At 66.1% G+C, this 47,999-nt stretch carries 47 protein-coding genes and 1 pseudogene (1 of these 48 running past the window's edge); 21 read left to right on the top strand and 27 right to left on the bottom strand.

The features are described from left to right. Positions 1-297: pseudogene (locus ACCD11_RS07075) on the top strand (peptidoglycan-binding protein); the annotation flags it as partial. 132 nt (positions 298-429) lie between these two features. Here ACCD11_RS07075 and ACCD11_RS07070 read toward each other — a convergent pair. The 4 genes from ACCD11_RS07070 to ACCD11_RS07055 form a co-directional block, all read right to left on the bottom strand. Then, a complete protein-coding gene (locus tag ACCD11_RS07070) occupies positions 430-1,914 on the bottom strand; it encodes a DegQ family serine endoprotease (RefSeq protein ID WP_413313189.1) in 1,485 nt (494 codons plus the stop codon). A 62-nt stretch (positions 1,915-1,976) separates the two neighbouring features. Continuing rightward, positions 1,977-3,362: an ATP-binding protein gene (locus ACCD11_RS07065; RefSeq protein WP_413313188.1), complete on the bottom strand. Its 1,386-nt coding sequence runs from the start codon at positions 3,360-3,362 to the stop codon at positions 1,977-1,979. A 109-nt stretch (positions 3,363-3,471) separates the two neighbouring features. Next, positions 3,472-4,131 carry a response regulator gene (locus ACCD11_RS07060; RefSeq protein ID WP_056518096.1) on the bottom strand — a complete coding sequence of 220 codons (660 nt, stop codon included), beginning with the start codon at positions 4,129-4,131 and terminating at the stop codon, positions 3,472-3,474. Positions 4,132-4,182: 51 nt separating this feature from the next. Further along, on the bottom strand, positions 4,183-4,953 hold the full coding sequence (locus tag ACCD11_RS07055; protein ID WP_007834214.1) for an IclR family transcriptional regulator C-terminal domain-containing protein: 771 nt from the start codon (positions 4,951-4,953) through the stop codon (positions 4,183-4,185). Positions 4,954-5,085: 132 nt separating this feature from the next. On the opposite strand from ACCD11_RS07055, the gene pobA reads away from it, so the two are divergent. Continuing rightward, positions 5,086-6,267, top strand: coding sequence for a 4-hydroxybenzoate 3-monooxygenase (gene pobA / locus ACCD11_RS07050; protein WP_413313185.1), 1,182 nt, complete (start codon positions 5,086-5,088; stop codon positions 6,265-6,267). Here pobA and ACCD11_RS07045 read toward each other — a convergent pair. Genes ACCD11_RS07045 through ACCD11_RS07035 form a run of 3 tightly spaced genes read right to left on the bottom strand, consistent with a single transcriptional unit; the run spans position 6,264 to position 9,941 of the window. Then, complete coding sequence (locus ACCD11_RS07045; RefSeq protein ID WP_413313184.1) at positions 6,264-6,680, bottom strand: SRPBCC family protein; 417 nt, start codon at positions 6,678-6,680, stop codon at positions 6,264-6,266. The two genes, pobA and ACCD11_RS07045, sit on opposite strands and share 4 nt — an antisense overlap. Positions 6,681-6,693: 13 nt before the next feature. After that, entirely contained in the window at positions 6,694-7,572 is an 879-nt protein-coding gene (locus ACCD11_RS07040) for a helix-turn-helix domain-containing protein (protein ID WP_413313182.1), read from the bottom strand. Positions 7,573-7,607: 35 nt separating this feature from the next. Next, positions 7,608-9,941, bottom strand: a complete 2,334-nt coding sequence (locus tag ACCD11_RS07035) for a xanthine dehydrogenase family protein molybdopterin-binding subunit (RefSeq protein ID WP_413313180.1) — start codon at positions 9,939-9,941, stop codon at positions 7,608-7,610. 201 nt (positions 9,942-10,142) lie between these two features. On the opposite strand from ACCD11_RS07035, the gene aat reads away from it, so the two are divergent. Genes aat through ACCD11_RS07020 form a run of 3 tightly spaced genes read left to right on the top strand, consistent with a single transcriptional unit; the run spans position 10,143 to position 12,586 of the window. Further along, positions 10,143-10,898: a leucyl/phenylalanyl-tRNA--protein transferase gene (gene aat, locus ACCD11_RS07030; protein ID WP_413313178.1), complete on the top strand. Its 756-nt coding sequence runs from the start codon at positions 10,143-10,145 to the stop codon at positions 10,896-10,898. Next, the gene (locus ACCD11_RS07025; protein ID WP_413313177.1) at positions 10,895-11,728 is read left to right on the top strand and encodes an arginyltransferase; all 834 of its coding nucleotides are present in this window, start codon (positions 10,895-10,897) and stop codon (positions 11,726-11,728) included. The genes aat and ACCD11_RS07025 overlap by 4 nt, the downstream gene beginning before the upstream one ends. Positions 11,729-11,758: 30 nt before the next feature. Further along, on the top strand, positions 11,759-12,586 hold the full coding sequence (locus tag ACCD11_RS07020; RefSeq protein WP_413313176.1) for an IclR family transcriptional regulator: 828 nt from the start codon (positions 11,759-11,761) through the stop codon (positions 12,584-12,586). Positions 12,587-12,672: 86 nt separating this feature from the next. On the opposite strand, the gene ACCD11_RS07015 is transcribed toward ACCD11_RS07020, so the two are convergent. The 8 genes from ACCD11_RS07015 to ACCD11_RS06980 all read right to left on the bottom strand — a co-directional run bounded on the left by ACCD11_RS07015 (position 12,673) and on the right by ACCD11_RS06980 (position 22,227). Then, positions 12,673-13,863 (bottom strand): serine hydrolase, encoded by a 1,191-nt coding sequence (locus tag ACCD11_RS07015; protein WP_007834226.1) that lies wholly within the window; start codon positions 13,861-13,863, stop codon positions 12,673-12,675. A 116-nt stretch (positions 13,864-13,979) separates the two neighbouring features. Then, positions 13,980-15,518 (bottom strand): 2-isopropylmalate synthase, encoded by a 1,539-nt coding sequence (locus ACCD11_RS07010; protein WP_413313174.1) that lies wholly within the window; start codon positions 15,516-15,518, stop codon positions 13,980-13,982. A gap of 43 nt (positions 15,519-15,561) precedes the next feature. Continuing rightward, positions 15,562-17,265 (bottom strand): 2-isopropylmalate synthase, encoded by a 1,704-nt coding sequence (gene leuA / locus ACCD11_RS07005; protein ID WP_413313171.1) that lies wholly within the window; start codon positions 17,263-17,265, stop codon positions 15,562-15,564. A 185-nt stretch (positions 17,266-17,450) separates the two neighbouring features. Continuing rightward, positions 17,451-18,275, bottom strand: a complete 825-nt coding sequence (gene pssA / locus ACCD11_RS07000) for a CDP-diacylglycerol--serine O-phosphatidyltransferase (protein WP_007834231.1) — start codon at positions 18,273-18,275, stop codon at positions 17,451-17,453. A 185-nt stretch (positions 18,276-18,460) separates the two neighbouring features. Continuing rightward, positions 18,461-19,477 carry a ketol-acid reductoisomerase gene (ilvC, locus tag ACCD11_RS06995; protein WP_007834233.1) on the bottom strand — a complete coding sequence of 339 codons (1,017 nt, stop codon included), beginning with the start codon at positions 19,475-19,477 and terminating at the stop codon, positions 18,461-18,463. A gap of 49 nt (positions 19,478-19,526) precedes the next feature. Beyond that, complete coding sequence (locus ACCD11_RS06990) at positions 19,527-19,787, bottom strand: DUF4282 domain-containing protein (RefSeq protein WP_007834235.1); 261 nt, start codon at positions 19,785-19,787, stop codon at positions 19,527-19,529. A gap of 53 nt (positions 19,788-19,840) precedes the next feature. After that, entirely contained in the window at positions 19,841-20,332 is a 492-nt protein-coding gene (gene ilvN / locus ACCD11_RS06985; protein ID WP_007834236.1) for an acetolactate synthase small subunit, read from the bottom strand. A 110-nt stretch (positions 20,333-20,442) separates the two neighbouring features. After that, entirely contained in the window at positions 20,443-22,227 is a 1,785-nt protein-coding gene (locus tag ACCD11_RS06980) for an acetolactate synthase 3 catalytic subunit (protein ID WP_007834237.1), read from the bottom strand. 294 nt (positions 22,228-22,521) lie between these two features. Here ACCD11_RS06980 and ACCD11_RS06975 point away from each other — a divergent pair, with 294 nt between their 5' ends. From ACCD11_RS06975 to ACCD11_RS06950, 6 genes are read left to right on the top strand one after another with little or no spacing between them, the layout of a single operon-like run. Then, complete coding sequence (locus ACCD11_RS06975) at positions 22,522-23,088, top strand: RNA polymerase sigma factor (protein ID WP_042673514.1); 567 nt, start codon at positions 22,522-22,524, stop codon at positions 23,086-23,088. Beyond that, complete coding sequence (locus ACCD11_RS06970; protein WP_007834240.1) at positions 23,085-23,510, top strand: DUF3619 family protein; 426 nt, start codon at positions 23,085-23,087, stop codon at positions 23,508-23,510. Before ACCD11_RS06975 ends, ACCD11_RS06970 begins: the two co-directional genes overlap by 4 nt. Positions 23,511-23,525: 15 nt before the next feature. Continuing rightward, the gene (locus tag ACCD11_RS06965; RefSeq protein ID WP_413313167.1) at positions 23,526-24,359 is read left to right on the top strand and encodes a DUF3106 domain-containing protein; all 834 of its coding nucleotides are present in this window, start codon (positions 23,526-23,528) and stop codon (positions 24,357-24,359) included. A 13-nt stretch (positions 24,360-24,372) separates the two neighbouring features. Continuing rightward, positions 24,373-24,939 (top strand): RDD family protein, encoded by a 567-nt coding sequence (locus ACCD11_RS06960; RefSeq protein ID WP_413313166.1) that lies wholly within the window; start codon positions 24,373-24,375, stop codon positions 24,937-24,939. Then, positions 24,936-25,343, top strand: coding sequence for a diacylglycerol kinase (locus ACCD11_RS06955; protein WP_413313164.1), 408 nt, complete (start codon positions 24,936-24,938; stop codon positions 25,341-25,343). Before ACCD11_RS06960 ends, ACCD11_RS06955 begins: the two co-directional genes overlap by 4 nt. 31 nt (positions 25,344-25,374) lie before the next feature. Next, the gene (locus tag ACCD11_RS06950) at positions 25,375-25,965 is read left to right on the top strand and encodes a TIGR00730 family Rossman fold protein (RefSeq protein WP_007834248.1); all 591 of its coding nucleotides are present in this window, start codon (positions 25,375-25,377) and stop codon (positions 25,963-25,965) included. A 44-nt stretch (positions 25,966-26,009) separates the two neighbouring features. On the opposite strand, the gene ACCD11_RS06945 is transcribed toward ACCD11_RS06950, so the two are convergent. Continuing rightward, positions 26,010-26,348 (bottom strand): P-II family nitrogen regulator, encoded by a 339-nt coding sequence (locus ACCD11_RS06945; protein ID WP_007834250.1) that lies wholly within the window; start codon positions 26,346-26,348, stop codon positions 26,010-26,012. Beyond that, the gene (locus ACCD11_RS06940; protein ID WP_413313162.1) at positions 26,345-28,042 is read right to left on the bottom strand and encodes an NAD+ synthase; all 1,698 of its coding nucleotides are present in this window, start codon (positions 28,040-28,042) and stop codon (positions 26,345-26,347) included. Before ACCD11_RS06940 ends, ACCD11_RS06945 begins: the two co-directional genes overlap by 4 nt. Positions 28,043-28,061: 19 nt before the next feature. Here ACCD11_RS06940 and ACCD11_RS06935 point away from each other — a divergent pair, with 19 nt between their 5' ends. Both ACCD11_RS06935 and ACCD11_RS06930 read left to right on the top strand, forming a co-directional pair. Beyond that, complete coding sequence (locus tag ACCD11_RS06935; RefSeq protein ID WP_413313160.1) at positions 28,062-29,234, top strand: GNAT family N-acetyltransferase; 1,173 nt, start codon at positions 28,062-28,064, stop codon at positions 29,232-29,234. Between the two features lie 59 nt (positions 29,235-29,293). Continuing rightward, positions 29,294-30,046, top strand: a complete 753-nt coding sequence (locus ACCD11_RS06930) for a hypothetical protein (protein ID WP_413313158.1) — start codon at positions 29,294-29,296, stop codon at positions 30,044-30,046. On the opposite strand, the gene ppa is transcribed toward ACCD11_RS06930, so the two are convergent. Further along, positions 30,047-30,574 (bottom strand): inorganic diphosphatase, encoded by a 528-nt coding sequence (gene ppa / locus ACCD11_RS06925; RefSeq protein WP_007834256.1) that lies wholly within the window; start codon positions 30,572-30,574, stop codon positions 30,047-30,049. A gap of 254 nt (positions 30,575-30,828) precedes the next feature. On the opposite strand from ppa, the gene ACCD11_RS06920 reads away from it, so the two are divergent. Both ACCD11_RS06920 and ACCD11_RS06915 read left to right on the top strand, forming a co-directional pair. Continuing rightward, positions 30,829-33,360: a sodium-translocating pyrophosphatase gene (locus ACCD11_RS06920; RefSeq protein WP_413313156.1), complete on the top strand. Its 2,532-nt coding sequence runs from the start codon at positions 30,829-30,831 to the stop codon at positions 33,358-33,360. A gap of 1 nt (position 33,361) precedes the next feature. Further along, positions 33,362-33,730, top strand: a complete 369-nt coding sequence (locus ACCD11_RS06915; RefSeq protein ID WP_413313154.1) for a nuclear transport factor 2 family protein — start codon at positions 33,362-33,364, stop codon at positions 33,728-33,730. 10 nt (positions 33,731-33,740) lie between these two features. On the opposite strand, the gene ACCD11_RS06910 is transcribed toward ACCD11_RS06915, so the two are convergent. After that, complete coding sequence (locus ACCD11_RS06910) at positions 33,741-34,370, bottom strand: TetR/AcrR family transcriptional regulator (RefSeq protein ID WP_007836717.1); 630 nt, start codon at positions 34,368-34,370, stop codon at positions 33,741-33,743. 125 nt (positions 34,371-34,495) lie between these two features. On the opposite strand from ACCD11_RS06910, the gene ACCD11_RS06905 reads away from it, so the two are divergent. Continuing rightward, a complete protein-coding gene (locus ACCD11_RS06905) occupies positions 34,496-35,338 on the top strand; it encodes a metal-dependent hydrolase (RefSeq protein WP_413313152.1) in 843 nt (280 codons plus the stop codon). Positions 35,339-35,351: 13 nt separating this feature from the next. Here the strand turns inward: ACCD11_RS06905 and ACCD11_RS06900 are convergent, their stop codons facing one another. The 8 genes from ACCD11_RS06900 to ACCD11_RS06865 all read right to left on the bottom strand — a co-directional run bounded on the left by ACCD11_RS06900 (position 35,352) and on the right by ACCD11_RS06865 (position 42,900). Next, positions 35,352-35,939: a hypothetical protein gene (locus ACCD11_RS06900; RefSeq protein WP_007836715.1), complete on the bottom strand. Its 588-nt coding sequence runs from the start codon at positions 35,937-35,939 to the stop codon at positions 35,352-35,354. Between the two features lie 254 nt (positions 35,940-36,193). Beyond that, positions 36,194-36,424: a hypothetical protein gene (locus tag ACCD11_RS06895; protein WP_007836713.1), complete on the bottom strand. Its 231-nt coding sequence runs from the start codon at positions 36,422-36,424 to the stop codon at positions 36,194-36,196. Further along, positions 36,411-36,782, bottom strand: coding sequence for a hypothetical protein (locus tag ACCD11_RS06890; protein WP_413313150.1), 372 nt, complete (start codon positions 36,780-36,782; stop codon positions 36,411-36,413). The genes ACCD11_RS06895 and ACCD11_RS06890 overlap by 14 nt, the downstream gene beginning before the upstream one ends. A 17-nt stretch (positions 36,783-36,799) precedes the next feature. After that, positions 36,800-37,711, bottom strand: coding sequence for a DUF6999 family protein (locus ACCD11_RS06885; RefSeq protein ID WP_413313148.1), 912 nt, complete (start codon positions 37,709-37,711; stop codon positions 36,800-36,802). Next, positions 37,695-39,617 (bottom strand): iron-containing redox enzyme family protein, encoded by a 1,923-nt coding sequence (locus ACCD11_RS06880; protein WP_413313147.1) that lies wholly within the window; start codon positions 39,615-39,617, stop codon positions 37,695-37,697. The genes ACCD11_RS06885 and ACCD11_RS06880 overlap by 17 nt, the downstream gene beginning before the upstream one ends. A 3-nt stretch (positions 39,618-39,620) precedes the next feature. Beyond that, positions 39,621-40,562, bottom strand: a complete 942-nt coding sequence (locus ACCD11_RS06875; RefSeq protein WP_413313146.1) for a fatty acid desaturase family protein — start codon at positions 40,560-40,562, stop codon at positions 39,621-39,623. Beyond that, positions 40,543-41,316 carry a sterol desaturase family protein gene (locus ACCD11_RS06870; protein ID WP_007836695.1) on the bottom strand — a complete coding sequence of 258 codons (774 nt, stop codon included), beginning with the start codon at positions 41,314-41,316 and terminating at the stop codon, positions 40,543-40,545. Before ACCD11_RS06870 ends, ACCD11_RS06875 begins: the two co-directional genes overlap by 20 nt. Before the next feature lie 9 nt (positions 41,317-41,325). Continuing rightward, positions 41,326-42,900, bottom strand: a complete 1,575-nt coding sequence (locus tag ACCD11_RS06865) for a phospholipase D family protein (protein ID WP_413313144.1) — start codon at positions 42,898-42,900, stop codon at positions 41,326-41,328. Positions 42,901-43,043: 143 nt separating this feature from the next. Between ACCD11_RS06865 and ACCD11_RS06860 the strand changes: the two genes are divergently transcribed. The 5 genes from ACCD11_RS06860 to glp all read left to right on the top strand — a co-directional run. Then, on the top strand, positions 43,044-43,598 hold the full coding sequence (locus tag ACCD11_RS06860; protein WP_413313143.1) for a peroxiredoxin: 555 nt from the start codon (positions 43,044-43,046) through the stop codon (positions 43,596-43,598). Positions 43,599-43,651: 53 nt separating this feature from the next. Further along, positions 43,652-45,085 (top strand): aldehyde dehydrogenase family protein, encoded by a 1,434-nt coding sequence (locus tag ACCD11_RS06855; RefSeq protein ID WP_413313141.1) that lies wholly within the window; start codon positions 43,652-43,654, stop codon positions 45,083-45,085. Positions 45,086-45,222: 137 nt separating this feature from the next. Then, positions 45,223-46,374, top strand: coding sequence for a GTP 3',8-cyclase MoaA (gene moaA, locus ACCD11_RS06850; protein WP_413313139.1), 1,152 nt, complete (start codon positions 45,223-45,225; stop codon positions 46,372-46,374). Further along, positions 46,371-47,024, top strand: a complete 654-nt coding sequence (gene mobA / locus ACCD11_RS06845) for a molybdenum cofactor guanylyltransferase MobA (RefSeq protein ID WP_413313138.1) — start codon at positions 46,371-46,373, stop codon at positions 47,022-47,024. The genes moaA and mobA overlap by 4 nt, the downstream gene beginning before the upstream one ends. After that, positions 47,021-47,999, top strand: partial view of a gephyrin-like molybdotransferase Glp gene (glp, locus tag ACCD11_RS06840; RefSeq protein ID WP_413313136.1) — the 5' portion only. It continues 335 nt past the right edge of the window; the window shows 979 of its 1,314 coding nt (coding positions 1-979); the start codon lies at positions 47,021-47,023; its stop codon lies off the right edge, out of view. The genes mobA and glp overlap by 4 nt, the downstream gene beginning before the upstream one ends.

Raw genomic sequence — 47,999 nt, 5'->3', positions numbered from 1 at the left:
GTCGCGGCCTCCGAAGGCAGCGCCTCCAAGACCGATTTCGGCGCCTTCGGCGCGCTGGCCGGCCGCAGCGCGGGCGGCGGCCTCGGCGGCTATACCAACACCGCGCAGGGCAAGGTGATTGCCGCGGCCTTCATGGACGCCTTCAACCAGATGGTGCGTTCGCTGCGCAACTACAAGGCGCAGACGGTGCGCGGCCAAGGGCTCGGCGGCGGCGGCCGGTTGGGCGTGGATGGCGGTGCGGCGCCGTCGCAGACCTCCGCGCCAGAAGCGGCTGCTGCGCAGCGCCGCCGCAAGTAGGGGCGCATCGCCGGCCCATCCGCCTCGCTCAGAGGTAGCGCGTCTCGGCCGGCGACTCGAACCAGTTGTTGTTGGACGGGCAGCCCCAGGGCCGCCCGCCTGCTGCGCAATCCCGGTTGGCTTTCTTGAGCCTCACCCGATCCGCACGGGCACGAAGATCTTGTCTTCACCGCGCTGGATCAGCAGCGCCACCGACTTGTTGGTCGCCTTCGCCACCACCTCGCGCACCTGCTCCACGCTCTGCGCCGGCGTGCCGTTGATGGCCAGCAGCACGTCGCCCGCCTGCACCCCGGCCTGCGCCGAAGGACCGCCGACATCCTCGATCAGAAGACCGCTCTCGACCGAGGCCTGGCGTTTTTCCTGCGGCTGCAGCTGACGCAGCGCCAGGCCCAGCTTGCCCTGTCCCACGTCGGCATCGGCCTTCGCGACCTTGGCGGGCTTGTCGCTCGCATCGCCCAGTTTGGCCTGCAGCTCCTTGCGTTCGCCCTGGCGCCACACTTCGAGCACGACCTTCTTACCCGGCGCTTGCTGGCCGATCACCGCGGGCAGGTCGCCCGAAGAGACGATGGCCTGGCCATCGACCTTGCGGATCACGTCGCCCGCCTTCAGGCCCGCCTTGTCGCCGGGGCCGCCCTTCTCGATGTTGGAGACCAGCGCGCCTTCGGGCTTGTCGAGCTTGAACGAATCGGCAAAGGCCTGGTTCACTTCCTGCACCGCCACACCGAGCCGGCCGTGCGTGGCCTTGCCGGTCGCGACGATCTGGTCCTTCACCTGGATCGCCACGTCGATCGGGATCGCGAACGACACGCCCTGGTAGCCACCGCTGCGGCTGTAGATCTGCGAGTTGATGCCGACCACCTCGCCGCGCGTGTTGAGCAGCGGACCGCCGGAGTTGCCGGGGTTCACGGCCACGTCGGTCTGGATGAAGGGCACGTAGCTGTCGTCAGGCAGCGAGCGGCCCTTGGCGCTCACCACGCCGGCCGTCACGGTGTTCTCGAAGCCGAAGGGCGAGCCGATGGCCAGCACCCATTCGCCGACCTTCAGGTCCTTGGTGTTGCCCAGCGCGAGCACGGGCAGGCTCTTCGCATCGATCTTGAGCACCGCGATGTCGGTCTTGGCGTCGGCACCGAGTACCTTGGCGCGGAACTCGCGGCGGTCGGTCAGCTTGACGGTGACCTCCTTCGCGTCCTTCACGACGTGGGCGTTGGTGATGATGATGCCGCTGGGGTCGACGATGAAGCCCGAGCCTTGGGCGCGCACCGGCACGTCGCGCTGCTGTTGCTGCTGGCCGCGCGGGTTGATCTGGCCCTGGAAGCGGCGGAAGAACTGGAACATCGGGTCTTCGGGGTCGATGCCCTGCATCTCGGCCGCCTCGTCGTCGGACGCCTTCATCGTGCCCGTCACGCTGATGTTGACCACGGCCGGGCCGTCGCGCGAGGTGATGGTCGAGAAGTCGGGCAGCGTGACCATGGCCGCGGGCGCCGCGGCGGTGGCGTTGGTGGTCGGCGCGCTCACGGCACGGGCACTGGTGTAGGCACCGGCACCGACGGCACCGATCACGCCCGCGCTCGCCAGGGCAATCACCAGGGCGCGGGGCGAAGTCAGACGGGAGTTCATTTGTCGGTTCCTTTCAGGGCGTATGGACGCCAATGCGATGAAAGGAATGTCGCCCCCCCGACTTAAGCGCCGCTTAAACCGGGTCCACCCCCCGGTTCGAGCCCTCTCCCCCTGGGAGAAGGAGCGAAGACGACGCGTACCCGCAGGCCGCCCAGGCTCGGAGATTGATCGAGTGCCACCGTTGCCCCATGCAGGTCGGCAATCGACTTGACGATGGCCAGTCCGAGGCCGCTGCCGGATGCCTGCGTTTCACCGGAGCGGTAGAAACGGTCGAGCACGCGCTCGCGCTCGGCCGGAGGCAGACCCGGGCCGCTGTCGTCCACGGTGAGCTCGACCGAGTCGCCTTGCCGGGCGATGCGGATGTCGACGCGGCCCTCCAGCGGCGTGTACTTGATCGCGTTCTCGAGCAGGTTGCGCAGCAGCATGCGCAAGGCCTCAGGCTGGCCGTCGACCACGGCCGCATCGGCATGCGCGATGCCGATGTCGATGCCGCGCGCCTGGGCCGCCGCCACCGCGTCGGACACCGCGAGGCGCGCCACCTCGGACAGGTCGACCGGCTCCGGCTTCGCGCCGGCCGCCATGCTGGCCTCGTGCCGCGCCAGCGCGAGCATCTGCTCGACCAGCCGTGTCGCGCGATCGATGCCCGCCACCAGGCGGCTCACGGCCAGGTCGCGCGACGCACCGTCGGGCGCGCGCTGCAGGCCCTGCACCTGCAGCTTCAGCGCGGCCAGGGGCGAGCGCAACTCATGCGCGGCATCGGCGACGAAGTGCTTCTGCGCATCGAAGGCGTGGCGCACGCGGTCGAACAGCAGGTTCAACTCCTGCACCAGCGGGCGCACCTCCTCGGGCAACCCCTCCTCGCTCACCGGCGACAGGTCGTCGGCTTGCCGCGACGCCACCTGCTTGCGCACGCGCGCCACCGGCGCGAGCGAACGGCTCACCACCCACCAGACGACCAGCATCAGCAGCGGCGCCATCAGCGCGACCGGTGCGATGGTGCGCAGGGCCAGCGTGCCGGCCATGTGGCGCCGCGCCGCCATGTCCTGCGCCACCTGGATCACCAGTCCGCGCGTCTGCATCGAGAACACGCGGTAGGTGGTGCCGCGCGCATGCACGTCGGCGAAGCCCAGCACCGCGAGCTGCGGCAGTGCGGCCTCCTCCGCGGACTCGAAGATGCGCACGCCGTCGGCGGTCCACACCTGCACGACGAAATCGAAGTTCTGTTCACCGGTGCCGATGCCGCCCACCGCCGCGCTCGGCGGCAGGCCGGCTCGCAGCGAGAGGGCCATCTGCTGCATGTGGTAATCGAAGATGTCGTCGGCCTCGGCCAGCACCGTGCGGTAGGCGACGAGCGCTTGCGCCCCCGCGGCGAGCACGATCGCCACCAGCAGGAACCAAAGCAGCCGTGCGCGCAGCGAGCCGGTCAATGAGCTCCAAACCTTATTCATGCGCACTCCGTTCGTGGGACGACATGGAACCGGCTCAGCCGGGCCGTAGGCGTCGCCCTCGGCAGGGGGTAGGCGAAGCGACACGAAGTGCGCGAAGCCTGGGGGCGAGTCACAGCTTCGGCACCATGTAGCCAACGCCGCGCACATTGCGGATGAGTTCGGCACCGAGCTTCTTGCGCAGGCCGTGCACGTAGACCTCGACCGCGTTGCTGCTGATCTCGTCCTTCCAGCTATAGAGCTTTTCCTCGAGCTGGGCGCGCGACAGGACCATGCCGGGCCTCGCCAGCAAGGGCTCCAGCACCGCCCACTCGCGCGCAGACAAAACCACCGGCTGGCCCGCCACCGTCACCTCCCGCGTCGCGGGGTTGATGCTCACGCCCATGTGCTCGTACACCGGCTCGGCGCGCCCGGCCGCGCGGCGCAGCAAGGCGCGGATGCGAGCCAGCAGCTCGTCGAGGTCGTAGGGCTTGAGCACGTAGTCGTCGGCGCCAGCATCCAGGCCTTCGATGCGCTGCTGCACCGAGTCGCGCGCGGTGGCGATCAGCACGGGCATGCGCTGCTTGCGCGCGCGCAGGTTGCGCAGCACCTCGAGGCCGTCGCGGCGCGGCACGCCGAGGTCGAGCATCACGAGATCGTATTGCTGGGTGCGCAGGGCCGACTCGGCGGCCTCGCCGTCTTTCACCCAGTCCACCGCGTACTGCTCTGCGCGCAGCAGGTCGAGCACGGCTTCGCCGATCATCACGTCGTCTTCGAGGAGGAGGAGTCGCATGGGTGTGTCCGTTCTCGGGATTCGAGGCCGCGGCGGCGCCGAAAGTTCAGATCAGAGGAGCGAGCGGACTTCGCGCGCCGCCTCGAACAGCAGCGGCAGCATCTCGCGCTGCAGCGTCTCTTCCTGGTAGCGGGTGCCGGACAGCACCACGTTGAGCGCGGCCACTGTGTGGCCCTGCATGTCGCGCAGCGGCACCGCCAGCGCCTGCACGCCGAGTTCGTGCTCTTCGCTGGCAAAGCAATAGTCGTTCTTGCGCACCTGCGCCACCAGCTGCCGCAGGCCCCGCGCCTGCGTCACGGTGTGGGGCGTGAGCCGTGCGAGGTGGCGGCCCTTGAGCCACTGCGTGAACTGGGTCGGCGCCATCGCTGCCAGCAGGACCCGGCCGGTGGAGGTGGCATGCGCGGGCAGCCGTGCACCGAGGTGCAGGCCGTAGGCCAGCACGCGCGTCGGCGTGCCGTAGCTGCCGCTGCGCGCAACGATGACCGCCTCTTCGCCGTCGAGCACCACGGCCGAGAAGGACTCCCCGGTCTGCGCCGCCAGCCGGTTCAGCGTGGGCTGCAGCGCGCGTGGCAGCCGCGACGAAGCGAGGTAGCTGCCCGAGAAGCGCAGCACCTTCGGCGCCATCCAGAAATAGCTGCCATCGGTTTCCAGGTAGCCCAGGTGGGCCAGCGTCAGCAGGTGCCGGCGGGCCGCGGCACGCGTGAGGCCGGCGCGCTCGGCGGCCAGCGTGGCATTCAGGCGCTGGCGTTCGGTGTCGAAGCTTTCGAGCACCGCCATTCCCTTGGCGATGCCCTCGATGAAGTCGGCTCTGGCGATGGTCATTCGTCGTCTGTGGTCGAGTTGTTGCGCGATGATCGCGCACGCATTCGCATGATCGCACAGAGCCTCGCGCAGCGTCCCCACAGACCACCGAGTGCGCCCTACGCTCCACGAAACCCTCTCGGAGACACGAACATGCGCACACAAGTCGCGATCATCGGCGCCGGCCCAGCCGGCCTACTGCTCGGGCAGCTCCTGCACAAGGCAGGTATCGACAACATCATCGTCGAGCGCCAGAGCGGCGACTACGTGCTGGGCCGCATCCGCGCCGGCGTGCTGGAGCAGGTCACGATGGACCTGCTGGCCCGCGCGGGTGTCGACAGCCGCGCCAAGACCGAGGGGCTCCCGCACGAAGGCATCGAACTGCTGTTCAAGGGCGCGCGCCACCGCATCGACATGCACAGCCTCACGGGCGGCAAGCAGGTGACGGTGTACGGCCAGACCGAGGTGACGCGCGACCTGATGGAAGCGCGCACCGCGGAAGGCCTCACGACGATCTACAGCGCCGCGAACGTGAGCCTGCACGACTTCGATTCGGGCAAGCCGCGCGTGCGCTACGAGAAGGACGGCCGGACGCACGAGATCGAATGCGACTTCATCGCCGGCTGCGACGGCTACCACGGCGTGAGCCGCGCGAGCGTGCCGGCGGATGCGATCCAGACCTACGAGAAGATCTATCCCTTCGGCTGGCTCGGCGTGCTGGCCGACGTGCCGCCGGTGTCGCACGAACTGATCTATGCCAACACCGAACGCGGCTTCGCGCTGTGCAGCATGCGCAGCGCCACGCGCAGCCGCTACTACGTGCAGGTGCCGACCGAAGAGCGCGTGGAAAACTGGAGCGACGAAGCCTTCTGGAACGAACTGCGCGCGCGCCTCGATCCCGAAGCTCGCGCGCATTTGGCGACGGGGCCTTCGCTCGAGAAAAGCATTGCGCCCTTGCGCAGCTTCGTCGCCGAGCCGATGCGCTTCGGCTCGCTGTTCCTCGCGGGCGATGCAGCCCACATCGTGCCGCCTACCGGTGCCAAGGGGCTGAACCTGGCGACTGCCGACGTGGGCTACCTGTCGCGCGCGTTCGAGATCTTCTACGCAGAGAAGTCGGCCTCGGCACTGGATCGCTACTCGGACCTGTGCCTGCGTCGCGTCTGGAAGGCCGAGCGCTTCTCGTGGTGGTTCACCTCGCTGATGCATCGCTTTCCGGAGACGGGCGCCTTCGGCCAGAAGATCCAGGAGGCCGAACTCGACTACCTCGTGCACTCGACCGCCGCCTCTACCTCGCTGGCGGAGAACTACGTCGGCCTGCCGCTCGAAGACTTCTAGGCGGCTGCCGAAGCGGAGCGGCCCTCGAGTGCGGCCTTCATGGCCATCCCACCCTGCGCCATCATCGGCTCGATGTAGGCCGCGATGGCGTCGGGCAGCACGTCGGTGATCCAGACGAAGCGAGAACGGCCTTCTCCCTCGGTGAAAACCTGCGCGGAAGCATGGTGATGGGCGGCCTGCCCGCCGGTGACGGTGTAGGCCAGCCGCCGATGGGCGTCGTCGATGCCGACCAGCATTTCGCGCGCGACAAGACCGTTGGCGAAAGTGAGGATGCGGGCGCCTTCGGCGTCGATCGTGCAGCCGGTGAGAAAACCCGGTGCCAGCCGCGTGTGCACCGCCTTGAAGTCGCGCAGCGCATCCCATACCCGGGCAGCATCCGCCTCGACGATGAATTCCTTGTAGACCGTGGCCATGGCAAACCTCGCTTCAGGGGTTGATCAGGCGGTCATCATCGAGGAGCGCGGCGATGCGGTCTTGGAAAATCCTGCGGTCGCCCCGGGCCGCCTTGCGAAAGCCCCCCGGCGACACGCTGGCAGCGCGGCGGAAGGTGCGCACGAAGTTGCTGAGGTCGGCAAAGCCCACGTCGAGCGCCACCTCGGTCACGGGCCGGCTGCCGTCGTCGGCCAGCAGGCGCGCGGCATGCCGCAGGCGCGAGCGCACGAGGTACTGGTGCGGCGTGACGCCCAGCACCTGAGAGAAGAGCCGCAGGAAGTGGAACGAACTCAAGCCGGTTTCGGCGGCGGCGCCATCGAGGCCGATGTCGTGCTGCGAGTGCGCGTCGATCCACATCGCGGCATCGACCGCGCGGCGGCGGTCGCGCGGTACGGCCGTGGACGCGGAGCCGGACTTGGCTCGGTCGGACACGACTTCGACGAAGCGGCTCGCGAACCACATGCCGAGTTCGTCCAGGCCCACGTCGCTGTGCCCATCGGCCGCGGCCTGTGCGAGTTCGCCGATCACCACGAGTTCGGCCAGGGGCGGCAATCCGCCGGTGCGCCAGGTCTTCCGGTCGCCGCCGATCAGGTCGACAAAGCCCGGCGACAGGTGGAAGGCCAGGCACTCGTCGCCGCAGACATGGTGGTCGTGCGTGCAGACGTACTCGTCGCCCGGGCAGCCGACCAGCACCGATCCGGCGACCAGTTCGTAGGCTTGGCCGCGCGTGCGGTAGCCGAAGCTGCCCTTGCGCACATACGAGACCGAATAGCCTTCATGCAGTTCGGCAAAGGGCTGCGCATCGGGCCCCGCGTCGCAGCGGTAGCTGGCGACGCGGATCGGGTCGGTCTGCAGTTCGGTGGTGACGAGCATGGCTTGCGCCTTTCAGGTCCACCGCACCGCAATGCTCAGTCGATGGTCTGCATGGCCTGCCACACGCGCGCCGGGCTCAGCGGCATGTGCAGGCGCGGCGCGCGCGTGGCGAGGCCATTGCGTGCAAAGGCATCGGCCACCGCATTGACGATGGCCGGCGTGGCGCCGATGGTGCCGAGCTCGCCCACGCCCTTCACGCCCAGCGGGTTGTTCTTGCACGGCGTCGATTCGTCCATCTCCATCTGGAACATCGTGTCGACGATGTCGGCGCGCGGGGCCGCGTAGTCCATCAGGCTGCCGGTGACGGGCTGGCCGGTTTCGTTGTCGTACACCACCTGCTCGTACAGCGCCTGCCCGATACCCTGCACCGCGCCGCCCTCGAGTTGGCCGCGCACGATCATCGGATTGATGACCCGGCCCACGTCGTTGACCGAGCTGTAGGCCACCACGCTGATCTCGCCGGTGGGCGGATCGATCTCGATCTCGCAGATGTGGCAGCCGTTGGGCCAGGTCGGGCCGGCCACGGTGCTGGTGGAGTCGACGAAGATCTCGCGCCCCGGCTGCTTCGCCGCGAGCGTGAAGAGGTCGAGCTCGAGGTCGGTGCCGGCCACGTTGAAGACGCCGCGGCTGTAGACGATGTCGTCGATGGAGGCCTCGAACTCCTGCGCGGCGAGCTCGCGCGCCTTGTCGATGGTGCGCTCGGCACCGACGCGCACGGCCGAACCGCCGGTGAACAGCGAGCGAGAACCGGCGCTGCCGAAGCCATCGCCGCGGTCGGTATCGCCGAGCACCACGCGCACCTTCTCGATGGGCACGCCGAAAGCATCGACCGCGAGTTGCGCAAGCGAAGTGGCAATGCCCTGCCCCATGGCGTTGACGGCGGAAAACACCTCGATCACGCCATCGGCCTGCACCGAGACCGTGACACGCTCCTCGAACACATTGCCGCCTGTCCATTCGAGGAAGGTGGCGATGCCCAGGCCGCGGTGCCTGCCCTTGCTGGCCGAGTTGGCCGCGCGGGTCTCGAAGCCCTCCCAGTCAGCGAGCGTCAGCGCCTGGTCCATCACCGACTCGAAGTTGCCGGTGTCGTAGGTCTGCGCCATCGGGTTCTTGTACGGCATCTGCTCGGGGCGGATGAAATTGCGGCGGCGCAGCGCGATGCGGTCGATGCCGGTCTGGCGCGCGGCCTCGTCCATCAGCCGCTCGATGGTGAAGATGGCCTCGGGGCGCCCTGCTCCGCGATAGGCGCCGGTGGGCGCAGTGTTGGTGAGCACCGCCTTGAAATGGAAGTCGATGGTCTGGATGTCGTAGACACTGGTCTGCACCCAGGGGCCGATCAGCAGTTGGATCGCGACGCCGGTGCCCGTGGCGTAGGCGCCCACGTTGGCCAGCGTCTTGATGCGCAGGGCCAGGATCTTGCCGTCGGCGTCGAGCGCCATTTCGGCGCGCGCCTCGATGTCGCGCCCGTGCGCACTCGACAGGAACTCCTCGCTGCGCTCGGCCACCCACTTCACCGGCCGGTCCACCTGCAGCGCGGCGAAGGCGACCGCAATGTCTTCAGGGTAGGCACCGGTCTTCATGCCGAAGCCGCCACCGACGTCGCCAACCACCACGCGCACCTTTTCCTTTGGAAGGCCGATGGCGGCACAGACGGAATCGCGTACGCCGGAGGGCATCTGCGTGCTCATGCGGATCGTGAGGCGGCCGGTTTCGGGGTCGCGCGCCGCCAGCACGGAACGCGGCTCGATCGTCAGGGCGACCACACGCTGGTTGTGCACGTCGAGCGCCACCACATGGGCGGCCTTGGCGAAGGCCGCGGTCGCGGCCTCGCTGCTGCCGTGGCGCATTTCGGCGGCGATGTTGCCCGACGCTTCTTCGCACAACAGCGGTGCATCGCTGGCGGTGGCACTCTCGAGGTCGACCACCATGGGCAGGTCTTCGTAGTCGACCATGATGGCCTCGGCGGCATCGCGGGCCTGCTGCACCGTATCGGCCACCACGGCGGCCACGACTTCGCCGACGAAGCGTGCGCGCTCGTGCGCGATGGCATAGCGCGGCGGGCTGGCGCTGTCGCTGCCGTCCGCCCGCTTGAAGCCCGCGGCGCCCGGCAGAGGCTTGACGCCGGCCTCGGCCATCTCGGCACCTGTAATCACGCGCAGCACACCGGGCATGGCGGCAGCGGCGCTGGTGTCGATGGAGAGAATGCGCGCGTGCGGATAGGAGGATCGCAGGAAGACGAGATGCGCCTGCTCGGGAAGCGTGACGTCGTCGGTGTAGCGTCCGGCGCCTGACAGCAGGCTTTCGTCCTCGAGGCGGCGCACCGCCTGGCCGCTGCCGAAGCGCGTGGGGTTGGGTTCAGTGGTCAACATGGTCCTCTTGTGCTCATCCCCGGCGTGTGCGCGGGCCTGCCTGATCTGCTTGTGGAAGCTGCGATTGCAAGCTGTGGACTATAGGGTTTTCGGCGGGTTTTGTGGTGCCGCAGCGTGAGGGCCGAACCTTGTGGCGTGTCAGCAGTGTGCGATTTTCACCCGGCTGGATTCGGTTTCGCGAAGCCGTGTATACCTATGCCCATGCGACAACTGCCTTGGCTCGAACCCGGAGACGCCCTGCCCGACCCTGCCTCTGCCTGGGGCGTGGCCGACCCCGTCCCCGGGCTGCTGGCGGCCGGTGGGGCGCTCGATGTCGATACTTTGATGCAGGCCTATGGCAACTGCGTCTTCCCCTGGTTCAGCGAAGACCAGCCGATTCTGTGGTGGAGCCCGGACCCCCGCATGGTCCTGCAGGTGGCAGAGTTCAAGCTGCACCGGTCGCTGCGCAAGACGCTGTTGCGTTTCATGGAGACACCTGGATGCGAGGTGCGCATCGACCATGACTTCGCGGCCGTCATCAAGGCCTGTTCGGCCTCGCCGCGCGTCGGCCAGTCGGGCACCTGGATCGTGCCGGACATGGTCAGGGCCTATACGGATTTGCACGACGCCGGCCATGCCCACAGCGTCGAGACCTGGATCGACGGCAGGCTCGCGGGCGGACTCTACTGCGTAGCCCTGGGCCGCGCGGTGTTCGGCGAGTCGATGTTCACCCGCCGGCCGGACGCCTCGAAGATCGCGCTGGCCGCGCTCGTGTCGCTGTGCCGGCATGCCGGCGTCCAGATGATCGACTGCCAGCAGAACACCTCCCATCTCGCGAGCCTCGGCGCCCACGAGATGGCGCGCAAACGCTTCGTCGCACACGTGGCGCGGGTACGGCAACAGGAGGGCCCACGCTGGCGATTCGACCCCGTATACTGGTCCGAACTCCTTTCCGCGCGACCTCTTTCACCGACGTGACGCACCTCAAGGACCTTCCGCTTCACACGCTGCAGTTCTACGCAACGGCGCCCTACCCCTGCAGCTATCTGCCGGACCGGCAGGCCCGCTCGCAGGTGGCCACGCCCAGCCACCTGATCCACAACGACGCCTATTCAGACCTGGTGCTCAGCGGCTTCCGGCGCAGCGGCATGTTCACCTACCGCCCCTATTGCGACGGCTGCCGGGCCTGCATTCCGCTGCGGGTGCTGGCCAGCAGTTTCCGGCCCACGCGCAGCCAGCGCCGCGCGCTCAAACAGCATGCCGGCCTGCAGGCGCGCGTGCTCAAGCTGTGCTTCATGCCCGAGCACTACCAGCTCTACCTGCGCTACCAGACCGGCCGCCACGCGGGCGGCGGCATGGACCATGACAGCATCGACCAGTACACCCAGTTCCTGCTGCAGAGCCGTGTGAACTCCCGGCTGGTGGAGTTCCGCGAAACGCTGCCCGACGGCAGTGCGGGCGCGCTCAGGATGGTGTCCATCCTCGACGTGCTGAACGACGGCATCTCGGCCGTCTACACCTTCTACGAGCCCGATACCCGCGCCGCGCCGGGCCGTCCCGAGCAAGCGGACGGCCCCCAGGGGGGGCAGCGAGAACACGAAGGGTCGAGCGTGGGGGCAATCTCCACCGGCTACGGCACCTACAGCGTGCTCTGGCAGATCGAGCAGGCCCGCAAGCTGGGGCTGCCGCACGTCTACCTCGGGTACTGGATCGAACACAGCCCGAAAATGAGCTACAAGGCGCGTTTCTCCCCGCACGAAGTATTGGTGGATGGACACTGGCAGGCGCCGGGCGATTTCACAAGGTAAAATGGCGCCCGGTCATCACCGCAGAGCGCCATGAGAAAAAACCAATCCGACATTCCCGCCGTTCCCGTGATCCAGGTGATCGAGCGCATGTTCGCGCTGATCGATGTCCTGGCATCCCGCGAGGAGGCGATTTCGCTGAAGGAAATCAGCGAAAAGACCGGGCTTCATCCCTCGACCACGCACCGTATCCTCAACGACCTGGCGGTCGGCCGCTTCGTCGACCGGCCCGAAGCCGGAAGCTACCGGCTGGGCATGCGCCTGCTGGAACTGGGCAACCTGGTGAAGGGCCGGCTCAACGTGCGCGATGCAGCACTCGGCCCGATGCGCGAGTTGCACAAGCTGACGCAGCAGCCCGTCAACCTCAGCATGCGCCAGGGCGACGAAATCGTGTACATCGAGCGCTCCTACAGCGAGCGCTCGGGCATGCAGGTGGTGCGGGCCATCGGCGGACGGGCCGCCCTGCACCTGACCTCGACGGGCAAGCTGTTCCTGGCGGCGGACGATCCGCAGCGGGTGCGCAGCTATGCCACGCGCACGGGCCTGGCGGGCCACACGCGCAACAGCATCACCCAATTGCCGGCGCTGGAGCGTGAGCTGTCGAAGGCGCGCCAGTACGGCATCGCCCGCGACAACGAGGAACTGGAACTGGGCGTGCGCTGCATGGCTGCCGGCATCTACGACGATCAGGGCAAGCTGGTGGCGGGCCTGTCGATCTCGGCGCCGGCCGACCGGCTGGACGAAGGCTGGCTGCCCAAGCTGCAGGCCACGGCCAATGAAATCTCGGGCGCGCTGGGCTTCAAGGACGGGATGGCCGTCACGCCCTCGCCCGCAAGCAGCAGCACCCCGCCGGCAGGCTGACCCGAAGAAGAAGGCCTGCCTCAAAAGCAAACAGGCCCTGCGAAGGGCCTGTTTTCATTGTGGTCTGGCGGACTGTTGCGAATCGATCAGCCGGCCACCTGGTAGCTGGTATTGCGCGAAGAAGCGGCTGGGGTCCCGTTGGCATGGGTGGCCTCCACCCAGCGGCGAACCCGCTCGGCGTCGGCGATGCGGCTGAACTTGCCGGCCGAATCCAGGAACACCATGATCAGCTTGCGCCCGGCCACCCGGGCCTGCATCACGAGGCACTGGCCGGCTTCGGAGATGTAGCCGGTCTTCTGCACGCCGATTTCCCAATCGGGGCTCTTCACGAGACGGTTGGTCGTGTTGAACTGCAGCACGCGGTTGCCGACCTCGACCTGGTACTCAGGCGAAGTGGACAGGGAACGCACCGTGGCATCGGAGTAGGCAGCATTGACCAGCAGCGCCAGGTCTTGCGCGCTCGACTGATTGCGGCTCGACAGGCCGGTGGGCTCCACGTAGCGCGTGTCCTTCATGCCGAGCATCTTTGCCTTGGCGTTCATGATGCTCACGAAGGTCGTCAGGCCACCCGGGTAGGTGCGGCCCAGCGCATGCGCGGCGCGGTTTTCGCTCGACATCAGCGCCAGGTGGAGCAGTTCGCCGCGCGAGAGCGTGGTGCCGACCGTCAGGCGCGAACTGCTGCGCTTTTCGGTGTCGACGTCGTCCTGCGTGATGGTGATGAGTTCGTCGTTCGGCAGATGGGCCTCGCTGATGAGCAGGCCGGTCATGAGCTTGGTGAGCGATGCAATCGGCAGCACGGCATGGTCGTTCTTGCTGAACAGCACTTCGTGCGTGTCCTGGTCGACGACCAGCGCGACGCTCGACTTCAGGTCGAGCACGTCCTCGGTGCCATGCAGGCCGGCCATCTGGCCGAAAGATTGGCGCGGCGCCTCTGTGACGCGAACCACCGAGCGGCGCTGCACGGCCACTACAGTCTTGCCGTTCCTCTTGCGGATGGTGGCCACGACATTGCGGCCGCCACGAACCACCTTGTCCGCTTTTTCGTTGTTCTCGGCCCGTCCGGCACGCGCCGTCTTGGACGATGCGCTGCGCTTGACCTCGACCGGCACCGGCCCCTTCGCCTTCTTGGCGACGGCGGCTTTGGCAACAGGCTTTTCTTTCTTCGCGGCCTGGGCGCCAGGCAGCAAAAACGCCGCGGCGCACAGCGCAACGGCGAGCATTTTGAGTGCGGGTAGAAACCGCTGGCTGGAAACTCGGCGGAGACGGGCTTCAGACATTTATAAATCTCCAGCGGCGACAAACGAGGACCGCAGTGTATCGAAATCAAAAAAGGCACGCAATATCAGTTACTTGCGTCCTCTTCTTCAATCGAAAATCAAGGACCGCCTAAAACCTAACCCTGTGCCGCAACTCTCTCAGCTTGGCTCTGTAACTTGTTGAGCGCGCTCAAATAAGCCTTTGCCGAAGCGACCACGATGTCCGGGTCTGCACCCACACCGTTGACCACCCGCCCTGCGTTTTGTAACCGAACTGTAACCTCCCCTTGGCTTTCCGTCGAGCCACTGATGGCATTGACAGAGTAAAGAACCATTTCAGCGCCGCTCTTGACGTGCGACTCGATGGCTTTCAGGGAAGCATCAACCGGGCCATTCCCGTCGGATTCGCCGGTGACTTCCTTGCCCTGGACGGTGAACACGACCTTCGCCTGGGGGCGCTCGCCGGTTTCGCTGTGCTGAGAGAGAGAAACGAAAGCAAACTGCTCACCAACGTTCGACACCTCTTCCGCGCTGACGAGCGCGAGGATGTCCTCGTCGAAAATTTCCGACTTGCGGTCGGCCAGCTCCTTGAACCGGAGGAACGCGGCATTGATGTCGCCCTCGCTTTCCATGGCCACGCCCAGCTCCTGCAGTCGCTGCTTGAAGGCGTTGCGGCCGCTGAGCTTGCCAAGCACGATCTTGTTGGCCGCCCATCCCACGTCCTCGGCGCGCATGATCTCGTAGGTGTCGCGCGCCTTGAGCACGCCGTCCTGGTGAATGCCCGAGGCGTGCGCGAAGGCGTTGGCCCCCACCACCGCCTTGTTGGGCTGCACCACGAAGCCGGTGGTCTGGCTGACCATGCGGCTCGCGGCCACGATGTGCTGCGTGTCGATGCGCAGGTCGAGCCCGAAATAATCCTTGCGGGTCTTCACCGCCATGACCACTTCCTCGAGCGAGCAGTTGCCCGCGCGCTCGCCCAGCCCGTTGATGGTGCATTCCACCTGGCGCGCGCCGCCAATCTTCACGCCCGCCAGCGAATTCGCCACGGCCATGCCGAGGTCGTTGTGGCAGTGCACCGACCAGATCGCCTTGTCGCTGTTGGGAATGCGCTCGCGCAGCATCTTGATGAAGTTGCCGTAGAGCTCGGGAATGGCGTAGCCGACAGTGTCCGGCACGTTGATGGTGGTGGCACCTTCGTTGATCACGGTTTCGAGCACCCGGCACAGGAAGTCCGGGTCGCTGCGATAGCCGTCTTCGGGGCTGAACTCCACGTCCGCCAGCTGGTTGCGCGCGAAACGCACGGCCAGCTTGGCCTGCTCGTGCACTTCGTCGGGCGACATGCGCAGCTTCTTCTCCATGTGAAGCGGCGAGGTCGCGATGAAGGTGTGGATGCGCCCCCGGGCCGCGCCCTTGAGGGCCTCGGCCGCGCGCGCAATGTCGCGGTCGTTGGCGCGCGAAAGGCCGCACACCGTCGAGTCCTTGATCGCATTGGCAATCGCCTTTACGGCCTCGAAGTCGCCGTTCGAGCTGGCGGGAAAGCCGGCTTCGATGACGTCGACCTTCAGCCGCTCCAGCAGCTTGGCGATGCGCATCTTTTCATCGCGCGTCATCGAGGCGCCGGGCGACTGCTCCCCGTCGCGCAGGGTGGTGTCGAAAATAATGAGTTGGTCGGTCATCGTGGATCTCCTGTGTTCGTTCCCACCTTGCGCGTCGGCAGCGTCAGGCGGCTTCAACCACCGATTGTGCGCCGTGTGCGCCCAGGGCACGAGCACGCTGCACGCCCGAGACAATTGCCTTCAGCGACGCCGTGATCACGTTCGCGTCGATGCCCACGCCGAACAGCGTGCGGCTTTCGTCGACGCGCAGTTCGAGGTAAGCCACGGACTTCGCATCGGCGCCGGCGCCGATGGCATGCTGGTGGTAGTCCATCACGCGTACCGTATGGCCGGTGGCCTGGCTCAGTGCTTGCGTGAAGGCGTCGATGGGGCCGTTGCCGCGGCCTTCGATGGCATGGGTTTCACCGTTCCACGACAGGTCGCCGCGCAGGACCACGGAGGCGTTGGCGCCCTCGCCTTCTTCCTCGATCACGCGGTGCTGCAGTGCCTGAGCGGTCTCGATGCCGTACTCGCGCACGAACAACTGCCAGAGGTCGGCGGCGGTGAGCTCCTTGCCGGCAACGTCCATCACGCGTTGCACGGTCTGCATGAATTCCATCTGCAGGCGGCGCGGCATCTCGAGGCCATATTCGCTCTCGAGCAGGTAGGCCATGCCGCCCTTGCCGGACTGGCTGTTGACGCGGATCACGGCTTCATAGCTGCGGCCCACATCCTTCGGGTCGATGGGGAGATAAGGCATGTCCCAGATGTCGCCTTCCTTGCGCGCGGCGAAGGCCTTCTTGATCGCGTCCTGGTGCGAGCCCGAGAACGAGGTGTAGACGAGGTCGCCCACATACGGATGGCGCGGGTGCACGGGAATCTGGTTGCAGTGCTCGACGGTGGCACGGATCTCGTCGATATTCGAAAAATCGAGCTCGGGCGAAACGCCCTGCGTGTAGAGGTTGAGCGCGACGTTCACGAGATCAAGGTTGCCGGTGCGCTCGCCATTGCCGAACAGACAGCCCTCAATGCGCTCGGCGCCGGCCATCAAGGCCAGTTCGCCGGCCGCGGTGCCGGTGCCGCGGTCGTTGTGCGGATGCACGCACAGCACGATCGAATCGCGGCGCGCAAGGTTGCGGTGCATCCACTCGATCATGTCGGCGAAGATGTTCGGCGTTGAATGCTCCACCGTCGTGGGCAGGTTCACGATGCATTTGCGCTGCGGCGTCGGGGCCCAGACCTCGGTTACCGCATCGACCACGCGCTTCGAGAACATGACGTCGGTGCCGGAGAACATCTCGGGCGAGTACTGGAAGGTCCACTGCGTGTTCGGCTGCCTGGCGGCGAACTCGTTGAACATGCGGGCATGGCTGCTGGCCAGCTCGACGATCTGGTCTTCGTCCATGCCGAGCACCACGCGGCGCATCACGGGCGCCACGGCGTTGTAGAGGTGCACGATGGCGCGCGGTGCGCCCTGCAGCGATTCGAAGGTGCGTTCGATGAGATGGTCACGCGCCTGCGTCAGCACCTGGATCGTCACGTCGTCGGGAATGCGGTCTTCCTCGATGAGCTTGCGCACGAAGTCGAATTCGACCTGCGAGGCAGAGGGAAAGCCGACTTCGATTTCCTTGAAGCCGATGGCCACGAGGGTTTCGAACATGCGCATCTTGCGCGCGATGTCCATGGGCTCGACCAGCGCCTGGTTGCCATCACGCAGGTCGGTCGACAGCCAGATCGGCGCCTTGGTCAGCACGGCATCGGGCCAGGTGCGGTCCTTGAGGCCGATCGGGGCGAATGCGCGGTATTTGCTTTGAGGTTGCTTGAGCATGTCGATTTCTCTGAGATGGTTGGTAATCAACCAGCAACCCCAAAAACAAACGGCCCGTTGCTGGTGCGAACGGGCCGTGGTGAGGGATTTGCGCGTGCGCTACCGTCTCCGCCCGTGAGGGAGGGCTAGTAGGGCCAGCAGCGAAATCTTGGTCATGAGGGCTGTGAATGTAGCACAAGCCGCCGTCAGTTATGCAAGCCCCGTTCGTCCGGCTCTTCGGTCGAGGTGCTGATCACGCTCGCCGGCTGCCCCTTGGCCTTGCGCCACGCGTAGACCACGTAGCCACTCAGGCCGTACATGACGAAAAGGCCGAACAGCACGGTGGGCGGATGGATGTTGATGACCGCGATCCCGAGCGCGATGAGCACGATTGCGGCAAAGGGCACGCTCTTCTTCATCTGGATGTCCTTGAAGCTGTAGAACGGCGCATTGGTGACCATCGTGAGGCCCGCATACAGCGTGAAGGCAAAGGTGACCCAGGTGATCTGCGTCCACGAGAGATACAGCACCTCCCCGCCGCGCTTGCCCCATTCGTCCACGAGCCAAATAAAGCCTGCTACCAGTGCAGCAGCCGCGGGCGACGGCAGCCCCTGGAACCAGCGCTTGTCGACCACGCCGGTGTTCACGTTGAAGCGCGCGAGCCGCAGCGCCGCGCAGGCGCAATACACGAAGGCGGCGATCCAGCCCCAGCGGCCCAGGCCCTTGAGCGACCACTCGTAGGCGATGAGCGCCGGCGCGGCGCCAAACGACACCATGTCGGACAGCGAATCCATCTGCTCGCCGAACGCGCTCTGCGTGTTGGTCATGCGGGCCACGCGCCCGTCCAGGCTGTCGAGAATCATCGCGGCGAACACACCGAGCGCCGCGAGGTCGAATCGCGCATTCATGGCCATCACGACCGAGTAGAAACCGCCGAACAACGCCGCGAGCGTGAACAGGTTCGGCAGGATGTAGATGCCCTTGCGGCGCTTGCGCGGCTGCACGTCGTCGGGAATCGTATCGTCATGCATTGGAATGGCCTCCATCGCTCGCGGGCGCTGCGCGGTCAGCTATCCATTCGATAGCATCTATGTCTGTGAGTCGCATGGCTTGCAGTGTAGTTCAGGGGACCTCTTCGGCCCCTGCAAACAAAAGGGCCACCGCGACGGGTGGCCCTTGGGAAACGGGTGCCGAAAGCACCCTCTCGCCGGGAAGATCAGTTGCGGGTCTGATCGACCAGTTTGTTCTTCTTGATCCAGGGCATCATCGCGCGCAGCTTTTCGCCGACGACTTCGATCTGGTGCTCTGCATTCAGGCGGCGGCGGCTGATCAGCGCAGGCTGGCCGGCAGCGGCCTCGAGCACGAAGCTCTTGGCGTATTCGCCGGTCTGGATGTCGCGCAGCACTTGCTTCATGACCTTCTTGGTCTCGTCGGTCACGATGCGCGGGCCCGTGACGTACTCGCCGTATTCGGCGTTGTTCGAGATCGAGTAGTTCATGTTGGCGATGCCGCCTTCATAGATCAGGTCGACGATCAGTTTGAGTTCGTGCAGGCATTCGAAGTAGGCCATTTCGGGCGCGTAGCCGGCTTCCACCAGCGTTTCGAAGCCGGCCTTGATCAGCTCGACCGTACCGCCGCACAGAACCGCTTGTTCGCCGAACAGGTCGGTCTCGGTTTCTTCGCGGAAGTTGGTCTCGATGATGCCGGCCTTGCCGCCACCGTTGGCGGTGGCGTAGCTCAGCGCGAGGTCACGCGCCTTGCCGGTCTTGTCCTGGTGCACGGCCACGAGGTGGGGCACGCCGCCGCCTTGGGTGTAGGTGCTGCGCACCGTGTGGCCGGGGGCCTTGGGAGCCACCATCCACACGTCGAGGTCGGCGCGCGGCTGAACGAAGCCGTAGTGCACGTTGAAGCCGTGCGCGAAGACGAGCGAAGCGCCTTCCTTGATGTGCGGGGCCACGTCGTTCTTGTAGACGTTGGCGATCTGCTCGTCAGGCAACAGGATCATGACCACGTCGGCCGCCTTCACGGCGTCGGCGACTTCGGCGACCTGCAGGCCGGCCTTGCCGACCTTGTCCCACGAAGCACCGCCCTTGCGCAGGCCGACCACGACCTTGACGCCGCTGTCGTTCAGGTTCTGCGCGTGCGCATGGCCTTGCGAGCCGTAACCGATGATTGCTACCGTCTTGCCCTTGATGAGGCTCAGGTCCGCGTCTTTGTCGTAGTAAACCTTCATGTATTTCTCCTAAAAAATCTCAAGCACCCGCAGAGCGGGTGAATTTCACTCAGAGGCCGGAGGAATTCCGGTCCTTCATTTGCTGGTTGATGGACACGAGGCTGTCGTGGATGCGGAACAGCACGATGAGCAGTTCGCTGTAGATGCGAACACCGATGGCACCGAAGATCAGGAACGTGAAGGCCGGCAGGTACTGGCGCTGGTAGAGCGCCGCCCCCGCAAGGACAATCACGCCCAGCAGGCCGAGAAAGTAGAGCACCCGGACGATCGCGGGAGTCACCATCCTGTCGAAACCGAGCAGACCTCGCATCACTTTTGCCTCATGTGTGGATGAACGGATGAACTGAGGGCGCCTTCACCCTCCTACACGCGCAGAATGCGCTCGCCGCGGCCGATGCCGCTGGCACCGGTACGGACAGTCTCGAGGATAGCGCTACGTTCGATCGCTTCCAGAAAAGCGTCGTTCTTGCCATGGTCGCCAGTGAGTTCGATGGTGTAGCTCTTGTCGGTCACGTCGATGATGCGGCCGCGAAAAATTTCAGCCATGCGCATCATTTCCTCGCGCTCCTTGCCGACCGCGCGCACCTTCACCATCATGAGCTCGCGCTCGGTGTAGGCGCCTTCGGTCAGGTCGACGACCTTCACGACTTCGATCAGGCGGTTCAGGTGCTTGGTGATCTGCTCGATCACGTCGTCGGAACCGGTCGTGACGATGGTCATGCGCGAGAGGCTCGCGTCCTCCGTGGGTGCGACCGTCAGCGATTCGATGTTGTAGCCACGGGCCGAGAACAGGCCCACCACGCGGGAAAGAGCACCCGGCTCGTTTTCCAGCAGCACTGCAATGATGTGTTTCATGTTTGCGCGACTCCTCTTTTCGCCGCCCTCCCCCGCGCACGGTAATGCGCGGGCTTGGCGGGCAATAGATTCGTCAGTAAAGGTTGAGCGAGAGAAAAATGCCCCGCGGATCAGAGATCCTCGGAACCCATCAGCATCTCGGTGATGCCCATGCCGGCCTTCACCATCGGGAACACGTTCTCGGTGGGGTCGGTGCGGAAGTCCATGAACACCGTGCGGTCCTTGAGCTTGCGTGCTTCGCGCAACGCGGGCTCCACGTCTTGCGGACGCTCGATCAGCATGCCGACATGGCCATAGGCCTCGGCGAGCTTCACGAAGTTGGGCAGTGCGTCCATGTAGCTGTGGCTGTAGCGGCCGGAGTATTCGATCTCCTGCCACTGGCGCACCATGCCCAGGTAGCGGTTGTTGAGCGAGCAGATCTTGATCGGCGTGTTGTATTGCAGGCAGGTGGAGAGTTCCTGGATGCACATCTGCACCGAGCCTTCGCCGGTGATGGTGAACACTTCCGAATCGGGCTTCGCGAGCTTGATGCCCATGGCGTAGGGAATGCCCACACCCATGGTGCCCAGGCCACCCGAGTTGATCCAGCGGCGCGGCTCGTCGAAGCGATAGTACTGGGCAGCCCACATCTGGTGCTGGCCCACGTCCGACGTGATGTACGCGTCGGCGTCCTTGGTCATGTTCCAGAGGGTCTCGACCACGTACTGCGGCTTGATCACGTCCTTGTTGCCGCGGTCGTACTTGAGGCAGTCGCGCGAGCGCCAGGCTTCGATGGTCTTCCACCAGTCGGCCAGCGCGCCGGCGTCGGGCTTGGTGGTGCTCTCGCGGATCATCGAGATCAGCTCGGTGAGCACGTCCTTCACGTCGCCGACGATCGGGATGTCGACCTTCACGCGCTTGGAAATGCTCGACGGGTCGATGTCGACGTGGATGATCTTGCGTTCGTTCTGCGCGAAGTGCTTGGGGTTGCCGATCACGCGGTCGTCGAAGCGCGCGCCCACGGCCAGCAGCACGTCGCAGTTCTGCATCGCGTTGTTGGCTTCGATGGTGCCGTGCATACCCAGCATGCCGAGGAACTTGCGGTCGCTCGCCGGATAGGCACCCAGGCCCATCAGCGTATTCGTGACCGGATAGCCGAGCATGTCGACCAGCGTGCGCAGCTCGTTGGTGGCATTGCCCAGCAGCACGCCACCGCCGGTATAGATGTAGGGACGCTTCGCGGCCAGCAGTAATTGCAGCGCCTTGCGGATCTGTCCGCCGTGGCCTTTGCGGACCGGGTTGTACGAGCGCATCTCGACCTTGTCGGGATAGCCTGCATAAGGCGTTTTCTTGAACGAAACGTCCTTGGGCACATCCACCACCACCGGGCCGGGACGGCCGCTGCGTGCGATGTGGAAGGCCTTCTTCATCGTCATGGCCAGATCCTTGGGATCCTTGACGAGGAAGTTGTGCTTGACGATGGGACGGGTGATGCCGACCGTGTCGCATTCCTGGAAGGCGTCGAGGCCGATGGCGGCCGTCGGCACCTGGCCCGAGATGATCACCATCGGGATCGAGTCCATGTACGCCGTCGCGATGCCGGTAACCGCATTGGTCAGGCCGGGACCGGAGGTGACCAGCGCCACGCCGACGTCGCCGGTGGCGCGCGCATAGCCGTCGGCCGCGTGGACGGCAGCCTGCTCGTGGCGTACCAGCACATGCTGGATGGTGTCCTGCTTGTAGAACGCGTCGTAGATGTAGAGAACCGCGCCGCCCGGGTAGCCCCAGACGTACCGGACGCCTTCGGCCTGCAGTGCCTTGACCAGCACTTCAGCGCCCATGAGTTCTTGCGTCGGATTGCCTGCGCCTGAGGACGCGGCTGCTGCGGAAGCGATTTCCGCCTTGGAGATTTCCATGATCAACCTTTGTGTTATTTCGGGAACGAAATACCTTGGGTGCCCCTTGCCAACCCTTGTGGGGCCGCGCCAGGACTTGAGGCCAAAGCCATGGGCGGACTGATGTTCCGCCGGACCGTGACCCGTTTGCCTTTTGACTTGCAAGGCGAATTATGACATTTCCGGGCGTTCAGATTCGCTTCAGCTGCCCTGTAAAGCCACAAAGGCATAATCCGCGGCGATAAACACACATGCGACTTACGCAATCGCCAGACCCCTTTTCCCATGCGGCGCGCCTTTCGCGCCCCCTCTCGCTTGGCCACTGAACAAGAACTCTCCGACTTCCTGAAAAGCGTCGAACGGCGCGCTTTCAAGCGCTCGGTCTACCACGTGCGGGATGAAGAAGCTGCGCTCGATATCGTGCAGGACAGCATGATGAAGCTGGCGCAGCACTACGGTGACAAGCCCCCGGCCGAGTTGCCGATGCTGTTCCAGCGCATCCTGTCGAACTGCACGCTCGACTGGTTCCGCCGCCAGAAAACCCGGCGTGCCCTGTTCTCCAACCTCAGCGATTTCGAATCGATCGACGACGACGGAGATTTCGACCTGCTGGAGAACTTCGTCTCGCCGACCGACTCTAGGGAATCGGAGAGTGCCGAAGACACGACCCGCCGCGCCCAGGTCTTCCACGAAATCGAGGAACAGATCGCGGCACTGCCGGGTCGTCAACGCGAGGCTTTCCTGATGCGTTACTGGGAGGAAATGGACGTCGCAGAGACGGCCGCTGCGATGGGCTGCTCCGAGGGCAGCGTCAAAACCCATTGTTCGCGAGCCGTTCACGCTCTGAGCAAGGCGCTCAAGGCCAAGGGAATATCGCTATGAACACTAAGGTTCCAACATCAACTTCCAGCACCGCCGAAGACCAGTTCGGTCAGCGCGTGATTGCCCGCCTTTCGGCCGGCAATCGGGAGTTGCCGCACGACATCGGCGAACGGCTTCGCGTGGCGCGCGCACAGGCCGTGGCCGCGCGCAAGCTGCCTCCGCAGCTGCGAACCGCGACTGTGGCGGTGCAGTCGGGTCATACGCTCACGATGGGTGGCAGCTGGTGGACCCGCATCGGCTCCGTGGTGCCGCTGATCGCACTCGTGGCCGGCCTGATCGCCATCAGCGCGATGCAGGAGGACGATCGCGCCAGCGAACTGGCCGAAGTGGATTCCGCGCTGCTGACGGGCGACCTGCCGCCCGCCGCCTACACCGACCCCGGTTTCGCTCAATTCCTGAAGGCCGACAGCGCCTCCGACTGAACCCTCACCAACCGAATGCGACGCCGCTCCATCTCCAGCGCGAACACTACCCATCCGTTGCGCCCGCTCCAGGCGGGCGTAGTCGTTTGGGCGGGTGCGCTTGCGGTCGCAGCCTTCGGCCTGACGCTCGCCAACGCCCAGCCCCCCACCGAGGCGGCGGTCAAGGGCTCGACCCCGGCAAGTTCCGCGTCTGCCACCAGCCCGAAGGCCGTCTCGACCACAAGGCCACTCTGGAGTGAACTCACGGCCGAGCAGCAGCAGGCCCTCAAGCCGCTCAGCGTTCACTGGAACACGCTGAACGTCGGCCAGAAAAGGAAATGGCTGGCGCTGTCTCGCAACTACGCGAGCATGTCGGCCGAAGATCAATCCACCCTGCACAGCCGCATGATCGAATGGGCTGCCCTGAGCAACCAGCAACGTGCGCAGGCTCGCCTGAACTTCGCCGAGGTCAAGCGCATTTCACCCGACGAGCGCAAAGTCAAATGGGAGCAGTACCAAGCCTTGAGCGAGGAAGAAAAGCGCAAGCTTGCGGAACGCGCCCCACCCAAGCCACGCGGGGCAGCCATTCCCGTTCGGCCGGTTTCGTCCCAGAAGCTCGTGCCGGTGCCGGCCGTCACGCCTGCAGGGCAGCACACGCCCAGAATCCTGCTGGCACCGCCGCCCCCGGCCGTGCCCGCAACGATCCTGGTGGCCTCGCCGCCGGAGCGAGCCCCCGCGGTCACGACGCCGGCGGTTTCCGTCACGCCTGCGCCCCCGGCGCCAGCCAGCGCCACGTCCGCGCCGGTTCCGGCGGAAGCCCAGGTACCGGCGCCGTCTTCTGGGGCCGAGGCACCTCCCTCTGCCCCCTGATCCCAAGGCTCCGATGGTTTCCAGCTCCCCCGAGGCGTCGGGCTCCGATCAGGCCGCCTCGCAGATTCCTCCAGCAACCCACGCTCCTGTTTCGATAGTGCCGGGCCTCTGGCGCCGCATGGCCTGCTGGCTCTATGAGGGCATGCTGCTGTTCGCCGTGGTGTTCGTTTCAGGCTGGCTCTTCAGCACGCTGGGCCAGATGCGCGACGCCATGGATTCACGGCGCCATCTTTTTCAGGCTTTTCTCTTCGTGGTGTTCGGCGTGTACTTCGTCTGGTTCTGGACCAAGGGTCAGACCCTCGCCATGAAGACCTGGAACCTCCGCATCGTCGATGCACACGGACGGCCTGTCAGCCAGCGCCGGGCGTTGGCGCGCTACTTGCTGAGCTGGGTCTGGTTTCTGCCGCCGCTGGCCGCCATTGCGCCGTTCAAGCTGTCGGGCGGCGAATCGACCGTCCTGATTTTCGGCTGGGTCGCCGTCTGGGCGCTGCTGGCGCGTTTTCACCCCGAGCGCCAGTTCTGGCACGACGCCTGGGCCGGTACACGGCTCATCACCTCCAAACCGATGAGTCGCCGATGAGTGCCTTGCCCAAGCTCCCCGATCCCGCCGTCAATCCGCAGAAAGCCCGCAAGGGCCTCGAACGGGTCTGGCATGCCGCGCTGATTTCTCTGCACGGCCTGCGCGCCGGCTGGAGCGAGCCCGCTTTCCGCCAGGAAGCCATCATGTCGATCGTGATGATCCCGGCCGCCTTCTGGCTCGGACGCGGCTGGACCGAGGTGGCGCTGCTCGCGGGCAGCGCGATCCTGGTGATGATCGTCGAGCTGCTCAACACCGCCGTCGAAGCAGCCATCGACCGCATCGGGCCCGAGTGGCACGACCTCTCCAAGCGCGCCAAGGACATGGGCAGCGCCGCGGTGTTGCTTTCGCTCACGCTTTGCGGGGGCATCTGGGCGGCGGCGTTGTGGCAACGATTCGTGTCATGAGCAGGCCTGCGGGCTGCGGCATGATGGCAGGATGAATCCTGAATTTTCGATTTGCGTGTATTGCGGCTCGCGCCCCGGCGAGCGCCCCGAGTTTTCCCAGGCCGCACAAGCGGTCGGCCAATGGATCGGCCGGCATGGCGGCCAACTGGTCTATGGCGGCGGCCGCACCGGCCTGATGGGCACGGTGGCCGAGGCCACCCGCCTCGCCGGCGGCCGCGTGGTCGGCATCATCCCCAAGGCACTGGTCGACAAAGAACTGGCCAACCCGCTGTGCGATGAACTGCATGTGGTCGACACCATGCACGAGCGCAAGGCCATGATGGGCGAGCGCGCCGACGCCTTTGTCGCCCTGCCGGGCGGCATCGGCACCTTCGAGGAACTGTTCGAGATCTGGACCTGGCGCCAGCTCGGCTATCACGACAAGCCGACCGGCATCCTCAACACCGCCGGCTATTACGACGGCCTGCTGGGCTTCCTGGCGCACAGCGTGCGCGAAGGCTTCATGGGCGAATGGCAGATGGAACTGATCCGCACCGGTACCGACGTGCCCGAACTGCTCACGGCGCTGCGCGCCGAAGTGCCGCTCCACCCGCGCGAAGACAGGCTGTCGGAAAACCTCTGAGGCGCGCGGTTCGAAAAAAGCCCCCGTTGCCGGAGGCTTTTGCTTCAGACTGCGTTCTCGTTTTCTTCGCCGGTGCGGATCCGCACGATGCGCTCCACGTCCGTCACGAAAATCTTCCCGTCGCCAATCTTCCCGGTGCGCGCCGAGCTGACGATGGCCTCGATGCAGCGTTCCACATCGGCCTCGTTGACGACAACTTCCACCTTCATCTTGGGCAGGAAGTCGACCACGTATTCGGCGCCGCGGTAGAGCTCGGTGTGCCCCTTCTGGCGGCCGAAGCCCTTGACCTCGGTGACGGTCAGTCCGGTAACGCCCACTTCGGCCAAGGCCTCGCGCACGTCCTCGAGCTTGAAGGGTTTGACGATGGCGGTGATCTGCTTCATGGTTTTTGCGCTCCGGCGGTTTCGTTGAATTTGCTGGTGATAGGGTAACGCCAATCCTTGCCGAAGCTTCGGTGGGTGACCCGGATGCCTACCGGCGCCTGACGCCGCTTGTATTCGTTGATCCTGATGAGCCGCGCAACCCGCTCGACCACCGCGCGGTCGTAGCCCGCGGCAATGATCTCGTCGATGCCTTCGTCGTCCTGCATGTAGCGTGCCAGGATGCCGTCAAGGATGTCGTAGGGCGGCAGGCTGTCCTGGTCGGTCTGATCGGGGCGCAGCTCGGCGCTGGGAGGCCGCGTGATGATCCGCTCGGGGATCGGCGCCGCCCCCGTGCCGTACGGATCGTGGGCATTGCGCCAGCGCGCCAGCGCAAACACGGTGGTCTTGAGCAGGTCCTTGATGACCGCGAAACCGCCCGCCATGTCGCCGTAGAGTGTGCAGTAGCCGGTGGCCATCTCGCTCTTGTTGCCCGTGGTGAGCACGATGGCGCCGAACTTGTTCGACAGCCCCATCAGCAGCGTGCCGCGGATGCGGGCCTGGATATTTTCCTCCGCCGTGTCTTCGGGCCGGCCCTTGAATTCCTCTGCCAGCGCATCCTTGAAGGATTCGAAGGTGTGCTTGATCGAAATCTCGTCGTAGCGCACGCCCAGGCGGCCGGCCATGTCGCGCGCATCGATCCAGCTGATGTCGGCGGTATAAGGCGAAGGCATCATCACCGCGCGAACCTTGTCCTTGCCCAGTGCATCGACCGCGATCGCAAGCACCAATGCGGAGTCGATACCGCCCGAAAGCCCCAGGATGGCGCCTGGAAAACCGTTCTTGCCGACGTAGTCGCGCACGCCCAGCACCAGTGCGTCCCAGAGCTGTGCTTCGGCGTCGCGCGGGGGTGCGATGGCAGCCGGCTCGGCCACGAAGCCGACGCTGCCCCGGAGCGTGCGCTCCAGCTGCGCGAAGACCAGCTTCTCCCGGAAGCTCTCCGCCTGCATGGCGGTGGTGCCATCGGCCTGCAGCGCGAACGAAGCGCCATCGAACACCACCTCGTCCTGCCCGCCGACCAGGTGCGCATACACCAGCGGCAGCCCCACGGCACGCGCTCGGTCGGCCATGCGCGCGACGCGCTCGCCCTCCTTGCCCACGTGATAGGGCGAGGCGTTGATCACGGCCAGCACCTCGGCGCCGGCGTCGCGGGCCAGCTCGGCCGGCTGGTCGAACCAGGCGTCCTCGCAGATCAGCAGTCCAACGGAAACCCCGCCCGCCTCGAACACGCAGGTGCCCTGCCCCGGCGTGAAATAGCGGCGCTCGTCGAACACCTGGTAGTTCGGCAGTTCGCGCTTGGCGTAGGTTTCGAGGATGCGGCCTTCCTTGATGACGCTGGCCGCGTTGTGGCGCATCTGCACGGCCACCGAGCGACTGCGCAGGCTGCCGCCGGTTGGATGCCCCACCACCACGACCATGTCTTTGAGGTCGGCCAGAGCGGCGGCAATGCCTTTCACGGCATCATCACAGGCTTCGGTGAAGGCGGGGCGGAGGAACAGGTCCTCCGCCGCATAGCCGGCAATCGAGAGTTCGGGCGTCAACAAGAGACGCGCGCCCTGTGCATGGGCCTGGCGCGCGGCGTCGACGATCTTTTTCGCGTTGCCGGCGAGGTCGCCCACCACAAAATTGAGTTGCGCGATGGCGAGCTTGAGCGTCATACAGAAGGAAGAAAAAGGCTTGAACGATTATGTCATTCGGGTTCTGTCGTCGCCGTCGGACGTGAGCCCGGAAGCATGGAACGCGCTGCTGGCCGCCGAGGCCGAGCCCTCGCCTTTCATGCGCCACGAATACCTTGCGGCGCTGAATGACAGCCGTAGCGCCTCGCCGGACAGCGGATGGGTGCCGCAGTTCGTCACGCTGTGGCAAGGTGAGCAGTTGCAGGCGGCGTGCCCGTTCTACATCAAGGACCATTCGTACGGCGAGTACGTGTTCGACTGGGCCTGGGCCAACGCCTACGAGCAGCACGGGCTGGCCTACTACCCGAAGGCCGTGGTTGCAGTGCCTTTCACGCCCGTGCCCGGCGCGCGGCTGCTGGCGCGCGATGCGCAGAGCCGCACATTGCTGGTGCAAGGGCTCGTCGCGCTGTGCAAACAGGAGGAACTGTCGTCGCTGCACCTGCTGTTCGGCGCCGAGGCGGACATCGCCGCCTGCGCCGAAGCCGGCCTGATGCTGCGCAACACCGTGCAATTCCACTGGACGAACACGGCACCCTCGGCCGGCACCGGCTACGCGGACTTCGACGCCTTCCTCGCCAGCCTCTCCCACGACAAGCGCAAGAAGATCCGCCAGGAGCGCCGCAAGGTGGCCGACGCGGGCGTGAGCTTCCGCTGGTCGCGCGGCGCCGACATCTCGAAGGCCGATTGGGACTTTTTCTACCGCTGCTACGAACGCACCTACCGCGAGCATGGCAACCCGCCCTACCTCACGCGCGACTTCTTCCGGCGCATGGCCGGCACCATGCCCGAAGCCTGGCTGCTGTTCATCGCCGAGCGCAACGGCAAGCCGATGGCCGCCAGCCTGATCGCCCTCTCGACGCAGTCCGACAGGCCGTTGGTCGCCTATGGCCGCTACTGGGGTGCGCTGGAGCGCGTCGACTGCCTGCATTTCGAGGCCTGCTACTACCAGCCGCTGGCCTGGTGCATCGAACATGGCGCCCAGCGCTTCGAGGGCGGCGCCCAGGGCGAGCACAAGATGGCGCGCGCACTGATGCCGGTGAAGACCACCAGTGCCCACTGGCTGGCGCATCCCTCGTTCGCCGATGCAGTCGAGCGCTTCCTGGAGCGCGAGGGTGCGGGCATCGAGAACTACATGGACCACCTGGGCGAGCGCAGCCCCTTCAGGTCCGCCTGAGTTGTGCCATTCGGGGCTGCTATAAAGGCGCCCGATTCGACAACAACACAAAGAAACCAATGCCATTCTTCGGACTGGGGCTGCACGTCCTCATTGCGCTGTTCTTTGCCGTGCATGCGATGCGCCACGGCAAGCAGATGTACTGGCTCATCATCCTTTTCAGCTTCCCGCTGCTGGGCAGCATCGTGTACTTCATGGTCGAGTACCTGCCCGCTTCGCGCATGCAGCGCACCGCGGGGAAGGTGGCGAACGCGGCCATCGGCTTCATCGATCCCGAGCGCGAATACCGCGCGGCCACCGAGGCCTACGACCTCGCGCCCACGGCGCAGAACAAGCTGCGCCTTGCCAAGGCCGCGCTCGACAAGGGCCAGGCCGCCGATGCCGTCGGCCACTACCGCGACGCGCTGAAGGGTCCGCTCGCCTCCGATCCCGAATTGCAGTTCGGCCTCGCCAGCGCGCTGATGGCCGCCGGCGGCCCTTCGGCCGGTCGTGATGCACTGCAGGCCTTGCAGACCCTGCGCAGTACGCGCGACGATTACCGCAACGACGAAGTCGCCGTGCTGACGGCCCGCGCACTGGCGGCCGACGGGCGCAACACGGAAGCGCGCGAAGCCTTCGAAGCCGCATTGAGCAAATACAACACGGTCGAGGCGCGCGCAAGCTATGTGGTCTGGCTGGCGCAGCAAGGCGACGCCGCTGCGGCGCAGCGCCAATGGGACGAACTCCAGCAGGCCGCGCGCCACTGGAACTCGCACGCCAGGTCGGTCAACCGCGAGTGGATGCGGCAGGCTGGCGATGCGGTCCGGGGCTGATTACTTCTTGTAGGCGGCGATGCCGTCCAGGACTTCCTTCTTGGCGGCGTCGATGCCTTCCCAGCCCAGCACCTTGACCCACTTGCCGGCTTCCAGGTCCTTGTAGTGCTCGAAGAAGTGGCTGATGGCCTTCAGGCGCATCGGGTTCACGTCGTCGACTGACTTCCAGTGGCTGTAGATCGGCAGCACCTTGTCGGTGGGCACGGCCAGCACCTTGCCGTCGACGCCGGCCTCGTCTTCCATCATCAGGATGCCCAAGGGGCGGCACGGCACCACCACGCCCGGCAGCAGTGGGTATGGGGCAATCACCAGCACGTCCACCGGGTCGCCATCGCCCGACAGGGTCTGCGGCACGTAGCCGTAGTTGGCCGGGTAGTACATGGCCGTCGTCATGAAGCGGTCGACGAAGATCGCGCCGGATTCCTTGTCGACTTCGTACTTGATCGGATCGGCGTTCATCGGGATTTCGATCACGACGTTGAAGGCATCGGGGACGTTCTTGCCGGGGGAAACTTTGTCGAAGGACATGACGTTTTTCGAGTAGTTGAAAAGTATGAGAGGGATGGGGACAAACCCGGAGTTTACTTTCCGCGTCACCGACCCGTCGCACGCACGCTCGTTTTTGCCTGTAAATTGCAACCGTTGGCCAATCGGCTCCGCACCCCAGGTGCTGCGAGCTTCGAGGAAGCAACGCGGCGGAAAACATGGTCCCGTACGCGTTGCACGCAGGGCCCATGCTGTCCGTCTCCACAAGTCACAACGAACGAATGGAGAAGCAAAGCATGATCGGCAACACCCCCCTGATACTGGCCATCGTCTGCGGCCTCGTGGCCGTGGCCTACGGTTTCTGGGCCCGAAGTTGGATTCTCGCGAAGGACCCGGGCAACGCCCGCATGCAGGAGATCGCGGCGGCCATCCAGGCCGGCGCCTCTGCCTACCTCGCCAAGCAGTACAGCACCATCGCCGTCGTCGGCGTGGTGCTCGCCATCCTCATCGCCATCTTCCTCGACCTGACCACGGCGGTCGGCTTCATCGTGGGCGCGGTGCTCTCGGGTGCCTGCGGCTTCATCGGCATGAACGTATCGGTGCGCGCCAATGTGCGCACGGCACAGGCGGCCACGCACGGGATCGGCCCGGCGCTCGACGTGGCATTCCGCGGCGGCGCCATCACCGGCATGCTGGTGGTGGGGCTGGGCCTGCTGGGCGTGTCGGTCTTCTACTGGGTGCTGTCCGCTGGCGGCATTCCGGCCGGGGCCCACGGCCTCTCGGCCATCCTCAATCCGCTGATCGGCTTTGCCTTCGGCTCCTCGCTGATCTCGATCTTCGCGCGCCTGGGCGGCGGCATCTTCACCAAGGGCGCCGACGTCGGCGCTGACCTGGTGGGCAAGGTCGAGGCCGGCATTCCCGAAGACGACCCGCGCAATCCGGCGGTGATCGCGGACAACGTGGGCGACAACGTCGGCGACTGCGCCGGCATGGCGGCCGACCTGTTCGAGACCTACGCCGTGACGCTCATCGCCACCATGGTGCTGGGCGCGCTGATGGTCACGGCGGCGCCGACCAATGCGGTGCTGTATCCGCTGGCGCTGGGCGGCGTGTCGATCATCGCGTCGATCATCGGCTGCTTCTTCGTGAAGGCATCGCCGGGCATGGTCAACGTGATGCCGGCCCTCTACAAGGGCCTGGCCGTGGCGGGCGTGCTGTCGCTGGTCGCGTTCTGGTTCGTCACCAGCTGGCTGATTCCCGACAACGCCATTGCACCGAGCGGCAGCCAGCTCAAGCTGTTCGGCGCCTGCTTCGTCGGCCTTGCGCTGACGGCCGCCCTGGTGTGGATCACCGAGTACTACACCGGCACCCAGTACAAGCCCGTGCAGCACATCGCGCAGGCCTCGACCACTGGCCACGGCACCAACATCATCGCGGGCCTCGGCGTGTCGATGCGCTCGACGGCGTGGCCGGTGATCTTCGTGTGCATCGCGATCCTGGCGTCCTATTCGCTGGCGGGCCTGTTCGGCATCGCAGTGGCGGCCACCTCGATGCTGAGCATGGCCGGCATCGTGGTCGCGCTCGACGCCTACGGCCCCATCACCGACAACGCCGGCGGCATCGCCGAGATGAGCGAGTTGCCCGACAGCGTGCGCGCCGTGACCGATCCGCTCGACGCGGTCGGCAATACCACCAAGGCTGTGACCAAGGGCTACGCCATCGGCTCGGCCGGCCTCGCCTCGCTGGTGCTCTTTGCCGACTACACGCACAAGCTCGAGAGCTTCGGGCTGAACATCAGCTTCAACTTGAGCGACCCGATGGTGATCGTCGGCCTCTTCATCGGCGGCCTGATCCCTTACCTGTTCGGTGCGATGGCGATGGAAGCCGTGGGCCGTGCGGCCGGCGCGGTGGTGGAAGAAGTGCGCCGCCAGTTCCGCGAGATCCCCGGCATCATGGAAGGCACCGGCAAGCCCGAGTACGGCAAGGCCGTGGGCATGCTGACCGGCGCGGCCATCAAGGAAATGATGATCCCGTCACTGCTGCCGGTGTTGGTGCCGATCATCGTGGGCCTGGTGCTCGGGCCGAAGGCGCTGGGCGGGCTGCTGATGGGTACCATCGTCACGGGCCTGTTCGTCGCCATCAGCATGTGCACCGGCGGCGGCGCCTGGGACAACGCCAAGAAGTACATCGAGGACGGCCACTTCGGCGGCAAGGGCAGCGAGACGCACAAGGCCGCCGTCACCGGCGACACCGTGGGCGACCCCTACAAGGACACTGCCGGCCCGGCGGTGAATCCGCTGATCAAGATCATCAACATCGTGGCGCTGCTGATCGTGCCGCTGGTGGTGAAGTTCCATGCCGGCGATGCGGCGGCGGCGGTACCGACGAAGGTCGAGCAGCCGCCGGCCTCCACGGCGCCCGCTGCCTCGCCCGCCGCCGCTGCCACGCCGTCGACGCCTGCGGCCGTGGTGGCTTCGGGCGCCGTGTCGGCCGCCGAAGCCGCCGCCGTGAAGGTCGAGAACGGCGTGGTCAAGTTCTACTTCGCGAGCGCCAGCGCCGAAGTGGCGCCCAACGCCAGGGAAGCGCTGACCGACGTGATCAAGGCCGTGCAGAGCGGCAGCACCGTGCTCGTGAGCGGTTACCACGATGCGAGCGGCGACCCGGCCAAGAACGCCGAACTTGCCAAGCAGCGCGCGGTGGCCGTGAGCGATGCGCTCAAGGCGGCCGGTGCGCCCGAAGACAAGATCGAGCTCGCCAAGCCCGAGCAATCCCAAGCCGACGGGCCGCCCTCCGAAGCGCGCCGCGTCGAGGTCAAGATAAAGTCCTGAGATGCCCACACCCGCACGACTCGAATCCTTCATCGCCGCCGTCGAAGGCGGCGCGCATGCCAAAGCCATCGAGGACTACTACACGGAAGACGCCACCATGCGCGAGAACCAGGCCGAGCCACGGCGCGGCCGCAGCACGCTGGTGGCGCAGGAGACGGCCGTGCTCGATCGCACCGAAACCGTCACCTCCACGTGCGTGCGTCCGGTGCTCGTGAACGGCGACCATGTGGCGATCCACTGGATCTTCGAGTTCACGTTCAAGGGTGGCGCCAGCATGCGCATGGAGGAAATCGCCTGGCAGCGCTGGGAGGGCGATCGCATCGCCGAAGAGCAATTCTTCTACGACCCGGCGCAGCGAAAGCCGGGCTGAATCTCGGCTTCTAGCGCCGGCTCTCGGCCGCCACGGCCCGCACCAGCCGGGTGGCTGGCGCTACCAGCTCCCGCAGGTCCGCAGCGCGATCCTGCTCGATGGCTTGCAGAACGAGTTCATTGATGCCGCCGACCACCGTCATCGCCATCTGGCTCGTCAGATGCACTGCGAGGCCTTCCGCGTCGCCGCTGCTGTTGATCGCCACCTGGATGAAGTTGGCGATCTCGTCGTTCACCCGGCGCCGCACCGCGAGGCCCGGCATGCCCAGGCCGAGGATCTCGACAAACAGCGTGCGCAGCAGCACCGGGTCCTGGGCGAGGTAATCGAAATACGCCGCCATAGCCTGCTCCACCTGCGCATGCCACGGTTGCGCGGGGTCGAAAGCCTCGCTCACCGCCTGCAGCGCGAGCCGGCTGGCGGTTTGGTAGAGCGCGATCAGGCACTCGGTCTTGGTGCTGAAGTGCTCGTAGAAGGTGCGGCGCGACACGGCCGCCTCGCGCACGATGTCGGCAATGGTGGTTTCGGCGTAGCCCTTTGCTGCCACGGCATGCGCCATGCCTTGCAGCAGGCGCGTGTAGTGCTCGCTTCCGGTGCCATCGGCTGACTTGGAAGGCACGGCTGTTTCGACGGCTTCACTCATGAACGGCACATTTTCCTACGTCATGGTACTTGACAGTACCAACTTGCGATTGCACCATGGAGGCAAGTCGGTACGAAGATGTACCAACCATTTCAGTTCCGTGCTTTTTTCGAGGCTTGTTTTTCATGACTGATCTCGTGGTCCGCCGCCTTCTGATCGATTTGCAATCGCCCTTTGCCCGCGACTGGTGCGGCGGCGACGCATTCTCGACCGCTTTCTTCAACGCCCTGTCGATGAGCTTCCCCTTCGGCGAACAATTCTTCATCGACGCGGTTCGCGATGCCGTCGCCACGTTGCCGACGGAAGTGCAGGAAAAGCATCGCGCCGACGTGCGCGGTTTCATCGGGCAGGAAGCCACGCACCGGCGCATTCATTCGCTCTTCAACAACCACCTCGAAAGCCAGGGCCTGGTGGATGGCTGGACGGCGCGCGCGGGCAAGCGCCTGACGCTGATGGAAGACGCCGACCCGCGCCACGCGCTGGCGGTGACGGCGGCCACCGAGCACTTCACGGCGCTGTTCGCCGAATGGCTGCTGGCCCACCCCGAGATCCTCGACGGCGCCGAGCCCCGGCTGCGCACCATGTGGCTGTGGCACAGCGCCGAAGAACTGGAACACAAGAGCGTGGCCTTCGACATCTACAAGGCCGCAGGCGGCTCCGACGAATGGCGCAAGCGTTGGTTCCGCCGCGTCACGATCATGTTCCTGGGCGACCTGATGCATCAGACCATCGACAACCTGCGCCACGAAAAGCAGCTGTGGAAATGGTCGACCTGGAAGAGCGCCGTGCGCATCCTGCTGAGCCGCGACGGTCTGCTGCGCGGCAACCTGGCCGGCTGGCGCGGCTACCTGCGCCCGGACTTCCATCCGATGCAGCAGGACAGCAGCCTCTCGGTGCGCTGGCTGGAGGACAACCGCGCACAGTACGCACCCGTGGGCGCGACACCCGAGGCAGCGGCCGCGGGTTGACCGGCAAGAAAGCTCAGTAGAAGTTGGCGCGTTGCGGCGCACCGCCGCCGGCCTGCTGGTGTTCGGGGCGCAGCGCCAGGTCGTGCAGGGTGTCGAAATCGGACGGAGCATCCGGCACGCGCATCACCACTTCCAGCTCGTGCATCGAAGTGACCCAACGGCCGGCCGGCGATTCGGCAGGCTCGTCGTTGGCGAAAACGCCGTCGCGGATGTAGAGGGTCTCGCCCTCGGGGCGCTCGGCATGCAGCTCGATCAGACGGGCGATGGAGAAGTTGTACGTCACGAGCTTTTCGCGCGTCTTGCGGTCCTTGCCGCCGCAATTGAACGAGCCTTCCGCGGCAATGACGATACAGGAGCCGTCCACGCCTCCGTCCATCTCGATCTCATTGCCCGAGCGCCAGATGGCGTTGGGCAGGCGCACGCGCACCTTGTCGATCACGAGGTCGCGCTGCTTGTTCAGGCTGCCAAGAGGCGGCACCAGCGAGCGCAATTGGCGCAGGCGCTCGGCGAAGTTGTCGTCCATCAGGAATTCGACATGGTGCGTGGCGCTGCCGGAGGAGCGCTTGACCACCTGAATGACCACGTGGCGCGACTTAGCCATGGCAGAACCCCTTTGCAAGCGTTGAATTCCATGTCCCGCGAGGGGCGTCGACGGCGTGGCTGCAATTCATTGGAAATCGGCTACAAATTAGAACTTTTGAATTCATGCAATCACTTGCATCATTTGTTTCTAACTGTATAACGATTGGCGGCAATGGGGAAGGCCAATTCGTGACTTATGCACGCGGAAATGTCTCCAAAGTGCCTCCCTGATGTGCTAGCAGGGTGTCCTTAACGGACTGACTTGGTCAAGGCCTACTCAAGGGATTCGTCGAGCGCCTTGCACGAAGGCGCGCAGACGGTCTGGGACTTGCCCAGCACCTGGCGGGTGCGCAACTGCGAGCGCACGCGGTGCTTGCCGCACATGAAGCACGACATGGTCGCGCCACTGAACGACGCCGAGGCGCGAAACGGCGAGCCGGGCGTCTTCGATTTGTAACGCAGGCCGTCCGCCACCACTGCCGTCTTCACTTCACCCTTCGCCATGCGTCTTGTCCTTGCTATTCGGTTCGGCACGGCGCATCGCGCGTGCAATGGCTTCCCGGGCACTGGTTTCAGCCGCCAGGGAAGCGTCCAACGCCGAGCGGCAAAGCCCGGCGTACTGATAGTTGAGGTTCTCATACACCTCGGCCGCGGCCGGATAGGCATCGAGCAGGCGGCCGAGCTCGGCGCCCTGCTCGACATCCTCGAACTCATGCACGAGGTGTTCGACCACGGAACGGTACTGCTCTGCGCCGACGGGCACAGCGCTGTGTTCAAGCTTTTCCAGCAGTTGCGCCAACACGTGGGTCACTGCCAGATCGGTCTTGGGAGACGGATTATCGGTCGTGTTCATGGTTTGCATCTGGGGGCAGCATACGCCTATGCAAGTGGCTGCTCGCACGGGGAGGTCTCTGGCGCCCCGGTTTCCTGGGCCGCCTGCATCCGCTGGAGCAGGCTGTGCAGCATCTCGGTGGACAGCCCGTGGATCACCAGCCGATGCCCCGCCCGCAGTGTCGACAAGGGCACGAGCGGGTGCTTGTTGTTGACCAGAATGAGGTGTTCGGGCGCGGCCAGGATCGTGGCCGCGTAGATGCCGATGGTTTCGTCCAGCTGCAGGGAGTTGGCGGCACGCCAGAAATCGTTGTCCGTCAGCATCAGCTGGTAAAGCGGCGTAAAAAGCTCGATGGCGCTTTGCAGATCGAGAAAATTGAGCTTTCCCTGGGGCATGTCTTCCAGCCGCGGGCCGGGCTCCCTGATCATGGAGAAATCGACCTGCTCCGCCTTGCGCAGCGCCACGCCCTTGTCGCGCAGCGCCTTGTTCAGCCGGATCACGAAATTGAACAGGTTCAGGTCGTGCTTCAGGAACATCTCGTCCTTCAGCGCGTCGATGCCGGCCGGCTCCAGCGGGCTCGTCGCTACCGGGGCCGGCGAGTTTCGCCCGATGAAGGCCAGCACCTGCGAGCCCAGGTGAAAGTGCCGCAGGATCAGCCAATTGGCCTCCGGCGAAACAAAGCGCTTCAGCCCCCACGCGAGAAGTCGGTGCAGCAGCATCGAATGCGACCAGTTGCGCGGCACGAACACCTTCACGATCTGGATCAGGATGATCGTCAGCCGCGCGATCGGCCGCAGGAACGGCAGCAGGTACTGGCGCGACGCCGAACTCGAATCGGCCAGCCACGCGGCTTTGACGTCGTCGGGCAGCGGCGTGCTCTGGTCGAGGTACAGCGCCAGCCAGGGGCTGGGGTCGCGCTCGTCGTGCGCCTGGGTCAGGAAATCAGGTGTTCGGTCCATGGGGCCTGCGTTCGGTGATGTGCTGGAACTGCATCAGGTACAGCGCGGCCGTATGGCGCGCGGTGTCGGCTATCTGTCGGGCGGCGCGCGCGTGCCCCTCTACGGCCATGACCATCTCGACCGCCGTGAGCCAGCGGCTCAGGTGATGCTCGTCGTTGTGGCCGTGGTATTCGAGGAAGCGGAAGGCATCGGGTGGCAGCTTCAGGCCGGACTTGAGCAGCGGCAGCAGCGCCGGCACGATGCGCTGGCCCGTGCCCTCGATGATGTAGATCGCGCCCAGCAATCCGATCGGGTCGCGCGTGGCGGCCAGGCCATGCAGGTAGGCGTTGAGCGCCTCGCCGCCGGGGTTGCGGCGCAGGTCTTCGATGTTCTCGACCATGCCGCCGGCCTTGCGGTAGTCGCTGAAGAGGATGTTGAAGTCGTTTTGCTCCTCCCCCGCGTGCACACCGATCAGCGAGGCCAGCATCTGGTACGGCTCGCTCAGCGAGGCGGCGCCTTCGCGCATCCACAGGCTGCCTTCGCGAACCTGGGGCACCCATTGCTCCATCCAGTTCAGGTAGTCGGGCACGGTAAAGCGGCGCTCGCGGATCTGGCGGACCAGCGGCGTGCGCCAGACCCGGGAGCGGTAGTCGTGCCAGATGGCGGCCAGTTCGGTCAACAAGGCACCGAGGCCCTCGGGCGCGGCGGCCGGGTCGTGCGGGGGTGCGATCACGAGGTCGTCGTCAGGCGCCGCTGCCGCCGCCGCGCGCGATGCGGCAACCACCGGCACGGCATCGACGGACTCCACTTCGAGCAGCATGTACGCCGCCATGAATCGCCCCGACTCTGGCACGTAGCAGAAGATCTGCTCGCCGGGCTTCAGCGCCTTGGTGTGCAGGAATTCGGCCAGCATCACGAGGATCGACGCGGCCCCGGTGTTGCCGCGCCAGGCCAGGTTGCTCCACCAGCGCTCGCGCGGGATCGACAGGTCGGCCTTGGCCATCAGGTCCTCGACCACCGGGATGAATTTTTCCGACGAGTAGTGGCAGAGAAAGTGATCGACCCGCTTCGGATCGACCCAGCCGTCGCGCACGAGACCCGCGTACTCGTGGATGCCGATGTCGAACAGGTGCGGCAGCAGACGGATGTCCTGGCGCAGCGACAGCGCGCCGGCAGCTTCGGCCTCGGCCCAGGAACCGAAATCGAGGTGGCCGCGTGTCCGGTCTTCGGTCAGCCCGAGCTGCATGCACACCGGATAGTCGCCCGAGAAAGCGCGCTGGTGCACCCACTTCAGCTTCAGCCGCAACCCCGGTGCACCGGCCAGTGCGGGCGTACCGTCGGACAGCAGCAAGGCGCCCGCGCCATCGGACAGCATCCAGCGCAGGAAGTGAGAGTCGAAGTCTGTCTCGTAGCCGCGCGCCGCGAAGCGCGAGCGCTTGAAGAGGCGCGACGGCATCTCGCTGGCCACCGCCACCGCCGAGCGGTGCGCCCCCAGCTCGATGCCCTGCGCGGCCGTCTGGATCGCCGACACGCCCGCCGCGCAGATGCCGTGCACCGAATGCGTCTCCATCGGCTGCGCCGTCAGCTCGCCCTGGATCATGTTGGCAAAGCCTGGCATCAGCGTGTCGCCGCCCGACGAGCCGCTGGCCAGCAGCGACACGCGCGACAGCTCCGCGCCGCCCCGCCGCAGGCAGTCGCGGATCGCACCTGCCGCCAGTTGCGCATTGGTGTGGCGGGTCACGCCTTCCTCGTCGATGGCGTAGTGCCGCGTGAGGATGCCGTTCTCCGCCAGGATGCGCCGCTTGATGCGCTCCGACATGCGGTTGAGCGGCGCGATGTAGGCGTCCATGCGGTCGTTGGGAATGGGCTCGCCCGGCATGAAGTAGCCGGCGCTTTCGAGGTAGACGCGTTGAAATGAGACGGGCATGGTTCAGTTGATGGATGAATCGGGAGGCATCAGCGGGCGGCTGCGAAAACGCGGCCACACGGCCCCCAGCAGGAACACCCGCACCATGTACGGCACCAGCCCGCCCTCGTTGAGCACAGGGTCCACCTGCGCGCGGTAGCGCGTGCGATGCAGGCGGGTGAGCTCGGACCAATGGGCATGCGGGTTTTCGTGGTGTGCGGTGTGCAGGCCGATGTTGAACAGCAAGGGGTTCACCAGCCCCTCGAAATTGCGGGCGTAGTTCAGCCGGCTACCCGGGGTATCGCCCTGCGCCTCCTCGCGAGACGCCTTCCGACCATCGGCGTGGGCATGCTGCAGGTAATTGGTCGCCAGCAGCCAGTGCAGGCCATGCAGTTGCGGCACGATGACGAAGACCAGCGCCTTGCGCCAGTCGAGCGCCAGCAGCACCGCCCAGCTGGCCAGCCACAGCGCGTACTGCGCCATGCAGTAGCGCCATGCGCCGCGCCTATGCAGCCGCAGCCGAGCAAGCCAGGCGAAGAACACCGGCATCAGCACCCACACCGCCTGGAACGGATGCAGCAGGTAACCCCGCATGTGGTTGGTGTCGCCGCCGAAGCGGTAGGTGCGCGCCACGTCCTTCGGGCCATGCCGGTGGCGATGGTGGTTGGCCACGTGCGCAGGCCAGAACACGAAGGTCGGGTGTCCCTGCAGCAACGTGATCCAGAAGTCCGTCAACCGGTTCATGCCCCGCCCGCGCCACATGCGCAGATGCACATGGTTGTGATGGATCACGCCGACGCCGAGCGTCAGGAACAGCGTCATCCCATATAGCAGGACATCGAAGCCATGGAACCACTGCCACGCAGCCAGCACAGGCAGCGCGACGAGATAGGCAAGGCTCTGCCAGTCGCGCCGGTGACGCAGCCGCGGCAGGTGGCGGCTCGCGTCAGGCCGTGGTCGCGCCATGCTTCTTGCGAAAGGCCTGGAGAACCGGCTCGGCTGCATCGGCCGCGACGCGCGTTCCGAACAGCCGGTCCATGAACGTGAATTGAAAACCGTAGTTGCCGTTGTGCACGGCATGGTGCAGATGGTGCCGGCGGCTCGCCGCGAACCAGTGGCTGTACGACACGCCCGTGAAGAAGTCGTAGTTCGAATGCCCGATGCAGTTGAAGAACAGGCTGAACACCGGCACCGCCGCGAGCGACCAGAAGCTGAAGTCGTGCACCACCATCGGCAGCAGGATCACGTTGCCGAGCATCAGCGCCTCGACGGGGTGAAAGCTGTAGGTGGCCCACGGGGTGGTCACGAACGAGCGGTGATGCGGCCCGTGAAAGCGCCGCAGCCAGCGCGTATGCAAAAGCCGGTGATTGATCCAGAAATGCACGTCGTTCCAAAAGGCGAGCGCGAGGATCTCGACCGCGACTTGCCGCCAACCCGCATCGCCGTCGAGCCGCGCCCAGCCCAGCTGCAGCAGCCCCCATGGAAACACCATGCCCAGCCCGAAGATCAACACCGACACCCCCGACTGCCCCAGTTCGCGCCGCAGCTGCCCCGGCTGCAGCGGCCGCGGATCGAGTTCACGCCCGATGCCCAGCGCCGGCAGCGCGCGCTTCGTCAGCAGCCACGTGAGGCCGCCAAAACAGAGATAGATGCCGCCGAAAAAAAGCACGCCCCACAGCATGACCTGCGGGGCGGACAACGAGGTGAAGGTCTGCGCCATCCCCCGAGGCTACAACAGCATCTCGGGAACGATCGGCGCGATGAGCATGTTGTAGAAGCGCTGGAAGAAGCCCGACTCCGGCTCCGAGGTCAGGATCATCTCTTTCTCGCCGTCGTTCGTCAGCCATTGCAGCGTGCCAGTGTCCTTGGCCAGCCGCAGCCGGTAGGAATTCTGCAGCTTGCTGATGTTGATGACGCGCAACATCTCGCGCGCCAGTTGCGGGCTGTCGACCACCACCCCCATCTCGGTGTTCTGGCTGGCCGAGCGCGGGTCGAGGTTCATCGAGCCGATGAAGATGCGCGTCCTGTCGATCGCAGCGGTCTTGGAGTGCAGCCGCCCCAGCGACTTGCCGAACATGCCGAAGCGCTCGCCCGCGCTGGTGCGCTGCGGGCTCAGTTCGTAGAGGTCGGCGCCGCTTTCGAGCAGCCGCTGGCGGTAGCGCGCATAGCCGGTGTGCACCAGCGGCTCGTCGTTGGCCGCCAAGGAATTGGTCAGCAGCGTGAGCTTGACCTTGCGCCTGGCCAGGTCCTCGAAAGCCTCCATGCCGCGCTCGCCCGGCACAAGGTACGGCGAGGTCAGGTCGACTTCGGTCTTGGCGTCGAGCAGCAGCGCCCAGACCTTCATCGTCACGCTGGTGGCGATGGCCTCGTCGGCGGACATGGTCGCGGGCTTGGTGGGCGGGTCGGCGATGGCGCGGGCTTCGCCCCACAGCAGGCCCATGCGGCCGCCGTCGAGCTCCTCGGCAATGGGCCCGTAGCCGAGGATGTCGGATGGCGGCAGCACGATCTTCGGTGGTGGCGCGGCCATGCCCACCCAACTGTCGAAATCGGCGCCGTTCGGCCTGCGGCCGCCCTCGCCCGTCACGATGTCGGCAATCGGCCAGACCTGCACGCTGTTCCAGTAGGCGTCGAAGATCGATTCGAGCTGCGGCACCACCTTGCCGATCACCAGCGCATCCATGTCGATGAAGTTCTGCGCCTCGCTGAGCACGAAATACTCTTCGGCGATGTTGCGCCCGCCTACCACCGCCATCACGCCGTCGGCGATGAAGAGCTTGTTGTGCATGCGGTGGTTGAGCCGCGAAATCTCCCACGGCGACGCCGCGAAGCGCGACAGGAAGCCGTTGCGCCCGCAGCAGAACGGGTTGAACAGGCGCACGTCGACGTTCGGCGTCTCCGAGAGCGCCAGCAGCAGCTGCTGGCTCTTGACGGTATACAGGTCGTCCACCAGCACCCGCACCTTGACGCCGCGCATCGCCGCCTCGCGCAGCGTGCGCAGCAGCAGGCGGCCGACGGCGTCGTTCTCGAGCTGGTAATACTGCACCACCAGCGAGCGCTGGGCCCGCTGGGCGAGTTGGATGCGCGCGTCGAGCGAGTACACGCCCAGCGGCATCAGCCGGAAGCCCGAGTGCTCGCCGGGCGGCGTGGATGCGGCGGCAATCTTCGCGAGCGTGGTCGACGGGTCGGCGGAGGCGGCAAATTCGGCGGGCCGTTCCCGTGCCGGCGGCAGCGAACCGCAGGCGCCGAGTGCCGCGATCAGGGCGCCAGCGAGCGCGAGGCGCAGAAGCAAGAGGCAGGCGTTCATGATGGTGCTTCCATGGCGTGGTTCTTCCCCGTCGTTTCTTCAATTGTTCTGCTCAATACGCGGGCCGGCCTGCACCGGTTTCAAGGGCCCCTTTTGGGGACGCCCGGCCTAGAATTCGGCCCACATCGCTGCGGAGTTACATCATGGCCCGTTCGCACCTCCATCGCATCGCCTGGATGACGGTTTTTTCAGCCCTGGCGCATCCCGCCTGGGCCGCGCTGGACATCGGCGACCCCGTCCCCAGGTTCACCGCCACCGCGGCCCTGGGCGGCAAGACCTTCCGTTACTCGCTGGCCGACGCTCTCGCGAAGGGGCCGGTGGTGCTGTACTTCTTTCCAGCGGCCGATTCCAACGACTGCTCGATCGAGGCCCACGCCTTCGCCGAGGCCGTGGACCAGTTCGCCGCACTGGGCGCCAGCGTGATCGGCGTTTCGGCGGACGACATCGGCACCTTGTCGAAGTTCTCGGTCAAGTCCTGCCAGAGCCGCTTTCCGGTGGCGTCGGACGAGGGCAAGACCGTGATCCAGGGTTTCGACGCGCTGATGCAGACGCGGCCCGACTTCGCCAACCGCCTGTCGTACGTGATCTCGCCGGACGGCAAGGTCGCCTACTACTACCAGAACCTGAATCCGGACAAGCATGTGGAGCGCACGCTGAATGCGGTGAAGGCGCTGCCAAAGGCCGGCGCGGCCAGGTAAGGATTGCGGGCCGCAGGGCCATGGGATTCGCGCGCTTCGCGCAAAATCCGCCCATGCAGCTCAACTACATCGCCAACGCGCACGTCCCGTCCTCCTCCGGCCGCACCCTGCCCGTCATCGACCCTTCCGACGGCCAGGTTTTCGACGAAATCCAGCGCAGCAACGCAGCCGATATCGACTCCGCCGTGCGCGCCGCGCGCGACTGCTTCGAGGGTGTCTGGCACAAGGTCAGCGCGGCCGACCGCAGCCGCCTGCTCTACAAGCTCTCGCAGAAGATCGCCGAGCACGTCGACGAGCTCGCGCTGATCGAGCAGCGCGACTGCGGCAAGCCGGTGAAGCAGGCGCGCGCCGACGCTGTGGCACTGGTTCGCTATTTCGAGTTCTATGCCGGCGCCTGCGACAAGCTGCACGGCGAGACCATCCCCTATCAGGACGGCTACAGCGTCTTCACCTGGCGCGAGCCGCACGGCGTCACCGGCCACATCATTCCGTGGAACTACCCGATGCAGATCTTCGGACGCAGCGTGGGCGGCGCCCTGGCGGCCGGCAACGTGTGCGTGGTCAAGCCAGCCGAGGACGCCTGCCTCTCGCTGATCCGCGTGGCGCAGCTCGCGGCCGAAGTCGGCTTTCCGGCCGGCACGCTCAATATCGTGACGGGCTACGGCCATGAAGTGGGGGACGCGCTCGCTCGGCACGAGGGCATCGACCACATCAGCTTCACCGGCAGCCCGAAGATCGGCACGCTGATCCAGCAGGTAGCGGCCGAGCGGCACTGCCCGGTCACGCTGGAGCTGGGTGGCAAGAGTCCGCAGATCATCTTCGCGGACGCTGACCTGGACGCGGCCATTCCCGTGGTCATCAATGCCATCGTGCAGAACGCCGGGCAGACCTGCTCGGCCGGCTCGCGGGTGCTGGTCCAGCGCGACATCTACGAACCGCTGCTGGAGCGCCTGGGCCACGCTTTCGAGGCGCTGCGCGTCGGCCCCGCGGCCATGGATCTCGACGTGGGCCCGCTGATCCGCCAGACGCAGCAGCAGCGCGTGTGGGACTTCTTGAGCGATGCGCAACATGCCGGCATCCCGATGGTGGCGCAGGGCATCGTGGTCGACGAAGCGCCCGAGACCGGCTTCTACCAGGCGCCCACCCTGCTGCGCGACGTGCCGGTGAATCACCGGCTCGCACAGGAAGAGGTGTTCGGCCCGGTGCTGGCGGCCATGGTCTTCGCCGACGAAGACGAAGCCGTGGCGCTTGCCAACGCCACGCAGTTCGGTCTGGTCGCCGGCGTGTGGACCACCGACGGATCGCGCCAGTTCCGCATGGCCAGGCGCGTGAGGAGCGGCCAGGTGTTCATCAACAACTATGGCGCGGGGGGGGGCGTCGAGCTGCCGTTCGGCGGCGTGAAGTCCTCAGGCTACGGCCGCGAGAAGGGTTTCGAGGCCCTCTACGGCTTCACCACGCTCAAGACCGTCGCCGTCAAGCACGGCTGAGGCCAAGGGCCGGCCCGGCAGCCGCCCAAACAGAGCGCATTCCAGAACATTGACCTGGGACATGGTTTACGCGGCGGCGATCAAGTAGCCTGAGGTTCACAGGCCCTTGGGCCGTGGCGCAAAATCGGACCCGCTTCATGAAAAACAGCAGCAATACCGTCATTCCGATCTCCACGATCGGCCGCGCACGTCCCGCCGTGGCCGTGCCGGAGGTCGCCGTGCCCGCCACGGGGGTGCTGCTCGACCGCCTCGGCCGGCCCATGACCGACCTGCGCATCAGCGTGACCGACCGGTGCAACTTTCGCTGCAGCTACTGCATGCCGAAGGACGTGTTCGACAAGGACTACAAGTACCTGCCGCACAGCGCGCTGCTGAGTTTTGAAGAAATGACGCGGCTGGCCCGCCTGTTCGCTGCGCACGGCGTGCGCAAGATCCGCCTGACCGGCGGTGAGCCGTTGCTGCGCAAGAACATCGAAGGCCTCATCGAACAACTCGCCGGGATCCGCTCGCCCGCCGGCGAGCCGCTGGCGCTGACGCTCACCACCAATGGCTCGTTGCTCGCGCGCAAGGCCGCCGGGCTGCGGGCTGCAGGCCTGCAGCGCGTGACCGTGAGCCTGGACAGCCTCGACGACGCCGTGTTCCGCCACATGAACGACGTCGACTTTCCGGTGGCCGATGTGCTGGCCGGCATCGACGCGGCGCTGGTCGCCGGCCTCGGTCCCATCAAGGTCAACATGGTGGTCAAGCGCGGTACCAACGAGCAGGAAATACTGCCGATGGCCCGCTACTTCCGCACGCACCTCGGCGGCAAGGTGGTGCTGCGCTTCATCGAGTACATGGACGTGGGCGCCACCAACGGCTGGCGCATGGACGAGGTGCTGCCCTCGGCCGACGTCATCGCTCGCATCCATGCCGAATTTCCGCTGGTGCCGCTGGAAGCCGCCACGCCCGGCGAGACCGCCCAGCGCTGGGCCTATGCCGACGGCAGCGGCGAGATCGGCGTGATCAGCAGCGTCACGCAGGCCTTCTGCCACGACTGCAGCCGCGCGCGCCTGTCGACCGAAGGCAAGCTGTACCTCTGCCTCTTCGCCAGCGCCGGCCACGACCTGCGCCCGCTGCTGCGCGGCACCGCCAGCGACGACGACATCGCCTCGGCCATCGGCCACATTTGGCAGGGCCGTGCCGACCGCTACTCCGAGCTGCGCGCCCTGCGTGGGCCTGACAACGACAGCGGCGATGCCGGCGACAAGGCGCCGCGCCGCGTCGAGATGAGCTACATCGGCGGATGACGCAGGCGGCCGCCATGCCCGCGCACGCCTTCATCGCGGCCGCCGACATCACCGGGCTTCTGCTGGCCGGCGGACGCGGCTCTCGCATGGGCGGGGTCGACAAGGGACTGCAGCTTTTCAACGGCGAGCCGCTGGCTCTGCATGCGATCCGGCGGCTGGGGTCGCAGGTCGGCCAGCTCATCGTCAATGCCAACCGCAACCTCGCCGACTACGAAGCCTTCGGCGTGCCGGTATGGCCCGACAGCCTCGCGGACTATCCGGGGCCGCTCGCGGGCTTTCTCACCGGGTTGGAGCACTGCACGACACCCTGGCTGTTGACCGTACCTTGCGACACACCGCTATTTCCGCCAGACCTCGCCGTCCGGCTCGCCGAAGCGGTGGCCGCCGAAAATGCAGAGATCGCGATGGTCAACGCACCCGAAATCTCCGAAGGCGAGGTGGTGCTGCGCCTCCAACCCGTCTTCTGCCTGCTGCGCGCCGACCTGCGCGAGAGCCTGCGGCGCTACACCGAAGCCGGCGGCCGCAAGGTCCACGCATGGACCGCACAGCACCGCACAGTGCACGTGCCCTTCAACCGCCCCGGCGACGCGCCCGACGCTTTCTTCAACGCCAACACCCTGGCCGAACTGCACGCCCTCGAAAACCGATGAGCCGCATCGCAGACATCGCCTCCGCCCTTTCGGGCTACGACGCTGCCGTCGACCTGAGCGTCGAGGCCGTCCACGCTTTTCTCTCGCAACTCACGGCCTCGGCGGTCGTCACGCAACGGGAGACCGTCTCCCTGCTCGACGCGCTCGGCCGCGTGCTGGCCGAAGACATCGTCTCGCCCATCAGCGTGCCGCCACACGACAACTCCGCCATGGACGGCTACGCCTTCGACGGCGCGGTGCTGCCGCGGGACGCACCCATCGACGTCTCGGTCACGCTGCGCGTGGCGGGAACGGCGCTGGCCGGCGCCGCCTGGCGTGGCACGCTGGGTCCAGGCGATGCGGTGCGCATCATGACCGGCGCCATGATGCCGGCGGGCCTCGACACCGTCGTGCCGCAGGAGTTCTGCAAGGTCGATGGCGACCGCGTGTGTTTCCCGGCCAGGGTGCTGCGCCGCGGCGACAACCGCCGCCTTGCGGGCGAAGACCTGATGCAGGGCCAGACCGCGCTGCGCAAGGGCGAACGCCTGTCGCCCGCCGCGCTCGGCATGGTCGCGAGCCTCGGCCTGCCGGACGTGCCCGCGCTGCGGCGGCTGCGGGTGGCCTACTTCTCGACCGGCGATGAGATCCTGAGCCTCGGCGACGCGCCGCGCGAAGGCGCCGTGTACGACAGCAATCGCTACACCGTGTTCGGCATGCTCGCGCGGCTGGGCTGCGAGGTGATCGACCTCGGCCTCGTGCGCGACGATCCGGCCACGCTCGCCGCCGCATTGCGGCGCGCCGCGCGCGAGGCCGATGCCATCGTCACCAGCGGCGGTGTCAGCGCCGGTGCGGCCGACCACACGCGCGACGTAATGCAGCAACTGGGCGACATGGCGTTCTGGCGCGTGGCCATGCGCCCGGGCCGGCCGCTGGCGGTGGGGTTGATCCCGCGCGAGGCGTCGCCGCAGCCAGCGGTGCTGTTCGGACTGCCGGGCA

This window comes from Variovorax sp. Varisp36 (assembly GCF_047304235.1).
Lineage (GTDB): Bacteria > Pseudomonadota > Gammaproteobacteria > Burkholderiales > Burkholderiaceae_C > Variovorax.
The sequence above is the reverse complement of the archived record's forward strand: the minus strand, read 5'-3'. Positions and strand labels throughout refer to the sequence as shown.

Coding starts and splice junctions, on each gene's coding strand:
- ACCD11_RS07070 (WP_413313189.1), bottom strand. CDS start 1,914: ATGAACTCCCGTCTGACTTCGCCCCGCGCCCTGGTGATTGCCCTGGCG.
- ACCD11_RS07065 (WP_413313188.1), bottom strand. CDS start 3,362: ATGAATAAGGTTTGGAGCTCATTGACCGGCTCGCTGCGCGCACGGCTG.
- ACCD11_RS07060 (WP_056518096.1), bottom strand. CDS start 4,131: ATGCGACTCCTCCTCCTCGAAGACGACGTGATGATCGGCGAAGCCGTG.
- ACCD11_RS07055 (WP_007834214.1), bottom strand. CDS start 4,953: ATGACCATCGCCAGAGCCGACTTCATCGAGGGCATCGCCAAGGGAATG.
- pobA (WP_413313185.1), top strand. CDS start 5,086: ATGCGCACACAAGTCGCGATCATCGGCGCCGGCCCAGCCGGCCTACTG.
- ACCD11_RS07045 (WP_413313184.1), bottom strand. CDS start 6,680: ATGGCCACGGTCTACAAGGAATTCATCGTCGAGGCGGATGCTGCCCGG.
- ACCD11_RS07040 (WP_413313182.1), bottom strand. CDS start 7,572: ATGCTCGTCACCACCGAACTGCAGACCGACCCGATCCGCGTCGCCAGC.
- ACCD11_RS07035 (WP_413313180.1), bottom strand. CDS start 9,941: ATGTTGACCACTGAACCCAACCCCACGCGCTTCGGCAGCGGCCAGGCG.
- aat (WP_413313178.1), top strand. CDS start 10,143: ATGCGACAACTGCCTTGGCTCGAACCCGGAGACGCCCTGCCCGACCCT.
- ACCD11_RS07020 (WP_413313176.1), top strand. CDS start 11,759: ATGAGAAAAAACCAATCCGACATTCCCGCCGTTCCCGTGATCCAGGTG.
- ACCD11_RS07015 (WP_007834226.1), bottom strand. CDS start 13,863: ATGTCTGAAGCCCGTCTCCGCCGAGTTTCCAGCCAGCGGTTTCTACCC.
- ACCD11_RS07010 (WP_413313174.1), bottom strand. CDS start 15,518: ATGACCGACCAACTCATTATTTTCGACACCACCCTGCGCGACGGGGAG.
- leuA (WP_413313171.1), bottom strand. CDS start 17,265: ATGCTCAAGCAACCTCAAAGCAAATACCGCGCATTCGCCCCGATCGGC.
- pssA (WP_007834231.1), bottom strand. CDS start 18,275: ATGCATGACGATACGATTCCCGACGACGTGCAGCCGCGCAAGCGCCGC.
- ilvC (WP_007834233.1), bottom strand. CDS start 19,477: ATGAAGGTTTACTACGACAAAGACGCGGACCTGAGCCTCATCAAGGGC.
- ACCD11_RS06990 (WP_007834235.1), bottom strand. CDS start 19,787: ATGCGAGGTCTGCTCGGTTTCGACAGGATGGTGACTCCCGCGATCGTC.
- ilvN (WP_007834236.1), bottom strand. CDS start 20,332: ATGAAACACATCATTGCAGTGCTGCTGGAAAACGAGCCGGGTGCTCTT.
- ACCD11_RS06980 (WP_007834237.1), bottom strand. CDS start 22,227: ATGGAAATCTCCAAGGCGGAAATCGCTTCCGCAGCAGCCGCGTCCTCA.
- ACCD11_RS06970 (WP_007834240.1), top strand. CDS start 23,085: ATGAACACTAAGGTTCCAACATCAACTTCCAGCACCGCCGAAGACCAG.
- ACCD11_RS06965 (WP_413313167.1), top strand. CDS start 23,526: ATGCGACGCCGCTCCATCTCCAGCGCGAACACTACCCATCCGTTGCGC.
- ACCD11_RS06960 (WP_413313166.1), top strand. CDS start 24,373: ATGGTTTCCAGCTCCCCCGAGGCGTCGGGCTCCGATCAGGCCGCCTCG.
- ACCD11_RS06955 (WP_413313164.1), top strand. CDS start 24,936: ATGAGTGCCTTGCCCAAGCTCCCCGATCCCGCCGTCAATCCGCAGAAA.
- ACCD11_RS06950 (WP_007834248.1), top strand. CDS start 25,375: ATGAATCCTGAATTTTCGATTTGCGTGTATTGCGGCTCGCGCCCCGGC.
- ACCD11_RS06945 (WP_007834250.1), bottom strand. CDS start 26,348: ATGAAGCAGATCACCGCCATCGTCAAACCCTTCAAGCTCGAGGACGTG.
- ACCD11_RS06940 (WP_413313162.1), bottom strand. CDS start 28,042: ATGACGCTCAAGCTCGCCATCGCGCAACTCAATTTTGTGGTGGGCGAC.
- ACCD11_RS06930 (WP_413313158.1), top strand. CDS start 29,294: ATGCCATTCTTCGGACTGGGGCTGCACGTCCTCATTGCGCTGTTCTTT.
- ppa (WP_007834256.1), bottom strand. CDS start 30,574: ATGTCCTTCGACAAAGTTTCCCCCGGCAAGAACGTCCCCGATGCCTTC.
- ACCD11_RS06920 (WP_413313156.1), top strand. CDS start 30,829: ATGATCGGCAACACCCCCCTGATACTGGCCATCGTCTGCGGCCTCGTG.
- ACCD11_RS06915 (WP_413313154.1), top strand. CDS start 33,362: ATGCCCACACCCGCACGACTCGAATCCTTCATCGCCGCCGTCGAAGGC.
- ACCD11_RS06910 (WP_007836717.1), bottom strand. CDS start 34,370: ATGAGTGAAGCCGTCGAAACAGCCGTGCCTTCCAAGTCAGCCGATGGC.
- ACCD11_RS06905 (WP_413313152.1), top strand. CDS start 34,496: ATGACTGATCTCGTGGTCCGCCGCCTTCTGATCGATTTGCAATCGCCC.
- ACCD11_RS06900 (WP_007836715.1), bottom strand. CDS start 35,939: ATGGCTAAGTCGCGCCACGTGGTCATTCAGGTGGTCAAGCGCTCCTCC.
- ACCD11_RS06895 (WP_007836713.1), bottom strand. CDS start 36,424: ATGGCGAAGGGTGAAGTGAAGACGGCAGTGGTGGCGGACGGCCTGCGT.
- ACCD11_RS06890 (WP_413313150.1), bottom strand. CDS start 36,782: ATGCAAACCATGAACACGACCGATAATCCGTCTCCCAAGACCGATCTG.
- ACCD11_RS06885 (WP_413313148.1), bottom strand. CDS start 37,711: ATGGACCGAACACCTGATTTCCTGACCCAGGCGCACGACGAGCGCGAC.
- ACCD11_RS06880 (WP_413313147.1), bottom strand. CDS start 39,617: ATGCCCGTCTCATTTCAACGCGTCTACCTCGAAAGCGCCGGCTACTTC.
- ACCD11_RS06875 (WP_413313146.1), bottom strand. CDS start 40,562: ATGGCGCGACCACGGCCTGACGCGAGCCGCCACCTGCCGCGGCTGCGT.
- ACCD11_RS06870 (WP_007836695.1), bottom strand. CDS start 41,316: ATGGCGCAGACCTTCACCTCGTTGTCCGCCCCGCAGGTCATGCTGTGG.
- ACCD11_RS06865 (WP_413313144.1), bottom strand. CDS start 42,900: ATGAACGCCTGCCTCTTGCTTCTGCGCCTCGCGCTCGCTGGCGCCCTG.
- ACCD11_RS06860 (WP_413313143.1), top strand. CDS start 43,044: ATGGCCCGTTCGCACCTCCATCGCATCGCCTGGATGACGGTTTTTTCA.
- ACCD11_RS06855 (WP_413313141.1), top strand. CDS start 43,652: ATGCAGCTCAACTACATCGCCAACGCGCACGTCCCGTCCTCCTCCGGC.
- moaA (WP_413313139.1), top strand. CDS start 45,223: ATGAAAAACAGCAGCAATACCGTCATTCCGATCTCCACGATCGGCCGC.
- mobA (WP_413313138.1), top strand. CDS start 46,371: ATGACGCAGGCGGCCGCCATGCCCGCGCACGCCTTCATCGCGGCCGCC.